We start from the raw sequence: 57,671 nt of genomic DNA, 5'->3' as shown, positions 1-57,671 counted from the left end.
GAGACGGAGGCAAACCGCTACACCCCAACGGTAATTACCCAGGCCCTTGCGCGGGTCGGGTTTCGCTGATTCCTTCGTAGGATGGGGCGCAGCGATCTTGAGCGGTTGAGCCGCGAGGAGCTGATCGATCCTTCGACAAGCTCAGGATGAGGTGGTGCTGCGTCTGCAGCGTCCGGACAAGACCTCGCGCACGTCCTCGAAGCCACCGTCGACCGACCGTAAGGAGCGCCGCGACTAGGCCAAGCCCGGGCACGAAGGCCACAGCCGCGTGATGAGCGCGGATCCCGACGTGGTCGTCGAGCATCGTCCCAACCGCTGCGCGTGCTGCGGTGGCGCCCTGCACGAGGATCTTTCCGCCGAGGTCGTCAGCGTCTCCGAGCGGATCGAGCTGCCGGCGGTGATGCCGATCGTCACCCAGCATCGACGGCTGGCCGTGCAGCGCCCGACCTGCGGGGCACGCGTGGTCGCGCCGGTTCCGGAGGCAGCGCGTGGCACCCCGTTCGGCCCGCGGCTGCATGCGGTGGCGACCTATCTCAAGACGTTTCAGGCGCTGTCCTACGAACGGCTCCAGGCGGCCTTGTCGGATGTGTTCGGTCTTACGCTCAGCCAGGGCGGGCTGATGAACCTGCTCCAGCGCGCGCAGGGCCGCTTCCGCTCCGGTCGCGAGAAGGCCGTGTCGACGCTACGCCGGGCCGCGGTGGTCGCCTCGGACGAGACCGGCGTGCGCATCGAGGGCAGCAACGCCTTCCATTGGGTGTTCCATGCGGCCGACGCGGTGGTGCACACCGCCTCGCCGACGCGGGGCGCTGTCGTAGTGCGGGAGATGATGGACGGCCACCGGCCCGCGGTGTGGATCTCGGATCGCTACACCGCCCAGCAGGGTCATGCCGCCGAACACCAGACCTGCCTCGCCCATCTCGCCCGCGACGTCGCCTACGTCGTCGAGGCGAGCGACGATCCGGTGCCCTGGCGCCTGCAGCTCTGGCTGCAATCCGTGTTCGCTTTGGCCGAGCGCGTCACCACCTTGGCTACCTCGACACTCGCCGCCCAGCGCCGGAGCCTGGATCGACAACTCGGGGCCATCCTCGCCACACCGAGCCGCTGCGACTTGACCCGCGATCTGCAGGCCAAGATCGGCCGAGTCCACGGTCAGCTCTTGGTGTTCCTCGCCCACCCCGGTTCGGTCGAGCCGACCAACAACGGCTCGGAGAGGCTGCTGCGTCCCTCCGTCATCCAGCGCAAGATGACCAATGGCTACCGCGCGATGTGGGCTGCCGAGGGCGAGGCCGACATCCGCATCGTCGTCGATACCGCCCGCCTTCACCGGTACCAGCCCCTTCGCTACCATCCTCAAAACCGTCAGCGCCTAAATCACGCCGCCACAGGGGTGGGTAATTACAAAACTGGTCTGCAGATCCAGTACATCGCACCCGGCTCGCCGTGGGAGAACGGGTACTGTGAGAGCTTCAACGGCAAGCTGCGCGACGAGTGACTGCGTCAGGAGATATTCTACTCGCGGCAAAAGGCACAGATCGTAATCGGCCTCTGGCAGAACACCTATAACCGCGTCGGACCCCATTCTTCGCTGGACTATCGGCCGCCCGCGCCCCTCAGCTTCCCGGATCTGGACTTCCGGCTACCCATGGGCGCGACCATGCAGTGGCCTCGCAACTGGCCCGGTCCAAAATACAGGTCAGGGGCTTGTCGCGCCGCAGCCTTTCGACGCCCTCTTCGGCAAAGCGCTGCTGCCAGCGCCAGACCGCGGGCCGGCTGACGCCGGCCCGCCGAGCCACTTTCTTCACGGTCACGCGCTCGGCGGAGAGCAGGACGATCCGCGCCCGCAGGATGTGCTTGAGAGGCCGAGATCGATCGCCCGCGATCGCCGCAACCGCTGATTTGATGGCATCATCCAGGAGAACGCAGACGGTCTGAGCCATTGCCCAGACTCGCATGCATCACCCACCGCGCGACGCCTCTGACCGCATCAGTACACTAGAAATCATCGCGAAAAAGCGGTCTGGCCATTCCAAAATAACGCTAAAAACCACGCTCATTGTTGCTCCGTTAGGCGCCTTAAGACCTCATAAAACTTACCATAGCTAAAATCTTTCGAGCGTTTGACAGCAGCAGTTCTGTAAGCTGCGATCTTTTCTGGCACTTGCTCAAGCAGGGCGACAGTGGAACTTAGCAGCCCTCTTCTATCATACACATGCAAACCGCTAACTCCATCTTTGACAATCTCAGCAGGCCCTCCACGTCCGAGGACAATCGGAATACATCCTGCACTCATTGCTTCCACAACCGTAATGCCAAAGTGTTCATATTTCTCTGGATTGAGTAGAAAACTATCATTTATGCCAGTAATATGCCAATAAATATCAGATCGAAGATATAGATTTTCAAGCTCCTTGGCGGAGACGTTTACGTGAAAATGTACGTTCAAACCTTCGCTCATAGCCCTCAACTGAGAGAAATACTCACGCGCGTCATTGTCGCCCCCTAGGCTTCCGGCGAGGTGAAGTTCTAGAGGGCGATCAACTATCTCCGCAATATCCTTGAACACCTCAATCATTACATCCTGTCTTTTACAATGCCCATTCGGAGTAAATCTTCCAACATTTACAATTTTCGCCACTTCAGATCGCGAAAAATTTCTTTGGATTAACTCAACAGCAGGATTTATTATATAAAGCTGTTTTGAGTCCAATTTTAAACTTGCAGCAACAGATTCATAGGAAATTTTCGCAAAATCAGAATATAATATTATAGCATCGTAAGAATCTATTTTTCCCCAGCTTCTCGCAAGCTCAAAAGATGAAATTGGAAATGGAAACTGGCAAATGAAAAAATTCTTCTTGCCGATCGCTTCCGCAAAGGGAACAACCTCGTTGCCCATGCTAAAGAACAAAGCGGGCTGATCATACAACCCTCTGTCATCCCAGTTTGCACATTCGACATGCTCAAGATCGAGGTTGAATTCGCGTCCCATTGTGAGCAGCCGAATTCGACTTGTAGATCGAGGCGCAAACAATACGCAATCGTATTCGTCCTTCAGGGCATGCGCGATAGACAATATATATCTCTCGCCTCCCCCAAGAGCAAGCGGGTATGGAGTAAATAACGCCAATAAAGGCAGCCCTCTAGCACCATGATGGCTGTACTTCGGCATACCAAAATTCAAATTAGATTTAGCCAAACCCTCGATAAGCGATTTCTGCCATCGCTGAACAAACTTCAATCTATTTGCTGCGACAACGTTATCCAGCCGCAAGTCCGAATCCGTCGAGGTCGCTCCCTCAAGGTGAAAAACTTTCGATTTTGGTTCATGTTTTATATGCAGTCCCAATGCTTGGATTTTCAAACATAAATCCACGTCCTCATAATACGCAGGATCCCACATCAAGTCGAACCCAAGCACATCAAGAAAGACTTGTTTTCGCACAGCAAAGGTGGCTGCTGAGATATAAGTTACATACTCAGGCTGGCAATAAAACGTGCTCGAGGCGGGCAACCCTTTCCCACGTTGATGCACGGTTCCGTCATCAAACACAAACCCTCCAGCTTCCTGAAGAACCCCATTAGGATAAAAAAAAGTAGGCCCCACGCCCCCTATTGAGGGATCTTCAAGACTTAGGATCAAAGGTTCAAACCAGCCCTGTGTTACAAATACATCATTGTTAATAAAAACAAGATTTTTACCTATAGCAGACTCCGCAGCAATATTGTTGCCTTCGCCGAAGCCGAGATTTCTATCGCTTCTTATGAGACGAAAGTTTATACCAAATTCTGACAGCAGCTTGAATTGATGACCGCTCGAGCCGTTATCGAACACGATTACCTCGACGGCTTTTTTGTCCGTGTGCAGGTGTAAGAAGTACAAGCACTGAAGGGTGATCACGGACTTATTCAAATTTAAAACGATTATACTTGTATCACAATCATGCAGCTCATCGTCACACGTTGGTTGAAACTCTCTATTCTCCAGGCATGCAGCCATTAGGAAACTCAGAGGTTCAGTATTTTTTGGAAGCTTTGCAAGCTTTGCAAAAAAAAGTGGATCAAATAGGAGATGAGGTTTTTTACCCTTATTCCATCCAAACTTAAGGTAGTGAGCTATAGCGCCCCCGGGTTCAAGGTCGATCTGATTGATTTTTTCCAACTCGGGAAATTGAGATTTATAATAATTTGCGTCGAAAATTCTGAAAGCCTGAACATCTTCGTTCCAACCGTATTTTAGGTAATGCACCAGGGGATGCAAGTTATACTGTATGATATCTGATCTAATCCTAAGGTATTCTTTAACGTCAAACAGGGGATGTACTTCAGACCAAAACTTCGACCCGTTCAAGCAAAAGTCAGTAAGTGGATCTGTCGCAATGGGGCGACCAACGTTTTTGATGTAATAATTTGTTGAGAACAATACGTTGGGATCATAGCCAAGCTTCCATCCAATGCGCTTGTAATGTTGCAGCGGGTTATCCGTCGGTCCTGCCTGTATAGTGTAATAATCGATGTCGAATATCTTTAATTCTATGTCTTCAGCTTCTGCCTGAGGGACCTGGGAATTCTCAAAGGGTATAATGGTTCTGAAAATGCTGTTCTCGAGAGATTGATCGTTGACTTCGGTGCAGCGCACCTCAACCTCGTGCGTTTCCCCGTCACGGAGATAAGAAGGTATTTGTATCGCAAATCCGTGGTAACCGTCTCCAACTTTAGCTTCTTTGAGGTCGGCGCGATATAAATACGCGATCTCAGTTGCGACCTTTTTACCATCGACGAACAATTCAACTTTTTGAACTGCGTCGGAATTATTGTCGTCATATGCCCAGCCGACTACGCGATGCTGGTCAATAAATTCAAGTCGTCCCCTGAGCATGTTAAGCCTTGCGCTTTTATTTGACTATGGACCTAAACTATTCGATTTCTACTGATACTCGCGTTAGTGCTATATAGCAGACGTGCCGAACCGCTGTCGGTCAGGCGTTGGCGCTGAGGCGTTTGATGTCGGCGTCGACCATCTCGGTGATCAGCGCTTCGAGGCTGGTCTGAGCCTCCCAGCCGAAGGTCGCCTTGGCCTTGGCCGGATTGCCCAGCAGCACCTCCACCTCCGCCGGGCGGAAGAACGCTGGGTCGATCACCAGGTGGTCATCGATGTTCAGCCCAACATGCTTGAACGCGATCACGCACATGTCCCGCACCGTCGTCGTTCGGCCGGTGGCGATGACGTAGTCGTCCGGCTTGTCCTGCTGCAGCATCAGCCACATCGCCTGCACGTAGTCCCGGGCGTGGCCCCAGTCGCGCTTGGCGTCGATGTTGCCCAGCCGCAGCTCCTTCTGCTTGCCGAGCTTGATCCGCGCCACCGCGTCCGTGACCTTGCGGGTGACGAACTCCACGCCCCGCAGCGGGCTTTCGTGATTGAACAGGATGCCGTTCGAGGCGTGCAGCCCGAAACTTTCCCGGTAGTTGATCGTCATCCAATGGGCGTAGAGCTTGGCCACGCCGTAGGGCGAGCGCGGGTAGAACGGCGTCGTCTCGCTCTGCTGCGCCTCCTGGATCAGGCCAAACATCTCCGAGGTCGACGCCTGGTAGTACCGGGCCTGGGGGGCGACCGAGCGCAGGCATTCGAGCATATGGACCGCGCCAAGGCCCGTCACCTGGCCGGTGAGCAGGGGCTGCTGCCAGGACGAGGTGACGAAGGACTGGGCGGCGAGGTTGTAGATCTCGTCGGGCTTGGCGGCCTGGACGATGCGCAGCAGCGCCGACTGATCCAACAAGTTGCCGTCCACGAGTTCGACATCGTCGAGGATGCCGAGCCACTTCAACCTGTGGTCGAAGACGCCGGCATGGCTGGAGCGCCGCACGATGCCGGTGACCGCGTAGCCCTTCTGCAGCAGCAGCTGCGCCAGGTACGCGCCGTCCTGGCCCGTCACCCCCGTGATCAGCGCGCGCTTGCCCGTCATGAATCCGTCCCGTCCCCGTGATGCCCGGCTGCTACGACCCAGGGTAGGTTTGCGTCAAGTTTGAGTTGCACTGTTGGCAAGCCTATCATGCAGTCGGCTGATGCCTAAATACAACGCTGACTGGTCGATCCCTGAACTAAGACAACGTACCGCCGCCTCGAGCGGTTACGCCAAACGCTTAGATCTAGGGGGACCTTCATCGAAAGCGTTCGGGCTCGAGCGCTTAGGTTGGTTTTTGGTACTACGGCCGCCCGGTCGGAAACCTGAGATCACGACAGCTGGTGCATTCGCAAGCTCTGCGAGATCGACACCATCCTGTTCGAGATCTTTGCCTACGGCAAACCGCCGTCGTACGTGAGCGAAGCGCTTTACAGCGACGCTGAACGGGAGGCTAGAGCGATCATTCAGCAGCAACAACTTGTGGCTGAGGTCCAGGCCGATCGGCACCGGCAGGAAGTGTAGGGCTCGTGATGACCTGCACCATTCGGGCGATCGGGTAGGTCGGAGGCCCGAGAACCGTATGATTGGCGGACGGCGAAGTGCGCGAAGGGAGAGCGGTCATGGGACGTGCAACGCGGGTCCGCTTGGATTGCGCTGATCTTTTAGTCGATTTTTAGCACAACAAGAGCTTTCGACGTCGGGCAACCCTGGACCGCCCCGCCCATGCGTTAAAGATATGCACGGAGTAACTCGAACCAGAAAACTGACGTGCAGCTCATCCGGCCTTGGATCGATTCAATCGCGATCCGCTACGACCGGGTTATCCGGTTTAGGCCAAACTGCTGCATCATCGGGCACCGCGCGCAGCACAGTGCAGCCCATGCCTATCATCGCCCGCTGCCCGACCGTAAGCCCCTGCAGTACCTTGGCGAGCGGCCCCACGAGCCCGTCCGCCCCGATCATGCAGCGCCCACCGATGAACGCCGACGGCGAGATTGTCGTGTTGTCGCCGATCTCCGCGTCATGGCCGATGATCGCGCCGGTGTTGATCACGCAGAACCGCCCAAGCCGCGCATCGATGTTGACGATCACCCCGTGTGCCACGAAGGCGCCCGCGCCCAGAGTCACGCCCTGACTGACGATCGCATGCGGCGACACCAAAGAAGGGCAGGGCAGAGCATGTTGGTCGAGCCACGCGATGATCTCGGCCCGCGCCTGGATCGCCGCCCGGCTCACCCCGCCCACTGCCATGGCGACGCCAGCGTAAGCGGCACGGTCGGCCAGGAGTTCGGCGAGATAGCCCCGGTAGGTGCCGACCTGCGCGCTCGGCTGGCTCGAATAGGTCGCGTCCACCGTGTAGCCGCACATCTGCGCGACTTCGGCGATCTCCTTGGAGAAGCCGCCTCCGCCGATCAGAGCGAGGCGCTTGGCGTCAGCCGTCACGTGAGTCCACCCTTCATAGGGACGCTCCGCCATCGACCCGGAGGATCTCGCCGGTCACGTGCCGCGCCTGCGGCGACATCAGGAAAGCGATGGCTTCGACCACCGACGCAACAGTGGCTGCGCCCGTCGGGCTGCGCTTCTCCAGTACCTCCTTGAAGCCCTCGCCATAGAGCCGCGCATGCGCCTGGGTCATCTCGGTATCGAGCCAGCCCGGCGCGACCCCGACCGCGCGACGAGGAGCGAGCTCCCGGGCGAGGCCGCGGATCAGTGCGTCGAGCCCCGCCTTAGAGGCCGCGTAGGGGACAATGGCCGGCTCCGGCCGCTGGGCGGCCACCGAAGAGACGGCGCAGAAGACCGCGTCGCGCGTCGAGATCCGGGCATTGCCGAACGCGGCGGCGAACAGTGTCGGAGCCACAAGGTTCGTGGTGTAGAGGCGCTGGACCTCCTCCACACTCAGGCTGCGCATCGGCTTTATGACTTGCACGCCGGCGCAATAGACGAGTCCGGTCAGCAGCCCGCGTTCCGCGACCGCTGCCTGCAGGGTTCCAGCAATAGCGGCGAGGTCGGTGACGTCTGCAGCGATCGTGGCGATACCGGCCTCGGCCAGTACGGCTAGGCGGTCCGCCCGGCGAGCGAGGGCGGTCACAGCCCCTTGCCTGGCGAAGCGCTCGGCGACGGCCCGGCCTATGCCACTGCTGGCTCCGACGACGAGAATATGTCCCGCGGGTTCCGCCATGACCCGGCCTCAGGCCTGCAGCTTCGCGCCAGCGATGCCGAGAAGATCGTCGGTGGTCGCGGCCTCCGCGATTCGCGACGGCTCCACCTCGAGACCAAGCGTGTCGAACAGGGCCATGATGTTGAGGATGCCGAGGGAGTCGAAGGTCTCGATCTCACCCAGCTTCTGGCCGCGCGCGAGCGGCCCCGGCTGATCCAGGATCGCGCCGAGCTCGTCCAGGAACCCAGCCTCGGTCATCACGCGATCTCCTCGAACTTCAAAACGGGCGGGGCATAGATCCGATCGGTGCTGAGCGCGCACGCGCCCCAGCTCAGACCGACGCCGAACCCCGCCAGCACCGCGCGCAGGGGCCGGTGCGCGAACGCGTCCGCCAGGAAGCCCGAGATCGTTCCGGGGATCGAGGCAGAGTTCTGGTTTCCGTAGACGGATTGCGTGCCTGAGGGAAGCTTGCCGTCGTCGAGCCCCAGGCGCCGTTGCAGGTTCTTGAGAATGTACTTGTTCGGCTGGTGCAGGACGTAGAAGTCCGGCTCCTCGGGGCCCATCCCGGCGGCCGCGAGGATGTCGGTGACCAGAGACGGCACACGCTTTAGGGAGAAGTTGAACACCTGCGCGCCGTCCATGTGCATGGAGGCCGGCTTGTCCGCATCCTCGGGATCCGCGCGCAGGCCACTATGCGGGATGAACAGGGCCTTCTCGCCGGAGCCGTCGCTGTGGAGCTGGAATACGCTCTCGGTCTCGCGCCGCTCGATCAGAACGGCGGCGCCGGCATCGCCCATGATCGGGGTGATGGAGCGGTCGTCCTTGGCGACCATGCGGCTCGCGACGTCGCCGACGCAGAGGAGCACGCGGCTCAGCCCGGATTCGACCAGGCTGTAGGCGACCGAAAGCCCGTAAACGAAGCCGCTGCAGCCCAGCCGCATGTCGAAGCAGAGCGTGTCGGTGCGCATGCCGAGGCGATGCTGCATCGAGATCGCGGTCGAGGGCGAGCTGTAATCGGGGGTCTGGGTGACCAGGATCAACCCGTCGAGATCCGCCGGCTGAAGGTCGAGGCCGCGCAGGAGGTCCCGGGCCGAGTTGAGGCAGAGGTCGGCGGTGGTGGTGTCGTCGCGCACCACAACGTGGCGGGTGGTGAAGCCCATCGCGCGCTTGAGCCGCTCGGCCTCCTCGGGGGACATCCCGAGATCCGCCGCCTCGGCGTCGAAGGCGAGCGCCCGGCCGCCGACCGTCGTGACGAGGCCGGCGATCCCGGCGTGCCGGAACCGCAGCTCAGCCACGGGCCACGGCCTGTGCGACGTAGTCGAACCAGCTCTGGAGCCGGCGCAGGGGCGAGCGGGTGCTGTCGAGGATGCTCTCGTCGGCCAGCGGGACGTAGCGCCCGACCGCCTTCTCGACCTCGGACTCGGTCTCCAGCAGCAGCTCGACCACCGCGAAGGAGTCGATCCGCTCGTAGAGGTCGTCCTCGGGGCCGAGACCGCTCAGCTCCGGCCGGCCCCAGGTCTCGACCAGGCGGTCCAGCGTGGTGCGGGCGGCCGTCGCGGCAGCGTGCTCACTCGGCGACGATGTGGATGTAGGCAGTGTCATCCGGTCCTCGGGTCAATCGATAGGCCTTGCCCTCTGGGCCAGAGCCGATGAGCGCGAACCCGTTCTCGTCCAGGAAGGTCTCGACCATCCGGTTCTTGGCGCTGGGGCGATAGCGTGCCCTCAGCGCCGGGTCGGCCTCTTCCCGGCAGACGTAGCGCAGGACTTGGCTCTCAATGCGGCGCCCGAGCGCCCGGCAGCTCATCAGGAACGTCTCGAGTTCGCCGCCCCGGACGATGGCGACGCCGACGACGCCCATATCGCCGAAGCGGTCGACGACCCGGGCCGCGTAGACGCCGCCCTCGCGCATCGCGGTGGCGACCTCGTCCTCGGTGTAGCGCCGAGTGGTGAGGTTGAACTGGTTGGTCTTGTTGATGAGCTGCGCGACGCGCCGGAGCGCGCCGGGATTGTTGCGGGTGATGTGCAGGCGGATGTCCAGGGAGGCGAGATACTCGTCCATGGAGGCAGCCGAGCGCTGCAGTTCTTGCCGCTGCGCCTCGCCGCGATACTGCTCGGTCTTCGACAGATCTTCCGCGGTGACGTTCCGGGCCCGCAGGGACGCGATCCCGTCGAGCAGGGTCAGCGCCTGCTCCGGGCGGGTCCGGTCGAACAGGTGGCATTCGACGCCGGGCAGCCGGGCGCGGACTTCCTCGATCTCGAACGGGTTGTCGTCGATGAAGACGAAGCTATCCAGGCCGAGATTGAGCGTCTCGGCGAGCTCGCGGATGTTGTCGCTCTTCTCCGACCAGTTGCTGCGATAGGCGATGAAATCGTCGAGGCGCAGCGGCATCGCCCGTTGCTCGAACACCGAGCGGAAATCCGCGTCATTGTTCTTCGTGACCGCGCAGAGCAGGATGCCGAGGCTCTTCAAGCGCAGCAGCTGCCGCTGGAGCTGGGTGTGAACGATCCCGGGATAGTCGCTGTCGACCTCGAGGTTCTCGACACCATCTTCGCCCACGACGCCGCCCCAGAGGGTGTTGTCGGCATCGACCACCACAACCTTCCGGCGGGCCCGCAGCCGGGCCGCGATGGCGTCGGCATAGTGCTCGACCAGCGCATCCACGGCAGCCGGGGCATAGGGCATCTGGTACATGTACCGGTTGCGCTCGCGCAGCGCGTTGGCGAAGCCGAGCTGTGCCAGAGCTCCCGCCGCGTCGATGACGCTGACGCGCTCGTTGGCGCGGGCGAGTTCGAACAGCACCGCGTTGATGCGGGCCAAGGCGTCCAGCTGCCCGTGGAGGTCGCTCTCCACCGAGGAGACCGGCACAAACGGCACGGTGTTGAGGATGATCGTCCCGGACGCCCGCGCGAGGCGGCCCGAGACCAGCTCGGCCAGCGTCCGGGCGCGTGCGATCGCCGCCTCGTCCGGGGCGACATCGAAGAACCAGCGATGATCGAGATGGACGATGAGGGTGTCGACGGAGGCCGGGCCCGCCAGGACCTGCTCGATCTGACCGATCGCGAAATGCTCGCACGCCACCTGGGCGAGATCCGCGAGGCGGCCCATCACCTTCCCGAACGGGTTAGTGACCACGTTTCCAACGAAACCGAGCGACAGGACGCGAGCCGTGTTCATCCTCAATACCGGTCCTTGCGACACTCGAAGGAATGCCTGCCCTCCGGCAATCGACCGGCCCCATACCTCATGTGCGAGCGCCGCCCTCTTGCGAGATCCGATATCATAAAGCAAGGGGCCGAGGCGGATCGCGGGCGGTCGCCGCTGCGCATCCCATCAGAGGACGGCCTGCGTGTCACCGGCCCGATGCGACCGGACCGGGACCGGCCTCCGAGCCCGCCCGCTTGACAGTCGACAAGGAGCTTCGCGATGAACGAAACCGGCTCGGCCCCCGCCCCGGCGATGTCGCGGATTTGGTCCGAGGATCACCAGAGCGCGTTCGCCCGGGCCACCGGCGACGTGAATCCGATGCATATGGATGCCCGGGTGGCGCGGCGGACGCTCGCCGGCGGGCAGGCGGTTCACGGGGTTCACACGGCTCTCTGGGCGCTCGATGCATGCGTCGATGCCTACCCGCTCGAGCAGCTGAGCGGCCTGCAGATGCGGTTCGAGCGCTTCGTGCTGGTTGGGGACCGCACCGAGATCGTGGTGGATGAGGCGGATGCGGGGCGCCTGCGTCTCTCCCTGTCGGTGGACGGTGTCCGTGCAGCCACGATCCAGGCGACGCTGGGGGAGGCGCGGCCGCGAGCCCAGCCCATCACGGACGCCCCCGAGGCGATCCCACCGGAGCCGATCACCGTCGACCCTGCGACGATCGCCAGCGCGGCGGGGGCGTTCCGGCTCCCCGAGCCGGAGGCGATCACCGCACTGGCACCGCGACTGGCACGGGTCATCGGTTCCGCCCGGGTGTCGGCATTGGGTGGTCTGTCCACCCTGGTCGGCATGCGGGTGCCCGGCCTGCACTCGATCCTCTCGAAGATCGACGTGACGCTCACCGACGTGGCCGACGGATCGAGCCTGTCCTACGCGGTGAAGCGGTTTCAGCCGATGCTTCAGTCTGTGACGACGCAGGCCAGCGGTCCGGGCTTGGAGGCCCGCGTCGAGAGCTTCGTACGCCCACGCCCGGTCGAGCAGGAGGGTTGGGCCGAACTCGCGGCCCTGGTGCGCCCGGGAGAGTTTTCGGCGGTTTCCGCTCTCATCATCGGCGGATCCCGCGGCCTCGGCGCCGCGACGGCCAAGCTGCTGGCGGCGGGGGGCGGCGATGTCTGCATCACCTACGCCTCTGGCGCATCTGAGGCGGAGGCGGTCGCCCGTGAGATCCGGGACGGGGACGGACGCTGTCAGGTCCTGCACTACGACGCCGCTCACCCGGTCGGGCCGCAGCTCGAATCCCTCGCGATGACGCCGTCCCAGCTCTATCACTTTGCGACCCCGCGCATCTTCCGCCAGAAGCGGGCGCCGTTCGAGCGGGCCTGTTTTGAGGAGATGATGCGGGTCTACAATTACGCGTTCTACGATCTCAGCCTGTTCTGCCTCGAACGGCGCGACCGGCTGGCGGCTTTTTATCCCTCGACCACCGCCATCGACGAGGCGCCGCGCGACACCTTGGAATACGTGATGGCGAAGACGGCCGGCGAGACCCTGGTAACCACCCTGGCTCGGACGATTCCGAACCTGAGAGTCGTGATCGAACGACTACCCCGGGTAAAGACCGATCAGACCGCCACGATCTTTCCCGTGCCAGCCGCATCACCGGGCATACTGATGCTGCCGATTATCCGGCGCCTATCATCGCAATCCTGAGACCTGGTGCATACGAGCGGCCTCAACTCTGACGCTCAACGGGATGCCGCCCCCCCGGTGGCCGAGTTCGACAGAGCCGCGCCCCCAGTAGCAGAGCTAGACAGGGCATCGTTGCCGCCTTGAACACCGGCGGTCCCCAACGGATTGCCGCGCGTGTCGGTAGTCAGGTTCGGCTCCTTCTGGATCAGACCGGGGGGTGCAGGATCGAAAGGCTCGACCGGGTTGAAGACCTGCTGCCCACCGCCAAACGGCTTCACGACTGTCTCGGGGCGGACAGAATCCGTGCAAAGCCCCGTACAGATCGGCTCCACCAGATCGGTCTGCTGGCAGATCGGCCGCATGACGCCCCTCACGCAGGCGCATCGGCAGGCCGCCCAGGCCTGCGTGGGCAGGAGCAGGAGGGAGCAGAGCAAGAGGATCGACCGCATGGCGCACTGCCCTTGGTGATGCCGCCGCGCTAAGGCAGCGGGCTGATGGTAGCAGGCCGAAGCCACGGTCGCGACCGGGCGTCGCGATCACGAGCCTTCAAACGAGCCGAAGGCGACAATCCACCCCCGATCCGCGCGAGACTGGCCCTAAGACGCCGCTCTTAGCATGCGTTACGCTTCACAAAATGGCTGACCGGCAGCTCACTGAGCTGTGGTGGTCTCGGGATTCGTCTCCTCGACCTCGGGCGCCTCATCGTCTTGATCAGGTTCGTCCTGAGGATCGTCGGAATCGTCCTGTGCCCCCTCAGCGGCCGTGAAGAAATCGCCCCTTCGAACCGCTTCGCCCCCCGTCACCATCATGCTGAGGTAGGTATTGAGAGTGTTTGAAGCGACATCAGACAGCCGCTCCGCAATCTCGGCATGGGTCAACCCTTGCGGACCCGCGCTGCCGAGGAGAGCTTTCAGGCGCCCCTTAGCCGAGTTCGATCGTGGACCGCGAGCTCCGCGCCGGCCGCTCCGACCGGAGGTGCTTTGATCCTCGGCCGACGGTCGCAAATTGTCGGTTGACCGAAGGATGGACGTGTCCTTGAGCGGAACGCCTTCCACAATCGCTGTCAACGCGGCTTCAGCCGCCCGCAGTTTGGTGAGTTCCGCCGAGATCCGGTCGTAGTCGCTTTGGAGTGCGGCTCTGCGCGCCCGCACATCAACCAACGCCTTCGTTAGGGTGTTGTCCTCAGCCATCCATCGGCCTCATTGCATACACTCGTTCGTGAGCGGCCATAGGTCATAGGACCCTTGAGCCGTCAACAGCGAGACGGTTGGCACTATCACAGCGGGATCAGTTCCTATGGCCTGCATGAGTTGTGGGAAACACAATTTCTGGCTTACAGATTGCTGAGACGCTTCCGACGGACATGGCCAGACCCGGCGACGCACACGGATTTGAATAAATCAAATCCATTCAATTCAAATCAAAGCTGAGTTGGCTCAGCCAATCGCAGCTTATCCCTGTGTTTTAGGGTCGCTAAACGATTTAGATCCCAACTAGGTCGCAGCCGTCCAAACAATATCTTAATTTTAGCAAGGTTATCCATGCCGTTGAATATATTTGATAAAGGGGAAAATAATATTATCGATATTGACTCGAGAGAACAACATGATCAGGCCGGAAAGATATATATCAACGGCGATAATAACTATATCCGTATAGGAAGGGGCTGCGTTTCCGACAAAGATATGCACATCGTGATCGAGTCGAATTGCAAGTTCGATATCGGGGACGATGTGCGCCTCGGGATGGCAAATATTTATATCGGCCCGGGTTCGATGCTGCGCATCGGCGACAGAACCGGCTTCACCGGGCTCGTCCATCTAAACCCCGTTGAGGCAAAGGCGATCGAGATCGGGACGGACTGCTCGATCGCATCCGGGGTCTGGATAACAACGAGCGATTTTCACTCGATCATCAGCCGGAGCGGGGGCGAGCGGCTGAACCCGGCAAAGCCCGTCCGCGTGGGCAACCACGTTTGGATCGCCAACCAAGCGACGCTGCTCAAGGGCTCGACCATCGGCGACAACGCGATCATCGGGGCGCACGCGGTCGTCACCGGAACCGTGCCGCCCCATTGCGTTGCCGCGGGCAACCCCGCACGGATCGTGCGCGAGGACGTCACTTGGCGGTCGGACCTAATCTGACCGCCGGCGTCGAGAAGGCGAGGCAGGGGACCGAAGGCCAGAAGCTCATATTTACCGGGCGCGCCTGTTCCGATAGGGCGAGAGCCGCCGGCGAGGCGCTCGCGCGGCGAGATGATCCGCCCTCGACGCAAGACCCCGCGAAGACATGCTCATCCGAGCGACAGGCCTCGACACAGCCGCCGATGACACCCGTCTGGCGGAGCAAGCGCTGTGTGCGGCGACGTGAGAGCGGTGCATTGAAGACTCTCTATGGCCTGTATCACAGCTGGGCGGGTTCCGCCGGAGCGCGTTCGACCCGCAACCCGCTGATCCGGCTCGCGGCCAGCGGCGGCCTCCCGCCGGCGAACGATCTCGCGTCGGCGGCAGAGCAGATCGTAGCGCTAGAGCCGTATGTTGATCTGGGCTTCTACGCGAGCTGGTATGGCATCACGGTCGATCCGGTGCGCGATTACCTCACGGTCGGCTGGCGCGAGGGCCGGGATCCGCGACCGGATTTTTGCACCGCCGACTACCTCGCCGCGCGGCCCTATCTCGCCCGGGCCGGGATCAACCCGTTCCTGCACTGGGTGACGGCACAGCGCGCCAAGGGCGGCACCCTGCCCAGGCCCGATACCAGGCAGGCCGAGCGCCTGGCCCGCCGTCTCGTGGACGGCGCGTTCTATCTCGCCCACAACCCGGACCTGCAGGCGGCCGGCGTCGATCCGGCAGCCCATTACATGGCTTCCGGCTGGCGCGAGGGCCGCGAGCCGTCGCCCCGCTTCGATACCCTGGCCTATTGCCTGACCCGGGGCATCTCCTACGCGACCCAGAACCCCCTGGTGCACTACGTCTTGTATGGCGGCCCGGCCCGGCCCGACCCGGAGGATCTTGTCACGCTTCAGGCCAAGACGCTCGCACCGTATTTCGACGCCGCCTACTATCAGGAAGGATTGGACGAGCGGGAAGCCCAGGACCTCTCCGAGGCCTCCGACGCGAAGCTGCTGCGAAGCTATGTCCAGGGCGGCTGGCGGGCGATGCGCAGCAGCCCGCGCCAGGATTTCGACCCGGTCGGCTTCGTGCAGGCGCGGGCCGGCAGCCAGGCAGTAATCGGCGATCCGTTCTTCCGTTATGTCGCCGAGACGCTGCTCTCCGGCGGCACGCCGTTCTCGAGCGAGGACCAGCCAAAGTTTCCTGCGGTGGACGAGGCTTGGTACCGCGCGACCTACCCGGACGCGCGGGGCTTGCCCCCGTACGTGCATTTCTCGCGAGCCGGCTGGCGGGAGTTGCGCGATCCGGACCCGCGCCATTCGACACTCGACGCGCTACTGCACGTCTGCGGCTTGCGCCCGGCGCGCCCGCCCGTGGAGGATACAGGCTGGCTCGGCGCGATCAGCCGTATGTCCCTGGACCGCTTGGCGTCCCTGGACCTTCAGGCTGAGCTGGCGGCGCTCCATTTCGACCACGCCTTCTACCGGCAGCGCTACGGCCTGGCGAAGGACGCGGACGCCGTCCGCGACTATTGTACCACCGGCTGGCGCCGGGGCCGCAACCCGCGCCCCGACTTCAACAGCTGGGCCTACCGCGCCCATCGCCCCTACGTGGAAGCGACGGGGATCGCTCCCTTCATCCACCATCTGGCCACCGCGCTGCTGCGTGGCACCGATCTCTCGGGTGACGCCTTCGATCCGGGCTACGGCACGCCGCCCGCGGAAGAGGATGCGGACCTCCTGGAGCAGGCCCGGCTGATCGAGCCGTACTTCGACGCAGCCTGGTACCTGAAGCGCTACCCCGACACGCGCGGCTTCGAGAACGGCCCGGCCATCCACTTCCTGTCCCACGGCCAGGAGGAGGATCGCGATCCGAGCAAGACCTTCTCGACCCGCTTCTATCGCCGGGCCTACGGCCACCTGTTCGCACCGGGCGAATCACCATTCCTGCACTACGTCCGCACCGGCCGCGCCGCCGGGCTGATGGGCTGCCCCGAGGATCTCGGCAGCTGGCCGCCCATGGAGGCCCCCGAACCGCGGGACTGGGACGACCTGCCCCGCGCCCTGACCCTCGCCCAGGCCCGGGTCGTCGTGATCATGCCAGTCTACAAGGGCCGCGGCGAGACCCTGCGCGCCATCCACGCCTGCCTCGCCGCCCCGCAAAAGACCCCGTTCACCCTGCTTGCGGTCAACGACCGGTCCCCCGACCCGCAGCTCACAGCCGACCTCGCCGAGCTGGCCGGCCGCGGCCTGTTCCACCTGGTCGAAAACCAAAACAACCTCGGCTTCGTCCGCTCGGTCAACCGCGGCCTGTCCCTGCGCCAGGGCAAGGCCGTGGTCCTGCTCAACTCCGACGCTCAGGTGTTCGGCGACTGGCTCGACCGGCTCGTCGCCCATGCCGAGACCGCCGAGGCGGACGGCCGCCCCCCCGTGGGCAGCGTCACGCCCCTGTCGAACAACGCCACGATCTGCAGCTACCCGCGCTTCAACGCCAACAACACCATGGCGCTGGAGATCCCCCGGCCCGAGCTCGACCAGGCCGCCAAGGACCTCAACCGCAGCCGCTCCGTCGAGGTCCCCACCGGCGTCGGCTTCTGCATGTACATGACCGCCCAGGCGCTCGACGCGGTCGGCACGCTGGACGAGATCGCCTTCGGCAAGGGCTACGGCGAGGAGAACGACTGGTGCATGCGCGCCCGCAAGGCCGGGTTCTCCAACCTGCTGGCCGAGGACGTGTACGTCTACCATGCCGGCCAGATCTCGTTCGGGCTCGACCCGGGCGGCGAGTACGACCAGGGCCAGGCGGCGCTGCTGGCCAAGCACCCGGACTACCCGGCGCTCGTCGGCCAGTTCGTCCAGGCCGATCCCGGCCGGCGGGGCCGGGCGCGGCTCGACCTGTACCGGCTCGCCCGGCACTTCCACGGCCGGGCTGTGCTGTTCGTGACCCATAGCTGGGGCGGGGGCATCCAGCGGCACATCGACGACATGATCGCCCGGCTCAAGGCCGAGGGCACGGCAGTGGTGCTGCTCTCGGTCGACCGGGCCCGGAACATCCAGGTCAACGTCTCATACCGCAGCCGGGAGTTCGTGTACCTGCCGAGCCTGGACAGCCTGTACCTGCCCCGTGATGCCGACGAGCTCGCTGCCTTCGTCGAGCAGCTGGCGCCGCTGCTGATCCACGTGCACTCGCTGGCGGGGCTGCGCTGGAACGCGGCCCGCGCCCTGATGGACCTCGTATCCGGCGCGGGGCGGCCCTATGCCTGGACGCTGCACGACTTCTCGCCGGTGTGCCACCGCAACCACCTGGTGATGCCGGACGGGCGCTATTGCGGGCTGGCGCCGGTGTCTCTGTGCCGGGACTGCCTGGCCGCGGACGCGGACGGCTACGAGGAGCCGGATCCGGAGGAGCGCCGGGCAACGTTCGGGCGGTTCCTGGCCGGGGCGGCGCGGGTGTTCGCGCCGTCGGCCGACACGGCGGCGCGGATCGAGGCGGTGTATCCGGATCTGGCGATCACGGTGCGGCCGCATGTCGAGCACGACCGGAGCGTGCGATCCACCGCCCTGCGGCGCCCGGGCCGCCTGCGCAGGGTCGCGGTGCTGAGTGGAATCAGCATGCCCGAAGGCGGCCTGCTGCTTCAGGCTCTGGCGGCTGACGCTTGCACTCGAGACCTGGCGCTGCGCTTTGCAATCGTCGGCTTCTCCGACCCGGCGCTCAAGGACGGTCTGGAGCGGGCCGGCGTCACCGAGACGGGCCGCTACTCCACCGACGATCCGACGCTCGACCGGGTCGCGCGGGCGGCTCTCCAGATCGCCGAGACCGGCCAGCGCTGGGAGGACGAGGAGATCCTCGACCTCCTGCCGATGGCATCCGCCGACCTGATCCTACTGCCAGCGATCTGGCCGGAAACCTACGCGTACACCCTGACGCAAGGACTGCAGACCGGCCTGCCGGTGGTCACCTTCGATCTCGGCGCTCAGGGCGACCGGCTGCGGACCTACCCGAACGGCCACGTCCTGCCCTACGCCCTGACGAATGACCCAGCCGCCTTAAACGACCGGCTGCTGGCACTCGACATCTCGACCGGCCGGGAGCCCTCGGTGCCGATCCAGGCGGCCGAGTACGACGATCTCATGCGCGACTACTACGCCTTGACGGCGTAAGGCCGGCCATCCCACGCATCCGGTCAACGCACTTTAGCCCAGTTTTTCATCGAAGCAGGCAGCGAAACGCAGAAGGCCAACCCGATGTCCGCTCTCCCGACGGCTCAGACGCAGAAGAGCCCGGCCGAGTCCTACCTGCACGTCCTGCACGCGCTGATCCTGCGCGACATGCGCACGCGCTTCGGCGCGTCGATCTGGGGCTACGGCGTGGTGGTGCTCTGGCCCTGCGTGCACGTATTCATGCTGATCGCGATCTACACCTTCCAGAAGCTCGCAGCGCCCCTCGGCGACAACCGAGCTCTGTTCTTCGCCACGGGTGCGGTACCGGTGCTGGTGTTTCAATACATCTCCCGCGAAGTCATGAAATCCGTCATCATGAACCGGCCGCTGACCTACTACCCGCAGGTCAAGCTGTTCGATCTGATTTTCTCCCGCATCCTCGTCGAGATCGTGACCGGGTTTCTAGCCCTTTTGGTCGTCAGTTCAGTCCTGATTGTCATCGGCACCAACCCGATCCCAGCCGATCCGCTTACTGCTGTCAGCGGCTACGTAGCCGCCATCATCCTCGGTGTCGGGATCGGCACGATCAACGTCGCGATCATCGGGTTCTTCCCGGGATGGCTGATCGGCTATGCGCTGTTCAGCATTATCCTGTATGTATCTAGTGGCGTGATGTTCTTGCCGAGCTATATGCCGGAGAAAGTCTATTATTGGATGAAATTTAATCCTGCAATGCAGCTGGCTGAGTGGGTACGATCTGCCTACTACCCATACGCAGGAATCAACGTTGACCACATGTACGTACTCATGTTTGGATTGACTTCTGCTGCAATCGGCCTGTTCCTGATAAAGCACGTTGTCAGCAAGCTTACCGCGTAGGCAGTTGCTCTGGAAAAGCTGTTCAACAGTTTTTCCAGACTCGGCGGCTTGCGTTGGCAGCCTATTGGTGGGGCAGGAGCAGACCGCGGTGTGTCAGTGAACTACGAGCTGGATCCAAAACGAGGGTCCGACTCTGGCGTTGCTCTCGGTCAATTGGGCCCACAGCCTACAGGTCCACTTCTCGTATTCGCCACTGTACTCACCGTCCACTCGCGGCCAATGATGGAGACGAGCCAACGCCTCGATCCGATCGACGTTTCAGCTGCAGTGCCCGGCGAGTTCTTCCGCGGCGGACCAACTCCTTGGCAGGCGTAGACGCACGCATGGTCTGTTCCGGACTCAGTGCAAATAACCTGCGGTGCGCAAATCTCGCTCCACCACCTCGGCGACCCCTACCATCGGATCATCGTTTGCGGGTTCCAGCGGCCAGACGGTTGGCATCCGAGCAATCTGCGCGTTGAAGAAAGCCTGCGCGGCAGCCACAGCATCAAGCGTGGTATCCGTGCTGGCTGTTCGCCGCTTCGGCACCAGGGCCGATCGCATCCAGTTCAACATTCGCGTCTCCTAAGCTTAGCCATAACGTGGCAGTGAGCGGTCGTGTTCCTGAAAGGGCAGTTCCCCCATGATCCTGCAGCACCTCTTGCTGCGGGCAGCCCTCGTCGGGAAGCGAGCTCAACGCAGATTGCCGACCCGTCGGAGCTTCCATTTCTCTATTCCAAAGTACCTACGCCATCGCAGCTTCGTTGGCGATTTGGAGTGAATCGGGGGCTTCCATATCCCCCGGCGGGGCGGAGAAGACGGCGCGGACCGCTGCAGGTCTACTGTTACCCTGGGTGCGATCACGCGCCTATAAGCCGTTTGGCGTTGTGAGGGAGCGCATTTCCCGGCATCATTTCCAGGACGGCGCAGAACAGCGCCAGGGTTGATGGAAACGTCGTGAGCAGCTTGAAATTTGGCACCAGCGGCTTGCGGGGCCTCGTAACGGACCTCGTGGGCTGGCCGAGCTACGCATACGCCCGCGCGTTCTTTCGATCCGTCTCAAAGGACGAGGGCCGCCAGGTCGTGATCGGCCGGGACCTGCGTAACAGCAGCCCGGGTATCGCCGCGACGGTGGCGAGCGCTGCGGCGGCTTCGGGCTTCGAAGCGATCGATTGCGGGACCCTACCGACCCCGGCCCTCGCGCTCGAGGCGACGCGGCGCGGGGCCTATGCCGTCATGGTCACCGGCAGTCACATCCCCGAGGACCGCAACGGCCTGAAATTCTATCGGCCCGATGGTGAGATCACCAAGGACGACGAGGCTGCCATCCTGGCAGCCCTAGGGGATGTCACAGCCGTCGGCCAGATGCCCGCCTCGCCCCCCGCTACCTTAGAACCTGGTGCCATCGCGCGCTACCATCGGCGCTACAGCGACGCCTTCGCGCCGGAGATCCTGAAGGGCCTACGCATCGCGGTCTACCAGCAGAGCTCGGTCGCGCGTGACCTGCTAACCGATCTGCTCGCAAGCTTTGGGGCGAGCGTTACGCCGATCGGCCGGTCGGAGACGTTCGTGCCGATCGATACCGAGGCGCATCGGCCCGAAGATATCGCGTTCATCGCTGAGGTCATGGCATCCGGTGGCTTCGACGCACTCGTGACAACGGATGGCGACGCAGACCGGCCCCTAGTGGCCGATGGCGCCGGGGGGATCGTGCGCGGGGACGTGCTCGGGCTGATCACTGCGCGCTACCTCGGCGCCGATACGGTTGTTGTCCCGGTGACGGCCGGTTCGGCGCTGGAGCAATCCGGTGGCTTCGGCCGAGTCATGCGCACCAAGGTCGGCTCCCCATTCGTCATCGCCGGCATGGAGCAGGCACAGCGAGCCGGGGCGCGGGCCGTTGTGGGGTTCGAGGCGAATGGCGGCTTCCTGCTCGGATCGGATGTCGTCCTCGGGGATAAGACTATGCCCGCTCTGCCGACGCGGGACGCGATGCTGCCTATCCTGGCCACGCTCGCTGCAGCGCGCGCGGCCGGTACGTCGCTGGCCGATCTCGTGACTTCCCTCAATGCGGGGGAGATGGCGAGCGACCGGCTTCCGAACACGCCCTCGGAGCGAAGCGGCGCCTTTCTCGAGCACCTCCGCGACGAGGCCTTCCGAGGCGAATTCCTCCAGCCGATCGGTTCGCCGCAATCGGTCGATGAGCAGGACGGGATCCGGATCGGGCTCGACGGCGGCCGGTCAATTCATTTCCGAGCCTCGGGCAACGCTCCGGAACTGCGGTGCTATGCGGAGGCCAAGACGGCGCAGGACGCCCAAGACCTCGTTCGCTGGGGGCTGACGGCTGCAGCGGCCGCCATGACGGAACGGGCCGGACGATCGCAACGGCCATGATAGCCAAGGCTGCGTCACGATAGATTCCCGCATCCCGGCCCGATACCGCTCCGGGCCTCAAAGGCTGCCGTATGATAAAGTCCCCCGTCCACGACATCGACACCCAATACATTCGTCGGATTCAGCAGCAGCAGATCGAACTGGCGCTCATCAAGGCTGAGCGCGACACGGCCGTGCGGGACCGCAATCTGGCACGGGCCCATTCTGAGGCCATGACCAAACTGGTCGATGCCGTGCTGGGGAGCCTGCGGCCCTACGGGTTCAGCCGCAAGCGATTCGTGTTCGCGATTCGCAAGGCGGCACGCGCCATCCCGGATCGCGAGCCCGATTCGCTCCAACACGCCGTCCTGTTCGACGGCTCGAACCGGGTTCTGGGGGGGCAGCCTTCCGGAAGCCTCCGGCGCTGAGCGCGGACCGTCCGAACACGTCTCTGTATCGATCCCAGTCAGAAAGTGGAACACAGGGCCATGGATATCGAGCTCCTGACGGTGTTCAACGCCTTGATCAATCTCAGGAACAATCTGGCCAAGGATCCCCATCTCCTCAGCTCCGAGACAGAGTTCCTGGCCTTCGCTACGAAGATGGCTCCGTATTCCAACGCCCAGCTCCTCCAGGATCTGTGGGTTCTGTACGAGCTGAAGGAGAAGCGGAACGGCTATTTCGTCGAGTTCGGCGCCTGCGACGGCGTCAGCCTGAGCAACACGCTCCTGCTGGAGAAGACCTTCGGCTGGCAGGGCGCCCTCGCGGAGCCCGCCCGAGCCTGGCACGCGGCGCTCTACGGCAACCGGAACTGCTATATCACTGACAAATGCGTCTATAAGACCGACGGGGTCGAGGTACTGTTCAACGAGGTAGAAATCGGCGAGTTGTCAGGCATGAACGACTTGGTAACAGGCGATTTCCACGCCCAGTTTCGCCAGGAGGGCCTGCAATACCCGGTTCAGACGATCTCGCTGGAGCGGTTTCTTTCGGAGGCCCGCGCCCCCAAGCGGATCGACTATATGAGCATCGATGTGGAAGGTGGTGAGTTTGACGTACTGCAAAGCTTCGACTTTACGCGTCACGACATCGCCCTGATCAGCGTCGAGCACAATTTTTCGGACAGCCGCGAGAAAATCTTCAAGCTATTGACAGATTTAGGATACCGCCGCCGGTTCCGGCAGCTCTCGATGTTCGACGACTGGTACGCACGCCCAGATCTCATCGCCGCGCATGCTTGACGGAGCCCGCTGTCATGTCCGAACACACCGCAATCGACATCCTCGATTCGATGTTCGACCTGTTCAAGCAGATGGGCAGCGGTATCGCGCTCGATCTGCAATGGCTTGAGATCTCACGGCGTCTCCAGCAGGTGCGCGCGGAAGCTGTCTGGTCGGCCGACCTCGATTTCGTCGCCATAAAGCTGAAGGCGCACGCCGCTCATTACGCGGCGACCTATCAGCCTCATCTGGGCTCGGAATGGATTAGAGCCGCGAACGCCGGGAAACTTGATCGCGTAGTTGAGCAGTACTCAATCCTGCGCGCGCACTTGGAACAGCAGCGCGGCGGGATGTAACCTCGCCTACGGATTAAAGGCCGGCCATGCGAGGATGGGGAGTTTTTGGGTGCGCGAGGCAACATTGCCTCGCGCACCCTATGCCCTCGCGCAACTCGCCTTCCCCCCGTCGTGTTGTGGCTGGGACCACCGTCGATCGGGCCTTTGCATAAGCAGTCGCACTGGGTAACAGCGCTGCACGGGATCGAGATACTCAGGTTTGGTTTCGATGTGAGCGCGAAGGCGGGGCCGCTATCGCGCTGCCACGGTTGCGAGATCAGCGTCCGGCGGGAGGGCGATGAACGCACTAACCTGGCCCCCACTGTGCTTGTGCCGACAATCCTAGAATTCCGCGAGCCGTAGCACTTCGTTCCGAATGCGAAGCTCATTAGGACTGCATCATACCGATAGTCATGCGGCGATCGCGGGCGCAGAGTGCGCAGGAGCACTACCGGTCTTGCTTATCCAACCGTTCGCCTGTGTCCCGGCAGACAACCCCACCACCGATCAGCCGCTTGAACGGGCTGGCCTTGCCGCCCGGAAGCGAGCGGCGATGCGCATCCGTGATACCTGTGTGCCGGTCGCGCACTCGGCGTACCCGCGCGATCACTCCGACGTCGACCACCGTCTTGGCCGCATGACAGGGCCTGCATAGCACTTGACAGTTTTCGAGCGACGCATCCTCCGTCAATGCTGCGGGCACGATGTGGTCATAGTGGAACCGCCCGACTTGCAGGGTACACGGGCAGTGGCTGCCGTCGGTCAGCACACCCTCGCACCGCCCCATCGCTCGGGCGAGGGCCGCGCGCAGCACCGCCTTGCTGAATTCCCGGCGGGGCATCACACCCCTCCCGCGCCGACGGTCGCGATCAGCCCACCCAGGTCTGCCGCGATCGCCGCGCGTTCAGGTCCGGTTTCAGCCAACCGATAGGCGTGCAGCTCACACGCCCCGCGTGTCGCGCAGGCGGCGAGCCACCCGAGAAAGCCTGGATCACAGGCTTGGCAGACGCGAACAGCGACAATCGAAGCCTGTCCCTGCTCGTTGCGGCGTACTGCCAAGACGATCGCAGGATCTTCAGCGACGAGATCAACGGTGTCGAGCGGCTGGACCACGACGACATAGCGTCGGCCCGAGTGCCCCCGCCAAGCGCTCATGGCGAGGACAGGCGCGCCACGGAAGCCCGCGCTCGTGCGTAAGCGCTCCTCACGGATCGTCGAGCGTGCCGCTCGGTCGGACTTTAGCTCGCGCAGTGCGGCTGCCCAGGAGATGCTGCGGTTTGACATGGCCGCCCTCACGCCGAGAAGGAGGAGGGCGGTGCCGAGTACCGGTTCGCTACCCAGCAGCAGCGCGGCCTCAGGGTTCGGCAACCGAGCGGTGGTACGGGGAGGGGACGGGGGAAATCGGGGATATGCATGGCACTCATCGAGTTCGCGGCGGGATCGGCCCCGCCACTGCCCCGACCCCGCACGCGGCCCAGGAGGCCGGCAGGGTAATGCCATCCATTGAATGTCTCGGCCCGGTCGCGGACAGCGTACCTCAGTCGGCCGGAATGATGGCACTCATGTCGGTCACCATTCTGCCGTTGAGCTACAGGGTGCCATACCGGTCATCCGTCTCCTGGTGTGGAGCGGCAAGGAACAGGCGCGCTCAATCTAAGGCTCAGATCTGAATACGGCGAAGGTCTCAGCACTGTCCGATAGCGAGGCAGCGCCGGTTAGCCGCCCCCTTCGCGGGCAGCCAGATATGCATGACAGGCTGAGATTTCTCATGATGCTTTCTTATCCGGCGTCGTAGAGGCTGGCCGCTTCGTGGCACGATGAGTAGCGCTCCATTCGGCCGAGCAGTCCAGTCGAATATCGTCGCTACGATAAGGAATATTTCAGCGGCGATCTGATCGACCTTATCGACCCAAAATGCTCCGCACTCAAATCCTGCCTCTCACCGACACCGCTTGCTCAGCCGAGATGACCACCGTCAATCGATCAATTCCGATCCCCCCCAATCAAGCCAGGGCGCGACATCAGAGCTACAAGCCATGGCATGGGCACAACCCCCATTTCTCTGTCCACCCGCAGCGTTCCCGGGAGCCGGCCGCAGAATTCGCCAGCGTATTCTTGGACCGTCAGGGTCCGCCCATCGCCAGGTAGGGCCAACCTTCCTGCGTCCGGATGCAGGAAATGTCGGCGCCCCATTTCCGATCAGGCCCAGCTACCGTGAAGTCCTGATCGAGGCGGTTGCGCCCCACTGGGGAGGCGTGGCCGCTGTCCGTCGTTCGCCGGCAGCGGCGCGGTTGCGCGGGAACGACCAGGACCGCGAGGCTGAGGCACCCAAGACCGGGCTACCGGAAGTGGCGCTGGGCCACTAGCTCCGCGCTGGAGCGGGAAAGATGACGCAGTCTCTGCAGCCGAGATCGCCATACTGAGCGTTCTTGCAGGGAGATAATGAGGTTCCGGACAGTTCCGCAAAACATACGTAACAACCTTAATTTCAGTCCTCGAATCAGCTTTTGGTGAGCCAATCAGCGAGACAGGCTGTGGATTGCTCTGGTTAACCGTATTTTTGATTTGTATCCACAGTGATTATAACTTCTGATCTGAGGTTAGTAGAACTTGAAATGAGATGCCGCAATGAAATACGTAGGTATATGCTCAAGCTTTGCAATAGCGCTTAGTTTCTGCAGTCCCGCTTCGGCCGGGAATGGAAATGCTCTGGCCGGCGGGTGGAACGGCGAAATATCTGGAAGTGCGCTACGTTTGGCCCCTGCGACCGCACCGGTGACCCATGGCAGCCCATCCTCTGCACAAGCCTTTGTCAGTGGAAGCTCTGGCGGATCCCTCTTCGATTTTGGCTCTAGAGGCAGCTCAAGCCATAGCTCGGGGGGCGCGCCTTCACCTGAGGTCAACGCCATGCTCGGTTTGATGCTGGCCGGCAGCACTGTGGCCTTCTTGCGCCGCAGGAAGAGCGGCAAAGCCAAGTCGGCAGCCTGACGAGCCTGGCGTGGTCGGAGTTCTCACACGATGCGCGTCCGCCAGCCTGATCGGAAGAGCACGCGCGCTAACCTCGTTCCTTGCCGTCCACGCCGCCAGTTGGTCTCTTCTGGTGTTCTCGGCCGGTACTGTCCTATCAGCCGTGCTGCAGCGGCACCTGCTCGAAGAGACACAAACCACCCAGCATCTGGTCGAGTTTAACGTCGGCGAGTCGTTCGGACTCGCAGCGATCCTGTCGCTGATGCTCTCTGACGCGCATGAGCGCCCGACGCTGGCCAGGTCCGATGTCGCCGTCCTGCTGCTCTCCGCGCTCACCTGGTTCGTGCCGGAGCAGCACGGCGTCTACCTCGCCATGACGCTTGCCGGAGCTTGGTTTCTCCTGAAGAGCCGCTCCGACCCGCGGATGGTTGGCATCGGCCAAATCTGGCTCGCCCTGTCCGTTTACGAGCTGTGGGGCAAGCTCCTCTTCAAGATCGCCTACCAAGCGATCGAGGTCGTCGAAGTGGGCCTGATCTACCAGGTCGGGCGCCTGTTCTACGGCGGTCTCGGGGTAAGCGGGGCGAGCCTGAGCGTCCGAAGCGATTGGTCGATCGTGATCCTCGAGGGGTGTTCGTCGTTCCACAACCTCTCGCTGACGGTGCTGATCTGGCTCTCGATCCTGAAGATCGCCGAGCAGCCGGCTCTTCGGGCGGCTTTCCGCGCGCTGGGGGTAAGCGCCTGCCTGGTCGTCGCGATCAACGTCTCGCGCCTTCTGCTAATGTTGCCGTCGCGCGAGGCCTTCATCTTCTGGCATGACGGTGCGGGATCGTCCCTGGTGGCGCTCGCCTCCGTGGTGGCGGCCATCGCCCCCATCCTGACTTGCGTGGAGGGGCGCACTTGCCAACCCAGTCCCCGAACCTGACACCCTGGGCACGCAGCGGCCTGGCCCTCTTGTGCCTTCTCCTGGCTGTCTCGGTCGGGGTGCGGATCTATGCATATCGGCAGCAGTCGGAGAGCGGCACGGCGGTCCGGGAAGCTGCCGACGCCCACGTGGATCTCGGCGAGGGCGTCCTATTGCCGCGCTCGGTCGCCCGGCATCGCAGCGTGCAGGTCAGCTCGTGCTGCGAGGCGGCGTCTGTCGACTTCGTGCAGGCCAGCCCCTACGGGTCCGACCCGTCGCTCGTGGGCGCACCTCGCCCTAACGATCACGTCTTCTACGTCTATCGCGGCTGGAACCTCGGCAGCCGCTTCGCCACGGCCAGCCTCAACGCGATCTACTTCACACGTCGGGCCTATGCCCGGCTGGCGATGCAGAAGACCCCCGCGACGGACGACATGGCCGTCAAGATCATCTTGCCAGCGGACTGCAATGCCTCACCCGACGACGTGCTGGCGGCGTTGAGGCGTGAGGCGCGTTCCTCGGATTGATCGGGCTCGGGCGATCGGCTTCTACGCCTCGCCCCACGCTGGCGCGCCACCGATGAGCCGGCGGCAACCCGGAGCGGCTGCGCCGAGACTGCGTCAACGGTGATCGCGAGAGAGCCCCCGCGCTGAGGCGGCCGCGGGAACGTCGTCGCGGCTGCCGATGCGGTGCTCATCGACCTGCTGGAACGTGCCTGACGCCGTATCCCTCAGGACCCGAAGCGCATGCCAGCGCGCTCTCGCGCATCATCCCTAGCGGCCAGAATCCCCATCAGTACGCGCGCAGGATGGGTATGCATGATCCGAACGTTTTTCGGCGCCCAGGCCCCCCGCAGGCAAAGAGCATAGATCCAGCGATCCCATAGATTTGTGTTGTGATTGCCGAGCGATCTTTGCCTTTCTCAAGCCCTAGCTATAAATTTTCTAGTCTTTTGAGCCTTTTCGTCGCTATTTATATCATAACTGCTTCTCCGATTATCCTGCTGAGGCTGTGTATGCTGCGCGACAGCCGGAGATGAAAACCACTAATCAGAAGCGAAATCAGCATCACAGTGCGCATTATATGCTCTAAGAGCCTCGTTGCCCCCCCTTGTTGACGCTGTGATGAAGCTGGAAACTGAGAATTTTTAAGCGACAAGAAAAAACCGCGCGAAATCACCAATAGCCGATGGGGCGCTGTGGCAGGTGAGAAGCTACGACCTGCGCTTCGCTGCGCCCAAGCTTTTACATCTCGCCAAGCGTCAACTCGCTACCAACGGGCGATTGTCGCCCTGCTGCAGGCCAAGGAATCGGATGCCATCGCCCAGGTGCGGGCTCTGGCGTGCTATTCTCGAACGGGCCTCGGGTCCGGCTTAGCGGTCCGCACGAACCGCTGGATCCCCCGCAGAGGACGCCCCGCTGTCTCGGCGATCTCAGCCTCATGGTGCTGGGTGAGATTGCGGGCCGACTGATCTCCAACCAGGCCGCCCAGGATCTCCACACGCGCCGGTTCGAGGCCGGGCTGCCATCCTCGGATACGACGTCGAACAGGACGGAGCCTCGCTCCTGCGGGAGTGACTTTATGCGCTCGGCCATGCCGGGCTGATATCCGTCCGATCCCACCCGGTCAGGTCACGTCATTGGCTGAACCAACAAACTGAATGGGCGCTGCAGCGGTTTGAGAGTGAACATCTCCATTACGATGACAGAGTGGTTTGAGGGCCAGGGGGGATTCACGGCCCGTGCTCTTGGACCGGACATCAGTGGCAATATCATGTGGCGGGCGCCAGTTTGTTGCTCAAGGCGACAATGCTTTCCGCCATCGGCGTGTTTGCACCTACGATTGAGGCGGCTGCCAAGCATCACGCGGCACGGATACTCGCTCCAATCGACTCCGCCCAAACTTCAACCGACTTGCATTTATCAGCTCATTATTGTCTTGCGGGCGAACACCGCGGCGGCAAATAAGACAGCAGATCCTGCGGTGACCAAGCTTATCATCAGAGCACGCCGGGGTTCCGTGGCAGAATTTGCCTTTACCGGCGCGGTGATCATATTAAAAAACTGAGGCTGCCGAGCGACCAAGATGCGTGCACGGTCATACGCCTTCCGAACCTCTTCGGCGTACTTGATCGCCCCCTTCCGTTCGTGTTCGAGAGCCTCGAACCGCGTCAGCGCGCTGGCGAGTTGACGCTTCTGGTTCGGATCCTGACCCGTGGCTTGCCGTTCGATCCGAGCGATGTTGTCGTCGAGATCTTTGATCTGCTGCTTGATATCGATGATCCGGCGGGATTCCGGGCCGAGATCTCGCTGGCCGATCGAGAGCTGAACGGCCAAGTTGATGCGGGCCCCTCGGAGCTCTGAAACGAGCTTCAAGTTGGCCTCGTTCGATTTTTCAGCGTCGAGCAGGCCTTCGCGGTTACGCAGATCAGTCTGAGCGATCTCAAGCTTGGCGACGCGATCCTGAGCGATCTTCAACTCGCGCGTGCTCTCGACCAAGGCGTCCTGACGCGCCGGCATGCTGAGGTTGCCCAGCATCTGCTCAGCGTCGTTCAGGATCGCTTGCGCGATCGCCAGCGACTCGTCTGGATCGAAGGCCTCCACCGTCAGCCCCATGATGCCCGAGGCCGACTCGACATCGATGGACACCCGCCGCTTCCAGTAGCGAAGGGCCTTCTCGATCGGCTTCTCGGGGTCGAGGCGGGACGCAAAATCGACGCTGTCACGGCCGAACCACTCGCGAATCGGCAGCTGCGCCTCGATCGCCTCCAGCATGGGTCGGCTCAGGACGTATTCCTGGGTGATGAGCGTGTCCTGGGCGACCGTCGAATTCACCACACCGGCATTCGTACCGACGGCATCAGGGGCCGCCTTATCGGCCGTACCAATCGAGGGGCGGATGGCAAATTTCACCTCGGTCACGTACCGATCAGAGGCGATGAGCCCATAATACAAAGCGCCAGCCAGCGTCGGCACCACGAAGCAGAGGGCGAACAGGATCAGGATCCAGGGGTCGCTTTTGACGTGACTCTGGTAGGACGTGACACCCTTCTTGCGGTCTCGGAAGTTCGGAACGTTTGGTAAGCTCCGCATGATCTTGGCGATCGCCTTCCCATTCGGAGAGGAGGCGATGGGCTGTCCGCTGACCTTCTGAGCTTCCATACTCATGGACCAATTCCTGGCGCTGGCGGACCGCGAGGTTTCGAGCCCTGACCGAAAATCGGCGGCTCAGTGCGGCTGCGTGCGTGGGCACTCCCATCGGTGCGCGGCAAAAGCATGTCGGTCCGAGCGCTGGCGGTCAGCTCCAATCGCGACGCTGCTGCAGATACCGGGGACGGCCAGAGGATGAACCGTCAAAATAGACAAACTATCCTGAATCTTGTGCACGGGCCGCATCTAGACAATCGCTCTTGCCGAACCCTCAATGGGTCCAGCCGACCGACCTAAGGACGCGAAGAGGTCACCACCTCAGAGCGAATCGCCCCTCAACGTGACGTTGAAGTAACACCCTTTATCACGGCTTCGTGTACAGAGGGGTTCGGCGATCGATCGAGGGACGAACAGTGAGTTCATCACCGGACGCGGGCCCAGACCGCAATCTGACCTGGCACACGCTGCAGCCGCGCGAGCTTCGCTGGCGCACGCTCGGTCAGAGGCCTGTCATCGCATGGCTGACCGGTCTTTCGGGCTCGGGAAAGTCGAGCATCGCCAATGCCGTCGACCGGAAACTCACCCAGGCAGGCCGTGCCACCATGGTGCTCGACGGGGACAACCTGCGGCATGGACTCAACAGAGATCTCGGATTTACAGCCTCCGATCGCATCGAAAATATCCGGCGCGCCGCCGAGGCCGCCAAGCTGATGGCGGAGGCGGGGGTCGTGACGATCGTCTCGCTGATCTCCCCGTTTCGCGAGGAACGTGCGGCAGCGCGAGTTGTCGCGGGCGACATCGCGTTTCTGGAGGTCTTCGTCGACACGCCTCTAGACATCTGCGAAGCGCGCGATCCGAAGGGCCTTTACGAACGGGCTCGGTCAGGCAAAATCCCACACTTCACAGGTATTTCAGCTCCCTATGAGGTACCCACCGAGGCCGATCTGACGCTCATAACTGCAGGACGTGGCATTGCCGCATCGGCACAGCCCTTGATCAAGACATTAATGCAGCTCAGCGCCCCGCAAACCAGTCAACCCAAACAGGCGCGGATCAGTATCGACAGCCGCTCATTTTCCGAGCTCCGCTGCTGATCGCAATCCCTAAATTTCAAACTCGAAAAATGACGAAACGGCTCATCATACATGTCGGCCCGCACAAAACTGGGACCACAGCCATACAGAAGATGTTGTACGCGACCTCTAGAAACAAAGATTCAAGCTTCATTTACCCTTTTACAGATCTAGATCGATTGGGCCAGCACGCTTTCGCCGACACCATATTAAATTCCGACCAAGCAGGCCTTAGAGATTTAATATCAGAACTGACTAATACTGATAAAATTTGCGTTCTTTCGAGCGAAGAATTCTGTTATCTTCCACTCAATGCCCTGGCTGAGTTCAAGTCATTCTTACACGACACCGATGTCAGCATCATTTACTACGCTCGCAACTGTTTAACGACATTGCATCCCTGGTGGCAAGAGCAAGTCAAACATGGAAGCTCTCAAACATTTTTGGAATTTATTCTAGGATGCCTAGCACATCCGGGCAGCATTCATCTGCTGGCCCCCGATGCAATGCTAAGCAATTGGGCAGGCGCTTTCGGTCGAGACGCGATCAAGATATATTTGTATGATGAAATTTCGGATGTAGCCACACAGTTTTCTGTAGATATCTTGAATTTTAGGCCGCCTCAAGACCACCCAACTGAAACAAATATATCTTACAATTATATAGCAACTGAAATGATGCGATTTTGGAACAGTCTCGGCACCCGTGGCGCTGAGCTCATACAACTCCCGATGTCTCATAAACTGCGCATAGACATCACAGAGAAATCACGGTCTTTTTCTAGCAAATTTAGCTTGAGTTATCGTATACCTAGTTTCGCTCTAATCGAAGAGACATTGCTCGCACGCTGGCGGGGCCAAATTGTGGGCGCGGTCGAACCTCATATTTTTAAGACGCGCGAATTTTCGTATCCATACGTGCATCCGGATTTCTGGCTGGTAAATTCTGATCTTGCCGAGCGCATGCGTACATTAGCTTTTGAAGAGTCGGTTGAACACGGATAGCAGCTGTCTAATTCTATCCTACCGGCTCTGCTGTGCTGCCGATCCTACCTTGGGTGGAGGACGCTCCCGATGCGGCGCCTCCCATTTCGAGGTCACATCGGCATGAAAACGCGCATAAGGTCGCGTCCCTTCACAAGGTTCGTCCGCAATTAAACGGATCGGCCTGACGGGTTACCGGACGAAGGCTGCGGGCGGTCCGTCTCAGTTCCATACCAACCTCATCGTCCCGTGTAGCCGAGCGCGAAGGCCGCTGTCCTCAGGCGAGTGAATGACGTGGTGTACCGCTCACGCAGGAAGGTGGCGTTCGGCAGGATCCGGGACGGGCACAGGTTGTCCTCGTTATCGGACATTTTGATCAAAATCGCCCCGAGGGTGCCGGCCTCGATCAGCTGCGAGATCCGCTCAGAGTAGGCCATTCGCTCCGACGGCTTTGTCAGGATCTGAACGGTTTCGATGACGTCCCGTGGGAACCCCGCCGCGTGCAAGTCTCCGGGTGTGCGTGGGGTATCTTCAAGAACATCGTGGAGCAGGGCGGCCTGCATCACCGCCATGGGCTCGATATCGAGGCCATCCACCAGCCGGGCATGACCAGCCCGGGTAAGCGCAGCGTTGGCGACACGCTCCAGGTGCCGCATGTACGGCTGACCACCCTTGTCGAGCTGGCCCGCGTGAGCGGTGAGCGCGAAGGTGTGGGCGTCATAGATCGTCGGCATGCAATCCCCTCGTCGAAGGCACCAGCACGATCGCAGTGTAGCTCATGCTGCGCTCACACACCGGTTGATTGGTCCTGAATGGTTGAGCTGCGGTGGTGTTCGTGGGGATCGTCTCGACCGAGTCGAGCTCGCCCGGCTGCCGTCTCGGAATCAACTTCGATTGAGGATGCGACGAGCACTGCCTGGATCGCTGCGTTCCCTCGCATTCGCGACGTGGCCCATTACCGCGAAGGGATCAAAGTCGGCTCAGACGGTGGTCACCCCATCCAGGATCGGAAGCCGGCAGTGCCTCGTACAGACTTTCACAAGACTTGCCGACCACAATGGTCCCTATACGGACGGCGGTGCGCCGGGTCAGCGCGCGATATCGAAAGCGCGCATTCGCCTGGAGAGTTCATGCCCTATTCCGGCTTTCCGCCCGTCCTCCTGGTCGACGATGTGCCGATGATCATCGAGGTTGTGCACGCCGTGCTCGGTCAGCTCGGTTTTCGCGACATCGATGCGGCGTCCGATGGCACGGCGGCCCTCCAGTTCCTGCGCCAGCGCCGCTATGGCTTAGTGCTCTCCGACTGGAACATGCTGCCCATGACCGGGTACGAGCTGTTGCGCCACGTGCGCACCGATCCGTCCTTGTGCGAGACACCGTTCGTGATGATGACGACGCAGGCGCAGGCCGATTGCTTCCCGGCGGCGCGCCGGGCCGGTGTGAACGCTTGTCTGATCAAGCCGTTCACGCCCTCGAAATTGCGCGAGACGATCGTCACGGTGTGTGGCAATGCTCGACCGGATGGCACGGCTTAGGCGCATTTATTCGCGACCCTGCACAAATCTGCTCTCGACCCGTCAGTGATCGTATGCTCTGAGATCCTGACAGCGACCGCGCTCGAGGCCAGAACGCTTGCGGCGCAGCCGAAGGCCCTCCTGGTTTCGAGGTCTCGTTCGCACTGTCGCGTAAAGGCCCCTCCCGTCGACATACCGGGGAGGGCCTTCTGCGTTCGAACGATTGATCGGCCGGTGGCGCCCGCATTGATGCATCCACCCGCACCCAGCTCAGCCACTCGGCTACGCAGGCCAACTCCGCCTCGCAGCGGGCTTGGTTGGGCTCCTCGTCCAGATGCAGCTCTGCGATCGACCGCGTCCATCTGACAGACGGAAGTGATTGGCAGGTATCTAAGCCTGCTCTTCGTCGATTTGCCTAGGCAGATTTTGCCGGCGTCCGGCAGGTATTTCCCGGCAAGCCGTCCCCGCACCGCGACGGAACCGCCTAAGTATCTCATCAAATTTAGATTTTTTATTGGACTGTCGCTTGCTTAGCAGTCGACGAATGTTGAGTGAGGATCGCCATGGATCTTTTTTCTGCCCTCCAGACTTCGGTGTCCGGCCTCCAGGCGCAGTCCTACGCCATCAGCAATATCTCCGGGAACATCGCGAACTCGCAGACGACCGGCTTCAAGCGGGTCGACACCAGCTTCGTCGATCTGATGTCCGAGACCACACCGAAGCGCGAGGTCGCCGGCTCCGTCCTGGCTCAGTCGCAGCTCACCAACACGATCGCCGGAAACGTCGTATCGTCGACGATCCCGACCAATATGTCGATCAGCGGGACGGGCTTCTTCACGGTGGTGCAGAAGACCGGAGACGCGAACGGCCAATCCACGTTCAGCGGCACCAACGCCTACACTCGTCGGGGCGATTTCGCGCAGGACAAGGACGGTTACTTGGTGAACGGAGCAGGCGGGTACTTGACGGGTACCAACGTCGATCCGATCACGGGCCAGACGACCAGCACAGGCCTCGTCAACGTCGGCAACGCGACACTTCCGGCTCAGGCGACAACCACGATCAAGTACGCGGCCAATCTTCCGGCGACGCCTGATACCAGCGCCACGACTGTGCCCCCAAACAGCATCCTTGGCCCGTCCATCACAGCTTATACGGCTACCGGGGCGCCCGTGACAGTCAACATGCGGTGGTCGAAGGACGCGAGCACAGATCCGAGCAGCTCAAGCTGGACTCTCTCATATGATGCCGGCACGAACGGAACCGCAAATTGGCAACCTGTAGCCACCAAATTCTCATTTGATTCGACAGGCAAGCTTACTAGCCCTGCGAGCGGGAACGTTGATTTGGGCAATCCGAAGATCGGGGGCTACACCTTTACAGGTCTGGCTTTGGATATTTCTGGGGGTCTGACTCAGTACGCTGACACCACAGGGGCTGTCACGACCAACACGCTCAGTCAAAACGGCAATAACTCAGGCACCCTCACGAGTGTCGCCGTCGGCGCCGATGGCAAAATCAACGGCACGTTTTCGAATGGCGCAGTCGTGCCGATCGCCACGGTTGGGATCGCTCAGTTCGCCAACCCCGACGGGCTGAGGGCTGACTCGAAAGGCAACTACCTCCAGACCGCCGATTCCGGCCCGCCCTTGGCTGGCCTCAATGACAGCACGATCACGGGCGCCAGCAACGAGCAGTCGAACACCGACATTGCGACGGAGTTCTCCAAGATGATCGTGACCCAGCAGGCCTACTCTGCGAACACCCGGGTCATGTCGACGGCCCAGACGATGATGTCCGATCTGCTCAACGTGATCCGCTAGTCGTGTTTTTCCGGCGGATCGCTGAGGAGGCACCGATATGTCGCTGAATGCACTCTCCAACGCGACCGCCGGGCTTGCGGCCACGCAGGCGGCGATCAACCTCGTCTCGCAGAACGTCGCCAATGCGGGCACCGCCGGCTACGTCAAGCGCACGTTGACGCCAGTCGCCACCGGGACCAACAATCTCGGTGTTGCCTCAGGCACCATCACCCGCAGTTTCGACGCCGCCGCCTTGAAGCAGCTGCGGCTCGAGACCTCGGGGGCGGCCTATACCAGCACCAAGGCCGGCATCGCGTCCCAGCTCGACGCGCTCTACGGCGTGCCCGGCAGCGCGGCGGCGCTCGACGGCACGCTGAACACCTTCACGGAATCGCTCCAGGAGCTTGCCGCCAACCCGACCTCGGCGGCGGCTCGCACCACCGTGCTGAGCAACGCCTCGGCGCTGGCCAGCCAGATCAACGGCGCCGCCGCCTCGGTGCAGAACCTGCGCACCGGGGTCGAGGCGCAGCTCGGCACCGACACGCAATCGGCCAGCACCCTGCTGTCCAACGTCGCCAAGCTCAACGCCAAGATCCAGAACACCACCGACGCGTCGTCCCTGGCCGATCTCCAGGACCAGCGCGACCAGGTGATCAACACGCTCTCGAACTACATGGACGTCCAGACCGTCGCGCAGCGCGACGGGACCGTCTCCGTGCTGACCCAGTCCGGCGTGACCCTGGTCGACCGCGGCAACGCGGCAGTGCTGAGCTTCGACGGCCACGGGACGCTGAGCGCCAATTCGAGCTACGCGGCGGATCCGACCAAGCGGACGGTCGGCACGATCACGGCCACGCTGCCGGGCGGCGGCAAGATCGATCTTGGAGAACCCGGAGCCATCCGGTCGGGAAGCCTCGCGGCCGGGATCGAGCTGCGCGACCAGACCCTGCCGCAGGCCCAGCGCCAACTCGACGATCTCGCTGGGGGGCTCGCCAGTTCCTTGACCGATTCCTCTCGGACCGCTGCGATGACCAGCGGCGTGGCCTCAATTGACCTCAGCGGCGCAATTCCCGCGACGAGCAATAAGCCAGGCGCCGGATTAATGGCTGGCAACACCCTCACGATTTCCGTTACAGACATCAACAATGTCCCGAGAAACATCATCCTCGTGGCCTCGGATGCCTCGCCGCCGCCGGATATAGCTGCAGACCAGACCGCTGACGGCACCGCGTTTGTCGCAGCCTTCAGCATCAAGGGCGGCCCAGACAGCTATGCCTCTGTCATTGAAGCCGCGCTCGATAAGCTAAAAACAAACAATCCGACACTTCCGGCCCTCTCTGTTACCAAGAGCACAAACAGCAACTTCAGTGCTGCCGCACTCGCCAGCGGAGCGGCGCTTGAAATTAAAAGCACAACAACTGACACTTCCGTCTTAACCGCTCAGGCAAATGTAACTTTGCCGATTTCGACAACGGACACCTCGACGGGCTACCCGCAGATCGCCCTATTCACTGACCTCTCTACCTCGCCGCCACCTGTTGCTCGACTCTACACCGGCTCACTCGACGACAATTCGCAGCTCACCGGCTTCGCGCAGCGGATCTCGATCAATCCGAACCTCGTTGGCAACACCGCTGCCCTCACGAGGTCGAGCGCGACCGACTCTACCGCTTCAGGAGACCGTGCCAGCAAAATCTACACGGCACTGACGTCCAACCAGCAGACCTTCTCGTCGTCGAGCGGCATCGGCGGCGTTTCCGCGCCCTACCGGTCGAGCGTCGTCGGCTTCGCCCAGGACGTCATCGCCTCGCAGGGCGCCGCATCCTCGAACGCCGCGGCGCTCAACGACACCCAGCAGACCGCCCTCTCCACCGCGCAGAGCCGGTTCTCGGCTGGGGCCGGGGTCAATATCGACCAGGAAATGTCGAATCTGATCGCCCTGCAGACGGCCTACGGCGCCAACGCGCGGATCCTGACGGCCGCCCGCGACATGCTCAACCAGCTGCTACAGGTCTGACCATGACGACGATCTCCCCTTTCGCGGCCGGTTCGTACGTCGCCAACCGGAACACCGCGCAGCTCTTGACGCTGAAGAACCAGCTGAACGACCTGTCGAACCAGCTCTCCAGCGGCAAAGTCTCGCAGACCTATGGCGGGCTCGGCACCGGGCGCTCCACGGCGCTCGCCGCCCAGGGGACCCTGAGTGCGCTCGACGGCTACGCAACTGGCATCACCGCCGCCCAGACCCGGACGAACCTCGCGGTCACCAGCCTGACCCAGGTTGCGACCCTCGGGACCAGTGCTCGGGCAGCGCTGAACAACGGCCTTCAGAGTGTCGCGGTCAACTCCACGGCCGGACGGTCGCTCGCGCTCGCCAACCTGCAAACGGCGCTCGACACGCTCAACCAGTCTGCCGCGGGCAATTACCTGTTCGGCGGCCGCGATACCACCACCCAGCCGGTGCTCGACGCGGACACGATCCTTAACGGATCGACTGACGCCGAGGGCAAACCGCTCGATGGCCTCTCAGAGGTCATCAAGGAGCGGGTCGAGGCGCAGCTGGGGACGGACGGCAACGGCCGTCTGGCAAAGTCTTCTAGCGCCACCTCCGTCAAGTTCACCGAGGAAGCGAGCGCTACAATCCCACGCCTGTTCGGCTTCACCCTGACCGGCACCCCGACGAAAACTGGCGCGGCGCTCAACGCCACCATCACGGGAACCAATCCCGCGTCTCTCAATGTGAGCTTAGCAGCTCAGCCGACCGCCGGCGATAGCATAAGCTTTTCGGTGAAGACGCCCGACGGCACCTCTGCCACCGTGACCTTGACCGCCGCCAACAGCGCGGATTCCAGCTCGACGACCAGCTTCGCCATCGGCGCCAGCATCGCCGACACGATGACCAATCTGTCAAAAACCCTCGACAACGCCTTGAAGGGCGCCGCCAGCAGCACGCTGGCGGTGGACGCAACAGCCGACGCCGCAACGCAATTCTTCAGCGGATCCGTGAACGGAGGGCTGACGGGGAAGGGAGTGATACCCCAGCGTGTCCAATATGTTGGGACGACGCCGGTGGGTTACGCGCCCCCTGATCCGAACACGACGGTACTTTGGTACCAAGGTGAGAACACGTACGACACCACAAAGACGCCGGCCGTGCCAACCCCTGCGCTCGACACGCAATCGGTCCAGGTCAGTGCCACCGGCAAGGTCGGCACCGGCGCGCGCGCCAACGACCCGACCATCCAGAATGTGCTCGCCGGCCTGGCGACCATGGCCTTCGCGCTGCCCACGACGAGCGATGCCAACACCGGCGCTACCTACCAGACGGTCAACGACCGCGCGGGCGCGCTGTTATCGTCGTCCGATCAATCCGATCCTAGCATTCAGGACACCGTCACCCAGCTCAGCATTGCCTCGACACGGCTGTCGAACGCCAGCACCACGAATGCGGCGACCAAGAACAGCTTGCAAAACACTCTCGACGGGATCGAGCAAGCCCCGACCGAGGAGGTCGTGGCTAAGCTGCTCGATGTACAAAACCGCTTGCAAGCCAGTTATCAAATCACCTCTTCGCTCTCGAAATTATCACTGGTGAATTATATCAGTTAGCTGAGACTTGCTGAGCAATGACCATTCTCATCGTGCACTGCGAGCTGAATCGTTCGGATGCAAAGTCATATAAATCTAGAGAGAGCATTCTCAGAAAAGAGATCACAAAAGGACGGCGGATGGATCAAATTAGCCCCAACGGGTCGATCTATTTCGTTCACACGCCCGAGACAGCTCAGATATTTATGAAAAGATTAGTTGAAAATTGCACTATGAATAAAGATAAAGATAGGCTTGCCGTCGTGGATGCAAATCTAGGCAAGGTCTATATCTGGGGTAGTTTCGACGAGGAGATTAGAGCCAAATTTCCTTTCCTCGTCGAAGAGTGCAGCGCCTAGTCAAATTCGCTGAGACACTCCATTCAGAGGCCAGCTCACCAGAGCCCGCAACAGTGCAGACGCTCACCAGGCGATGATCGAAGCGACGCGCCGGCTACACGTGAACGTAGAGAACACGGCGACTGGCGCGCTCGCAAACAGGAGCGCATGAGCGCTCCACCGCTGCGATAGGCTAGAGAAAGGGCAACGGCGACGGGCAGCCCCTTGTCAGACCTCAGGCGTCAAGCGGTTTCCTTGGCCTTGCGCGGGCGACCGGCCCGCTTTGGCTTCTCCAGGACGGTAGCCGCCGCGGTCTCAGCAACCTTCGGGGCGGCCTTCTTCCGCTGCTGACCGAGACCGAGGCTTCTAGCGAGAGCCGAGCGCTGCTCGGAGTAGCTGGCAGCCGTAGACGGGTAGTCGCGCGGCAGACCGTAGCGCTCCCGGTACTGCTCAATCGTCATGCCGTTGCCGCTGAGGTGGCGCTTCAGCGTCTTGTACGGCTTGCCGTCGACGAAGCTGATCAGCGCGTCGGGGGTGATCGATTTCCGGATCTGTGCAGGGGTGAGCCTCTCGACCGCCGGAGCCTCGGGCGCGCTGCCTTGACCGAGCCCCGTGAGCGCGGCGTGCGTGCTGGCGATCAAGGTCGCGATTTCGCTAGGCTGCAGGTGGTTGTTCGAAACATAGGCGGAAACGACGCCCGCTGTCAGCTCGATATAGTCCGTGACCCCACGCTCGATCATTTCCAAATTTTCGTCCACGTCATGTACCTATGCTTAAAGAGTTCGCACATTGTGCCGGCGATGGACAAAAATCAATACGATCGGGAGCTCGCCACACTTTTTTCCAAGGACGCGAGGCAAAGCCGATGTATGGTTGCGACGCTTGAAAACGCGGCCGATGCTATCGCCAAAAACATTCTTCGTCATTTGATCATGGTCGGCAGGGAGTCGATGGTCTGCAGCGGCTCGAAAAGGTGGCAACTTCAGCGGCGTCGACACGCAGACAGCTGATCGTCATGACGACCGACGAAACCGCCGTCTCGCTCTCGGCATACAACAGCGGTCTGGTCGATATCTTCGCGCAGGAACTCATCGGCAGGTGAGCGGGCTGCCCAACGGATTGCCTGAATCGTCCCGATGTAGCCGTGTAGAACTCGTTCCAGGCGCGCACATCCATCACGAAGCTTCGGATGGGATCAGTGCAGTACCCCGCTGACGACAGCACCAAACGATGCGAGACCGTCCCTTTCTACGGCTTCGAGGAAGGCGCGGTAGGCGTCCTGCTCGGTCGCGAAAAGCTCCCGCCACGCGGTGGTACCGCTGGACATGTGGACGACAGCCAACTGCCAAGGATCCTGCGTACCCGCGAACCGAAAGATCTCCACGTCCACCGTCTCACCGTCGCGGGTGAACGAACCTGATAGAGTGGAGTGCTCGAAGTCGCGTTCCTCGTCGTCCACGGCCGTCTCCATCAGGGTCGCTTAACGTCGCCGAGGAACTGGCTCATGTGCACCACGACATCATCGCCGCCGGACGTCGCCGTGATACGCTCCGAAGCCGCCTCGGGCTGCTCAGCGCGCTGAACGATTTCCGTCAGAACCAACTCCACCGAAGGCGGCCATACTACACCGTTGGCCTGGAGCATCTGGGTGGCTGTGACGAGCATATAGGATCGCTTCGGCTGAATCATCATGTCCGCGACGTGCTGTTCGAGCATGCGTTCGACCAGCGCGGTCGCCAACCCAGCGAACTCGGCCAGCCTGTCGGGTGATGCGTCGGCGTCCGACCTTGGAAATCGACCTTCGCTTCCAGATGGTCGGAGCGCCGCCCTGGCTCGCCTCCTCCGGCCATTCGCGCAGCTTGTTCCAGCTGGCCAGTCAACCCCGCGCGCATACATCACTCGCGGATAAAGCGTGACCTTGGCGGCGCTGTTGGATTGATTTCTGCCGATGCTGCAGACCAACGGGCTGTGCAGCCACGACTCCCAGCAGATCCATCGAATTGATCGAATTCGATAAATGCGCCCCTCATGGGTCGCATGGTCCCCTTTCGTCCGAGTAGGCCGGAGCCATGACCATCACCGCCTCGATCAACACGGTCGGCGTCGTGCGCACCACAGAGATCATTCAATCGGCGCGCGCCGCTGCAGCGCTCGAGTGTCGACACGAACCTCAGTGGGTTCTGATCGAAATATCTCGATCGATCGTGACCGGGCTGCAGGATCACGCCGATAAAGGACCTGTCGGCGGACAGCGGCGGGTCGTCGATATCCGTGTCTGAAACCGGCCAAGCTCAGAAAATGAGATTTTTAAAAATAAATCAGGATTTTACCGAGGCAGATCTACAACCGAACTCAAAGCCTCCATAAACTGCATGGGCCTACCGTAAAGGTAGCCCTGCCCATACACGCATCCCATTCCGTTCAGCGCCACGGCCTGCTCCGGCCGCTCGATGCCCTCCGCCACGACCGGTAGTCCAAGCTCGTCGGCAAGTCGAACGATCATCTGTATGATCTTAAAGCTTTTGGGATCGTCCATCATCGATCGGACGAAGCCGCGATCGATCTTGATAGCCGTGGCAGGCAGCGTGCTTAGATAATTCAACGAGGAATATCCCGTCCCAAAATCATCGATAGCGAGACCAAATCCGTACTCACGGAGCTTGTGGAGCGTTGCGATTGAACGATCGGGGTCTTTTATCAGGCCGCTCTCCGTAACCTCAAAGCGTAGCGAGCTGGTTTCAAATCTCCCACCCCGGACCAAACTCTCGACCAAATCGAGAAAGTCGCCCTCAAAAAGATCCTGTGCGGCGATATTTAGATTCAGAAACAGCTTCCCAGGCCCAGGCCCGTCGCGCCCATTGCAATCTGGCAAACGAGGGATCAGCTCGGCGACGATCTTCAAGGCAACCAGGGTCAGTCGGGATATCAGTCCCGACGATTCCGCCACCGGGATGAATTGCGAAGGCGGGAGCAAGCCTCTTTCCGGATGCTGCCATCGCATCAGCGCTTCGAACCCGACGGTATGGCCTGTCTCAAGCCTCACGATCGGTTGAAACACCATGAAGAACTCAGCCCGATCTATGCCGGACTGAATTTCTTGCTCGAGCCGCAGCGTTTCGATGGCTTCGCGAAAGTATAGAGATGGGTTGTGTGTCTCGGATGAAGGTGGAGCGGCCGGTCGACCGCCGGCGCCCTCAAGCCGTGCGACCGTTGCCCGGTAGCGCTCGAGTACGACGCTCAAGCACATGCGGAGGATGGGGTCCGTTCCGGAAATTCGCCGCGCCAGTTGCTCGCGCGTGATGACGATCAAGACGCTGTCTGCCAGCGCCCGGACGGTGGCCGAGCGCTTTCCACCATCGAGGATTGCCATCTCGCCGACGACCTCGCCCGGCCCGCGGCACGCCAATACGAGATCGCCGCCCGAGCGCGTCGCGAGAATTTCCAGGCGCCCCTCCTCAATGAGGTAGGCGGCATCGCCCGCGTCTCCCTCGCTGAAAAGTGTGACACCGGCGCAGAGGTGCACGCGATGCAATGACGGCGGTGACACGACGGGCACGATGACTCGCGGCTAGAGATCGACCAAGCTTGGGCGCGGAAAGCCTCACAGAAACCTCTAAAGGAACCATCCTACGGCGCGATTTGAGGACGCCTTGTTGCCGATCGATGTCGACATCCGCAGCCGGCGGCAGGCTGTAGTATTCGGTTGCTTTCACACGCGGGCGCCATGCACGAAATCAAGTCGGGCGTGCCGGTGAGGCAGAGCTATATGTTCGGGCTTATGCCCCCGCAGATGATCTTAGCGCAGGTCGAGCAAACCTAAATATCGCCGGAGCGTCGACGCGCCCTCTGCCGGACGGAAGGCATGCCGTTAAGAACCGGTTCCCCCCGCGCCCGGGCACCGCTCGAACGAGGGGGTTACAGGGTCACCATCACTAACGACAGGCCGATATTTGTAGCCTGGTGCAGGAATTGATCGAAGCCGATCAGCCACCAGAACCGCGCGTCCGTAATCGAGAACTGAAATCGATGTGCGCAGAGCGTCTTACCGCGGTCGACCAGCCAGTGGACGATCAAATCGATCCCGCTCAACCACCATAAGCTTGGTTTGAAGATCGCTACAACCGCCAAGGTGCCGAGTGCGTGTACCCCGGCATGAGCCGCCAGCGGGAGCCCCCAGCCACCCAGCCGCTCCTTGCCACGCGCCATCCATTCGGTTTGGACCAAAAAATCGGCGACGAAATGCTTGGCCGCCATCGCGATCAGGAGGGCGCCCATCGTCAGCACGGAGCTGTCGGTCTCAAACAGTCGCACAGCTTGGCGCCCCGGGGGATCGAGGTGCCAAGCTGTGTACGAAGATGGTCAAGAAGCCCCTAATCGTCGCAGATTCGTCGCGGACGCGATCAGACGATGTGGAGATCCCCAGCATGCGCCGTCAGCGCCTGCTTCGTGACATTCAGAAGGGTGAGGCTGTGACCGAGGAGGTCGGTGATGACGACGCCGCCGACACCATCGTGGGCCGCCGCCAAGACGGCGCTGACGGAGTTGAATACGGTGTGGTCGAACTGGAGGACGTCTTTGACGACATCGAAGCCGTGGACGGTATCATGCCCGAACTGTCCGCTGAACACGAAGGTGTCAGGCCCTGCACCGCCGGTCATGTCATCATCACCGGGCCCGCCGATCAGCGCGGTCGGCCCGTTGCCCGCAGTGAGGTGATCGTCGCCGTTGCCCCCGTCCAGCACCGTCGGACCGTTCGATCCGGACAAGATTTGGCCGGGCCCGTCATTCATCCCTGTCGCGTTCACGTAAGTCATACTCGGATTACCGACGGTGATCGTCAGGCTGGCGCTCGAACTGCGCCCCTGCTGGTCGCTGACGAGGTAGTTGAAGACGTCCTGTGCGACGGTGTCTGAAGGCAGCGCCCCCGAATAGGCGTGATAACTATAGCTGCCGTCGGCGGACAACGTCAGGATGCCGTAATCGCCCACCACGGGAATAGCGAGGGGACCAGTTACGGGGACCGCTAGCCCGGTATTCATGCTCGCGACGGAGATCACGTGTAGGCTTGCATTGGAGCCGTTGCCCGTATCGTTGGCAAGAACACCGTGCTGCGCATCCACCGTGATGGCTCCCCCCTGGGCGACACCGCCGATGTCGGCCAGGGCGAACGGAGCCGGCGATGCGGGCGCCGCAGCCCCGGCCAATTGGATGACCACATCCTGGGTGGCGACGCCGCCATGGTGGTCGTCGACCCCGATCGTCGAGGTCACAACGGCCGTCTGGCCGGCGCCGAGGAAGGCGAACGCCGCGTCCGCGAGATCGTAGCTCCAAGTGACCGAACCCGCATTCGCGATCGGGCCGGACGCCCCGATACTGAAAGCATGCTCCAGCACCGCGGTTTGCGCCGCGGTGAGGTTCAGGGCGTGGCCCGAGGCATCGAGCGCGCTGATCGTCTGCGCCAAGACCGAGGCCGTGGGACGATCCGTGAGGTCGGGGTCGGTGAAGTGCAGGCTGCCCGAGGCGTGCTCGACCCCGGATCCCGTCGGGGTCTTCAGGCTCAAGGAGGCTCCGGGCGTCGCCACCCCGTCGAACACCGGGGCATCGTTCACCCCGGTCACGGTCAGGACGAGCGTGGACGTAGCGGTGTGCTCGAGCGGATCTCGGGCCGTGTAGGCGAAGCTGTCGAGCCCGGTCCCGCCGGCCGCCAACGCGGCGGCGTGATCGGCGCGATAGCTATAGCTGCCGTCGCCCAACACCGTCAGGGTGCCGTACTGGCCGGCGAGGGTCAGCGAACCCGACGCCATCGCCACGATGGCCCCGCCGACGAGGCCGACTGAAGCCACCGAGGCCCCCGGGACGTTGGCCAGAAGGCCGTGCGCAGTATCGGCGCTCAACCGCGCGGCGGCTGTCACCGCGCCCGTGACGTCGGCCACGGAGAGCGGATGATCGGGGATCGGGGCTGGGACCGATGATCCGAGACCCGAGCCGCCAGCCGTCCCCACCGGCACCGAACCGGTGACGGACGGATCGGATGGCTCCGACCCCACGACCGACGTGGCAGCCCCCGACGGGACCGCGTCGCCGTTCGACGATGGTGTCGGGCCGGGGGAGGGGGTGTGAGCCTCCACCGGCAGCGGTTGTATCACGGATCGAACTTGGACGACCGCTTGCGACTCTGGGACCGCGAGCGGCGCCCGCTCCAGGGCGGGAACGACCGCCGCCGGAGGCTCGATCTGTGAAGACCCGACCGCTTCATTGCCGGCGCCGGGAACACCGGCGTGCGTGGAGGCATGGGGCTCGGGCGTCGATTGCATCGGTACCTGAACGACGGCGGCCGTCGAATGTATCGTGGCTTCTTGCAGGGTCGTGACGCTTGTTGGAACAGCCGCATCCTGGGCCCTCGCGCTCTGCGCGTCCGCGGAAGCGAGGACAGGTGTTGCAGTCGGAGGCGCGGCTTGAGAATGGTCGCCGGGCGATCCCTGCGGTGCGGGCGCGGCCGGAAGCGGCGTGGTCGTCGGGGGCGCGACGAGGTTCGGGGGACTCGACGACCCTGCGGCCGGGGTGTGGGTCGGGGTCGAGGTCGGGCTCGGCGCGGTGACGACGGGGTTCTGGACCCCGCTCGCGACGGTCGCGAAGACGCCTTTCAGAAACCCGGTTTCGTGATCGGTCTCGACCGCGGTCTTCGCGGCGCTGTTGATAGCGATCTGACCCTGCCCGTTCGGGGTCACAGTTGTCACCATGGCGGGATCCGAGACGGTGAACAGAACGTGATTGGGATCGTCGCGGTCGAAGACGTCGTAGCGTCCGGTATGCCCGTCGGGCTCCGTCATGACCGAGAACTTGACCGCCCCATGATCGCTGGCGATCTCGACGTGCACCGCCGTCCCGCGAATGCCCATCGTGGCGGACGGGGTGGCGACCTTCATGTCGCCCGACTTCGCGGTCTGACCGGCGACGAAGGTGATGATGCCCTGGACGAGGCTGAACAGGGCGTTGTTTCCGGTCGCACCAGGCTGGAAGTTCATGCCATCGACGACCATCCGGGATTCGCCGTCGAGGTTGAACGCGGTCCCATCGACGAAGATGAGCCCCAGCTGGCCGCCGTCATCCGTCCGGACCACATCGCCCTTGAAGATCGGGTCGCCCGGGTGCAGCGCAACCGTGACGCCGTTGCGCAGCGCGGAGGCGCCGCCGCTGGCACTCTCGACCCGGCCGATCGCCCGCGGTGCCTCCGGGGCGTTCTCGGCGACCACCCGAGCCTCTTGGGCGCCGACGAGGGAGGCGATCAGCGCGTCCGGGAGCAGAGCGCCGTCCGGAGAGCGCAACACGGGACGAGTGGTGGCGTCGAAGTAGTCGTGGATCACGACGCGGTGGTGTGAGTCGGACACGACGAGATCCGATTGGGCACGCGCATAGTGCCCTTGAAACAGGAGTTCGGCATCGACCACGATGTCCGAACCGCCGCCAGCGGGGTGCTCGACGACGCCGACCAGACCGAAGGCTCCGGACGATCGGGATAGATCGGTCGGATCGTGTGTCGGCAGCATCGACGCCTCGGAACTTCGGCGACGGGAATGGCCGCCGCATGGCACTCTGCCTTGCGCTGCTTAAGGATCCGGTGACGGCGCAGGCGAATCTCGAGGCAGGTCTTCGGGATTCCGGCCCGATTCAAGCCGCTCGGTTCAGGACCAAGTCGCTGTCGCCGGCGTCCAACCGGCCGGCGTGGAACGCCGCCAGCGGATCCTGGGGATCGTCGGCGTGGACGCGGCGCATCTGGTCGGATGCATCGGGATCCCGGCGTGCGAGCGCCTCGAACGCAGCATCGTACCGATCGAAATGGGCGGTATTCGCAGCGGTCGGGACGACCACGGTATAGATCTCGGTCGCCGCAGCCTTGCCCTCCAGGATGATCCCGCCGACCGCGCGGAAGCGCATGCCGGTGACCTCACCGGTTCGCTCGACGGTCGCTTGAGAGACGCAGATCGACGTGCCGAAGCGCTTGTTGATCGCTTCCAGCCGTGCCGCCGTATTGATGGCATCCCCATGGGCCGTGTAGTCGAAGCGGCGAGCGCCCCCGAAGTTGCCCACCACCGCCGGGCCGGTGTTCACGCCGATCCGCGTCACGCCGAAGCCGCTCGGGTGCTGCGCCGCGAAGCCACGGGCGAACGCATCGATCTCGAGGGCGCACGCGACCGCCCGGGACGCGTGGTCGGGTTGATCGAGCGGCGCGTTGAACATCACGTGGACGGCGTCGCCCACGATCTTGTCGATCGTGCCACCGTGACGAAAGGCGACTGCACACACACCGTCGAGATACGCGTTCAGGGCTCCCACCAGTTCGGACGGCTCGGAGCGCTCGGTAAAGCTCGTGAACCCTTCGACGTCGGTGAACAGGAACGTCATCTCCCGCTCCTCCCCACCCAGTCGGAGCCCGGAGGGGTCGCGCGCCAGGGTCTCCACGAGGGCGGGGGACAAGTATTGTTTGAAGGCCGTCCGCAACGCGCGTGCCTCGCGCTCCGCGACGTAGTGACGGGTCAGTGCGGCGATCACGAAAGCCAGGGGAGGCAGCCCCAGCAACAGGCTCGCATCGATGAGCACGCCGCATCGATACCCGGTCCAGACTAGGCCGACCGTCGCCGCGAACGCCGCGGCGAGCAGACCGACGGGCCAGCGCAGGCGTGTGACGGCGACGAGGGTCGCCGCCGCCACAGCGACCGCGACCGCGAGGAACGTCTCGACCGACCCCGCCCAGTACGGACGAACCAGAATGTCTCCGCGCATGATCTGCTCGATGGCACCGGCGTGGATGTTCACGCCCGGTTCGAAGCCGTCGAACGGGGTCGCACGCCGATCGACCAGACCAAGAGCGCTCGCCCCGACGAGGACGATCCGTCCGGCGATCCGCTGGCGCAGCGCCTCGCGCTTTTCCGGATCGTGCCTCGCTGCAAGGACCTGCGCGGCCGACACGGTCGAGCGCTCGCCCCGCTCGGAAAAGCGCAGTCGCATCGAGCCGTCGACTTCCAACGGGATCCTCCGGCCCGCGAACTCGAGATCATAGCCGACGATCGCCCCGGTCATGCCGGTGGATCGCACGCCCCTCAACAGGACTGCGGTCGGTTGCGCGTGGGCGAGGCGAAGGACGGACAACACCAGCGAGGGTATCGGCGCATCCTCCAGCTTCAGGACGAGCGGCATGCGCCGGATGATCTCGTCGGTCTCCCCGGCGACCATGAAGCTCCCCTGATCGGCGGCCGCCTGCTCGAGCGCCGGCAGATTCCGGATCGCACCGCGATACGGCGGGAGCGCCTCGAGTTGGGCCGCGTCCTGACGGAGGAGGCCACCAGCCTTCGGTCGCCCGGCTCCGTTCGGGTCCCGGATCAGACCGAAGCCGGCAACGACGCGACCGCGGGCGAACACACGCGCCAGAACGTCGTCGTTGTCCGGCAGCGGACCGGTCGCGCCGTCGGACCACACCACGGCTAGACCGAGCCGGGAGGTCCAGTCCGCCGCGAGGCGACGGGGGGAGGTGCGATCGGCCTCCGAGAAGACGATGTCGAGCCCGATCGCACGGGCGTCGCTGTCCTGCAGGATCTCGATCAGGCCCGCCACGGTATCGCGCGGCCACGGCCATTGACCGATCTGAGCCAGCGACGCGTCATCGATGTCGATCACGACGACGTCGTCCCGGCCGCCATCGGAGAGCAGGCGACCGGCCCCCCGCTGGAGCGTGTCGAAGGCCAACGCCTGCAACCGGAGAAACGGGGTCGGATAGGCGGCGCGTGCTCCAAGTACGGCGAACGTCACCGCCAGCGCGGCGAGCACCGGCGACATCCGCCGGATCCCGAGTCCTCCACCCGGCGAGAGGCGAACTTTGGAAAAGAGTCGTTGCGGCATCCCTGGCACCGTCGATGATATGGGATCGTTTGGCCCAGGCGGAGTGATCATTCGCCTGAATGGGCGAGGATCATCCGAAGCGCACGACCGCCTTAGTCCTCGTCCGGGACGATCAGGCCGGCGAGTAGGATCCGTTGCAGGGACCGCAGTCCGATGCGCCGATGCTGTGAGCCGGCGGCCATCTGTCGGGGATGCTTGCGAGGCTTGGCGGCGTCGGATGTCGCCGTCGCGGCCTCTGCGCCGACCCCGGCACCCGAGCGATCGACCGTCGGTGGAATGCTGACGTGAACGACGGGCAGGCAACCGATGCAGATCGAGCGGATGATCCGCTCAGCTGAAACCTGCTGGCGCGCCTGGAACGCATCCATCCGCGCCTGAGCGGCTCTGTTCGCCTCCGTGATATCTCCGCGCTCGATTGCACTGGCGCACCACCCGTTCTCGTTCCCGAGGAACGCGGTGAGCGCGAGCACGGTCAGCAAAGCCGTCGCTCGTGGGAGTGAAATACGGAACATGGAGCCGGTTCATCGCGAGGGGACCATATCCCGTCCCTAAACCCGGATTTTCACAACACGGTTAATAGTCCCTTGATCTTTGTTACTCACCACCGGGAGGCGTCGGCGAGGGTCGTCGGCGGGCCGAATTTCGAGGTGGGCCGGTGTCTAAATCGCATGTCGCCTGTGAAGTCTCCGGAGCGCTCAGGCGCTGTCGCGCGGGCTTCCTCGGCGTCGCGCTGCTGAGCGGTCTCATCAATCTGCTCATGCTGACCGGCTCCTTCTTCATGTTGGAAGTCTACGATCGGGTGCTGCCGAGCCGTTCGCTGCCGACACTGGTCGGTCTGATCGCGCTCGCCTTGCTCCTCTATGCGTTCCAGGGCGGGTTGGAGATCCTGCGCGGCCGCATCCTGGCTCGGACCGGTGCGTTGCTCGATCAAGCTCTGGGGCGGCGCATCCTCGAACTCATTCTCCGCGCGCCCCTCAGGTCACCGCCGGGCGCGGCCCCAACGGACGCGTCGACACTCGGGGAAGGCCTCCTGCCGCTGCGCGATCTCGATACGCTGCGTGCCTTCTTGAGCGGATCGGGTCCCGGCGCCCTGTTCGATCTCCCGTGGATACCGGTGTACCTCGCCATCTGTTTCCTGTTCCATCCCCTGATCGGCGCTGCAGCGCTGGCGATGAGTGCGGCCCTCGCCGCCATCGCCGTGCTGTCGGAGCACGTGACCCGCGATCCTCTCCGGGCCTCGACCGCGCACGGTGCCACCCGCCTCGGACTCGCCGAAGCCGCGCGGAGAAACGCTGAAGCTGTGGCCGCGCTCGGAATGCGGGAGCGTCTCATAGTCCGGTGGTGCTCCGCCAATAGGGATTACGGCGATACGGTGCTGGCGACCTCCGATACGACCGGCCTCCTCAGCAATTTCGCACGGACGCTTCGCACGGCCCTGCAATCGGGCGTTCTGGCGATCGGCGCTTGGCTCGTCATCCGCGGAGAGGCGACCGGCGGGATCATCGTCGCCGCCTCGATCCTCGTTTCACGAGCGCTGGCCCCGGCAGAACTCACGATCGCCAACTGGAAGGGCTTCGTCGCGGCTCGGCAAGCCTGGGGACGGCTCGCCGCCGGATTGGCCCGCGTTCCCCCGGAGGCTCTTCCGCACCGTCTACCCGCCCCAGCGGCCAGCCTGTCCGTCGAGGACGTGAGCCTCGTACTGCCCGGCAACGGGCGCTGTGTGATCCAAGGCGCGACCTTTTCTGTGGGGGCGGGACAGGGCTTGGGCATCATCGGTCCGTCCGCGTCCGGCAAGTCGTCGCTGGCACGGGCCCTCGTCGGCGTCTGGCCGCCGATGCGCGGAGCCGTCCGGCTCGACGGTGCGAGTCTGGATCAATGGACGAGCGCGAGCCTCGGGCAGCACCTCGGCTATCTCTCTCAAGAGGTCGCGTTGTTTGCAGGTACGATCGCCGAGAACATAGCCCGGTTCGAGCCGGATGCGCCGCCAGAGGCGGTGGTCGCTGCCGCGCGTGCAGGCGGTGTCCACGAGCTGATTCTACGCCTCCCGCGCGGCTACGATACCGCGCTCGGGGAGGGGGGGGCGGGTCTGTCGGCTGGACAACGCCAGCGCATCGGCTTGGCGCGGGCGCTTTACCGCGACCCGTTTCTGGTGGTCCTCGACGAACCCAACGCCAATCTCGACGCCGAGGGAGAGCTCGCGCTGACCCGCGCCATCCTCGGGGTGCGCCTGCGCGGCGGAATCTGCATCGTCGTCGCCCATCGCCCCTCAGCGCTGGCCGGCGTCGACATGGTGCTCGCGGTAGCCGACGGACGCGTACGGGCGTTCGGGCCCAAGGATCAAGTGCTCGCGCGCGTCTTGCATCAGGGTCCGGCTCCCGACGAGACAACTCCGCTCCGGGAGGTCGCTTGATGAGCTTGGGATCCATCCTCGCACCCGAGATCTATCTCGGGGCACCACCCGAACCGGTCGACGTCACCGCCCGCTCGATCCGGGCCCATCTTCTCCTCGGCATCGGTCTGTCGCTGGCTCTCGTCCTCGGGATCGGCGGCTGGGCTTCCGTCACTCAGATCGCTGGCGCGGTGATCGCGCCGGGCCAAGTGGTGGTCGAAACGGATGTGAAGAAGGTCCAGCACCCGACCGGTGGGGTCGTCGGCGCGCTCTATGTCCAGGACGGCTCGCACGTGAAGGCCGGCGACGTGCTCGTGCGCCTCGACGAAACGCAGACACGCGCCAACCTGGATATCGTGCTCAAGGCGTTGGACGAGCTCACGGTGCGTCGGGCGCGCGACGAAGCCGAACGCGACGGCGCGCTGTCGCTCGCCATCCCGCCCGGCATCGCCGCGCGGGCGGCGAGCGAACCTGATGTCGCCCATCTGCTCGAGGGTGAGACGCGGTTGTACAAGGCCCGCTTGGCCGGCCGCGAAGGGCAACGCGCTCAGATGCGGGAGCGCGTCAATCAGCTCCAGGAAGAGATCGCTGGGCTGATCGAGCAGGCCGCCGCCAAGACGCGTGAGATCGCGCTTATCAAGGACGAGCTTGCAGGCGTTCGCAACCTCTACGCAAAGAATCTCGTCCCCCTGTCCCGCGTCACGGCGCTTGAACGGGACGCGACACGCTTGGAAGGGGAGCGGGGCCAGCTCACGGCCTCCACCGCGTCGGCCCGCGGGCGGATCGCCGAGACCGAGTTGCAGATCCTACAGATCGACGGTGACATGCGTACCGAGGTCGGCAAGGATCTGGGCGAGATCCGGGCGAAATGGTCGGAACTCGTCGAGAAGCGCGTCGCCGCCGAGGATCTGCTCAAACGCATCGAGCTGCGGGCACCGCAGGACGGAACCGTGCACCAGATGAGTGTCCATACGGTCGGCGGCTTGGTGACGCCGAGCGAGCCCGCCATGTTGATCGTTCCCGACGCCGATCGGCTGCTGGTCGAAGCCCGCATCCAGCCCCATGACATCGACAGCGTCCATCTCGGTCAGCGGGTCCTGGTTCGCTTTCCCGCTTTCAACGCGCGTACAACCCCGGAGATCGACGGCGAGCTCACCCGCGTTTCCGCCGATATCAGCCAGGATGCCAAGACAGGCGCGAGCTTCTACACGGTACGCATCGCCCTCACCGCGGCCGATCTGGCACGCCTGGGCGGGGTGCGGCTCGTACCCGGGATGCCGGCGGACGCCTATATCCAAAGCGGCGAGCGCTCGGCGCTGAGCTACCTGATCAAACCGCTCTCGGATCAAATCGCCAAGGCATGGCGCGAACGCTAGGGAACGGACGCCAACGAAGTTACCCCATCTCGCGGCCTGGAGAGAACCGGAACCGCGTCCGGGTCAGCTGGGGTCTCCAGCGCATGGTCCTGCACCGCTTCGCGCAGGACGTCTGCATCCCTGTGTCCGCGATCGAGCACGGCTGCGGACGCCTGGGTCCGGGATCGCCCACCGCTTCGGCTCGCGGACCACCCGATCCGCTCGGAGCCGGCCAACAGCCGTAGCGACTTGTATGCGCTGCCAGCGAGAAGAGATCTGGCGCCGCGACGCTCGTAGGAAGCGTTGCGGCGCCAGATCGATGGCCGGTCTGCGAGATCCGGGGAGAGACTGGGAGGATCGCTTCGCCCTGAGCTTGAAATATCGCAAGGCTGCTATGGCATCGATCTGTCCGGGCCGGTGTCGCTCGCGTCAGATCTCGGGCGGCTTGGGTGAGGCGGATGTGAGCTTCTCGCCCCTTGCCCGGTACGTCCGTCGGACCGTCTTAACTTGAGAGGGATCGACTCCGACCCTCGTAGGTGCCCACCCCGTCGCTGTGCGCTTGCGGGCGTAGTGGGATTGAGCGGTTCGCGTCGAGTTGTGTCCGAGAAACGCGGCGACGCCGGCCTCATCCATCACAACCTTGGCGCGTGCAGCGGCGATGTGGCGGGTCGTATAGGGGCTGATCTTCGCCCCCCGCAACGACGGCACCGCCTTGGCCGCTTTCGCGGATGCCCACGAGCACAAATGCCGGATGCCCGCGGCGATCTTGACCCAAGTGCTGATCTCCAGAGCCGCCTCGATCATCGCGAGCAGCTCTTTGACCATGGTGGCGAGATTGGGCGTGAGATCGCTCAAGTCGAGGTGGCGGACCTCGCCGTTCGCACGCGAATTGGTGGCCTTGGCGTTCGTCACCACCAAGGTAGTTCCCTCCAGGCGAGCGGTCGACCATTCAGTCGGACGCAGGCCGAGTTCGGTACCGAGACAAAGCATGTGGCTGGCTAGACGAGCATACCGGTGCTGCGATTGCAGCAACACTTTAGAGATCTCCCTCATCTCGGCGATGCTAGCCGACTTCCGCTTCCGCGCACTCGTTCTGCGTTTCGCGCCCTTGGCAGGCATGGGACGCGCCGGTTCGGCGTTCAATCGTGCCAGAGCCGCGCTTGCCTCCTCGTAGGCATCCGGGTTTTTGCAGGCGTTCTCCAAAGCACAACGGATGGCGGCTCGATACACCCGGATCGTCGACGGCTTCCACCTCAAATCCGAACCTTGAAACCATTCGACGACCTTATCGAACGGAGTGTACTCGCCTGTCAGGCCGAGCTCCACCGCCGCCGTCCTGGCCAGATTATCGGCGCGTTTGAGAAAATCACGTTCCGTCTCCGGTGTACGGGTCTGGTTTTCACCGATCATTTGGGCACCCCCACGTTACTGCGACTGGCAGTAACGGCTGCCAGCAATGGCGGACGTCTCAGATCCGCCCTGGACGAAGCTGGCAGGAGATGACGAAAAACGCTCGGCTACCGCCGCCGATCGAGACCAAACCGCGCGAGCGCAACCGGAAGGTCCGCGTACCCGGAATGCTGGGCGCAGAACACGGCCCCGGATTCAGCGCAGATCGAGGCGATCCACGGCGACCTGCAGCTATCGTGCTCGCAACGAGGATCCCAGGGCAGGCGCTCGGCATGGAACGCGGCGCGGGCATGCTGGACATCGGTGGCCTGCACCCAAAGAGGAACGCTTCGGTCGTAGCGCTTCCTCGATCCACGCAGGGTCGTCATTTGCGGAACCACCCCGGCATCGCACCCATCGTGGGTGCCATTCGACGACGGCGGATCAGGAAACACACGCAAGATCTCGTATCCGATCGTGCTGTCGGCGGCATCTTCGTTCGGTTCAGGTTCCCCGGGGGACGGATCTGCATCGCATCCATTCTGGGTGCGATCCGCGAGAGTGCAGGTGATTTCCAGGGCGATGTGATCAGGCGAGGCGGGCACGTCCGTCTGGTTCGATAGCGGTTCAGGCATCAGGCAGACGGCCGTATAGGATCGACGAGGTCGACGCCGAGGCGTGTCCCCGACAGGCGAAGGCGCGGCGACAGCTATCGGGGCCGGAGCGTCATCCAGAGGCTTGGTCCCAGTAAGACCGGTTTCCGACTGGGGAAAAGCGGGGCGGATCGTACGAACGCGAGCGCCGTCGACTTTGCAGAACGACCACGTGATGAAGCCGCACGCGCGCAAAATTATAAGCGCGTTTCTGATGCTAATGGGAGCCAGACAGAGCCGAGTGCCGATATCGGCGTCATCAGCTGTGCACCCCTCAGTCGAGAATGCGACATCCGACGAAAGCAACCAGGCGACATGCTCGGCTGATCTCTTCACGTCCCGGTTGCGTATGATCGCCAGGGCCCAGGCGTCCGGTGTAAAAGCGGCGGGCGGTTCGTTCGGTGCGACGATCGACATCTTATAGCTCTCGACGTCCCCTTCCGGGACACAGCAAGGTTACGGCCGACCTTCGCAAAGCGCACCCAATTTGGGTGCGCGGGATTGGGGAGCTCCACCACGTCCCGATTTTCTGGTCGAGGAGCCGTCTTCACCCTTCGTGTGCTGCATCGAATCCTGCAAGCATCATCCGGGACCTCAACTGCAGCGGAAGCGGGGTCCGACCGTGTTGAGGTGTTCGAGATCTCAACGGGTAGGACGCCAATAATTCGACGCGTGGCTTTCCAAGAAGGAGGTCCGAATGTTTTCCTGCTTGTCCACGGATCTGCGCGGGCGCGTCGCGGTAGCGACAGAAGCCACGCCGCGACCATTCGTCGAAGCGGTCGTTTGCGGGCCATACGCCGAAGTTCAGTCGCGCCTGGGGCCGCACGAAGCAGGTACCTGCAAAACGCTGGACGTGATCCGCCAGTCATCCTTCCGTTTCGCCCCGGCTGATGTTTGGGCATGAACGGTGCGGGTGCCGCGCCCTCGCGCCGACCTGAAGGCCGCCGGCATCGGCGACGGCTGCCACGCCTTCGACCTGAAGCTGCCGCGGGCACCCGAGGCCGTCCACACGGTCGAGGTCCGTCGGTCGACCGACGGTGCGGTGATCGGTAGGCTGCGGATCCAGGCCCCGATCGCCGCAGCCGCCTGAGTCGATCCGATCCCGCGCAGCTCTGAGGACGATCCATGGCGTGCCCCTGACCCAGCAAACTGGCTCTTCGCCAAGTTTGGTGGATCAGGCTGCGAGGAGGACCCGTCGTCGTAGGAGGTCGAGATTGGCGCGACCGTACATGGCGCGCTTCAAGAGCTTGAGACGCGTGATCTGGCCTTCGGCTTGTCCACTGCTCCAAGGCAGTGTCAGTGCGGACCGAACAGCATCTCTATCCTGGCTGAGGCTAGCAGCGAAGCTCTCGACGATCCGGACACCGCAGGTTTGCGCTTCGCCCAGCCATTGATCGAACGCCGTGACATCTGATTTTCCTGACGGCTGCTGGCCACAGTGGCTCCGGACGATCCGGCAGAACCGGCGGCCGAGATCGACCACCTTGGCCGCCTCGGTATCCTGCAGGACACGCGAGACGACCGCGGCCGCCTCAGGGCCGAGGTCTTCGGGCTCCCGCAGGAGATACCAGGACAGCTGCTTGGATGAGGCCAGGGGTGATGCGGTGGAGGTCAGAACACGGGTGTCGGTCGGTGCTGGCGACGACCGGATAGTCGTTCCGGCCAGGCCTGCGCGCCGCTCGGACAACCAGCGATGCACCTGCTTCGAGGTGCCGGCAAAGCCGATA

The 57,671-nt window shown here is 62.9% G+C and carries 49 protein-coding genes and 6 pseudogenes (1 of these 55 running past the window's edge); 24 read left to right on the top strand and 31 right to left on the bottom strand.

Features of this window, described 5'->3' with window-relative positions; genetic code table 11:
- From BM228_RS36155 to BM228_RS25820, 3 genes and pseudogenes are all read left to right on the top strand, one after another.
- A protein-coding gene (locus BM228_RS36155; protein ID WP_425284996.1) for a hypothetical protein crosses the window boundary here: on the top strand, positions 1 to 69 show its 3' end. 96 nt of this gene lie to the left of the window's left edge; the window shows 69 of its 165 coding nt (coding positions 97-165); its start codon lies off the left edge, out of view; it ends in the stop codon at positions 67 to 69.
- 12 nt (positions 70 to 81) lie between these two features.
- A pseudogene (tnpC, locus tag BM228_RS25825) lies at positions 82 to 1,370 on the top strand (IS66 family transposase).
- A 29-nt stretch (positions 1,371 to 1,399) separates the two neighbouring features.
- A pseudogene (locus BM228_RS25820) lies at positions 1,400 to 1,774 on the top strand (integrase core domain-containing protein); the annotation flags it as partial.
- Here the strand turns inward: BM228_RS25820 and BM228_RS25815 are convergent.
- The 9 genes and pseudogenes from BM228_RS25815 to BM228_RS25770 all read right to left on the bottom strand — a co-directional run.
- A pseudogene (locus BM228_RS25815) lies at positions 1,701 to 1,937 on the bottom strand (helix-turn-helix domain-containing protein); the annotation flags it as partial. The pseudogenes BM228_RS25820 and BM228_RS25815 overlap by 74 nt on opposite strands.
- Before the next feature lie 113 nt (positions 1,938 to 2,050).
- Positions 2,051 to 4,876 (bottom strand): glycosyltransferase, encoded by a 2,826-nt coding sequence (locus BM228_RS34075; protein ID WP_139234204.1) that lies wholly within the window; start codon positions 4,874 to 4,876, stop codon positions 2,051 to 2,053.
- A gap of 100 nt (positions 4,877 to 4,976) precedes the next feature.
- Complete coding sequence (gmd, locus tag BM228_RS25800) at positions 4,977 to 5,960, bottom strand: GDP-mannose 4,6-dehydratase (RefSeq protein ID WP_092039535.1); 984 nt, start codon at positions 5,958 to 5,960, stop codon at positions 4,977 to 4,979.
- A gap of 735 nt (positions 5,961 to 6,695) precedes the next feature.
- Positions 6,696 to 7,343: an LbetaH domain-containing protein gene (locus BM228_RS25795; protein ID WP_092045071.1), complete on the bottom strand. Its 648-nt coding sequence runs from the start codon at positions 7,341 to 7,343 to the stop codon at positions 6,696 to 6,698.
- A gap of 13 nt (positions 7,344 to 7,356) precedes the next feature.
- Positions 7,357 to 8,079 carry an SDR family NAD(P)-dependent oxidoreductase gene (locus BM228_RS25790; protein ID WP_092045069.1) on the bottom strand — a complete coding sequence of 241 codons (723 nt, stop codon included), beginning with the start codon at positions 8,077 to 8,079 and terminating at the stop codon, positions 7,357 to 7,359.
- 9 nt (positions 8,080 to 8,088) lie between these two features.
- Positions 8,089 to 8,316, bottom strand: a complete 228-nt coding sequence (locus tag BM228_RS25785) for a hypothetical protein (RefSeq protein WP_092045067.1) — start codon at positions 8,314 to 8,316, stop codon at positions 8,089 to 8,091.
- A complete protein-coding gene (locus BM228_RS25780; RefSeq protein WP_092045066.1) occupies positions 8,316 to 9,353 on the bottom strand; it encodes a 3-oxoacyl-ACP synthase III family protein in 1,038 nt (345 codons plus the stop codon). The genes BM228_RS25785 and BM228_RS25780 overlap by 1 nt, the downstream gene beginning before the upstream one ends.
- Complete coding sequence (locus tag BM228_RS25775) at positions 9,346 to 9,660, bottom strand: hypothetical protein (RefSeq protein ID WP_092045064.1); 315 nt, start codon at positions 9,658 to 9,660, stop codon at positions 9,346 to 9,348. The genes BM228_RS25780 and BM228_RS25775 overlap by 8 nt, the downstream gene beginning before the upstream one ends.
- Entirely contained in the window at positions 9,626 to 11,233 is a 1,608-nt protein-coding gene (locus tag BM228_RS25770) for an HAD-IIIC family phosphatase (protein ID WP_092045063.1), read from the bottom strand. The genes BM228_RS25775 and BM228_RS25770 overlap by 35 nt, the downstream gene beginning before the upstream one ends.
- A gap of 249 nt (positions 11,234 to 11,482) precedes the next feature.
- Here BM228_RS25770 and BM228_RS25765 point away from each other — a divergent pair, with 249 nt between their 5' ends.
- The gene (locus BM228_RS25765; RefSeq protein WP_092045061.1) at positions 11,483 to 12,916 is read left to right on the top strand and encodes an SDR family NAD(P)-dependent oxidoreductase; all 1,434 of its coding nucleotides are present in this window, start codon (positions 11,483 to 11,485) and stop codon (positions 12,914 to 12,916) included.
- A gap of 35 nt (positions 12,917 to 12,951) precedes the next feature.
- Here the strand turns inward: BM228_RS25765 and BM228_RS25760 are convergent, their stop codons facing one another.
- Positions 12,952 to 13,257: a hypothetical protein gene (locus tag BM228_RS25760; RefSeq protein WP_139234203.1), complete on the bottom strand. Its 306-nt coding sequence runs from the start codon at positions 13,255 to 13,257 to the stop codon at positions 12,952 to 12,954.
- Between the two features lie 288 nt (positions 13,258 to 13,545).
- Positions 13,546 to 14,085 carry a hypothetical protein gene (locus tag BM228_RS25755; RefSeq protein WP_092045058.1) on the bottom strand — a complete coding sequence of 180 codons (540 nt, stop codon included), beginning with the start codon at positions 14,083 to 14,085 and terminating at the stop codon, positions 13,546 to 13,548.
- A 495-nt stretch (positions 14,086 to 14,580) separates the two neighbouring features.
- Between BM228_RS25755 and BM228_RS25750 the strand changes: the two genes are divergently transcribed.
- The 3 genes from BM228_RS25750 to BM228_RS25740 all read left to right on the top strand — a co-directional run bounded on the left by BM228_RS25750 (position 14,581) and on the right by BM228_RS25740 (position 20,045).
- The gene (locus BM228_RS25750) at positions 14,581 to 15,039 is read left to right on the top strand and encodes an acyltransferase (protein ID WP_244537312.1); all 459 of its coding nucleotides are present in this window, start codon (positions 14,581 to 14,583) and stop codon (positions 15,037 to 15,039) included.
- A 236-nt stretch (positions 15,040 to 15,275) separates the two neighbouring features.
- A complete protein-coding gene (locus BM228_RS25745; RefSeq protein WP_092045055.1) occupies positions 15,276 to 19,166 on the top strand; it encodes a glycosyltransferase in 3,891 nt (1,296 codons plus the stop codon).
- Positions 19,167 to 19,250: 84 nt separating this feature from the next.
- Positions 19,251 to 20,045 carry an ABC transporter permease gene (locus BM228_RS25740; RefSeq protein ID WP_092045053.1) on the top strand — a complete coding sequence of 265 codons (795 nt, stop codon included), beginning with the start codon at positions 19,251 to 19,253 and terminating at the stop codon, positions 20,043 to 20,045.
- Between the two features lie 339 nt (positions 20,046 to 20,384).
- On the opposite strand, the gene BM228_RS25735 is transcribed toward BM228_RS25740, so the two are convergent.
- Positions 20,385 to 20,600, bottom strand: a complete 216-nt coding sequence (locus tag BM228_RS25735; protein ID WP_092045052.1) for a hypothetical protein — start codon at positions 20,598 to 20,600, stop codon at positions 20,385 to 20,387.
- A gap of 381 nt (positions 20,601 to 20,981) precedes the next feature.
- On the opposite strand from BM228_RS25735, the gene BM228_RS25730 reads away from it, so the two are divergent.
- From BM228_RS25730 to BM228_RS25715, 4 genes are all read left to right on the top strand, one after another.
- A complete protein-coding gene (locus tag BM228_RS25730; RefSeq protein ID WP_092045050.1) occupies positions 20,982 to 22,415 on the top strand; it encodes a phosphomannomutase in 1,434 nt (477 codons plus the stop codon).
- 71 nt (positions 22,416 to 22,486) lie between these two features.
- Positions 22,487 to 22,822, top strand: coding sequence for a hypothetical protein (locus BM228_RS25725; protein WP_092045049.1), 336 nt, complete (start codon positions 22,487 to 22,489; stop codon positions 22,820 to 22,822).
- A gap of 60 nt (positions 22,823 to 22,882) precedes the next feature.
- Positions 22,883 to 23,635 (top strand): FkbM family methyltransferase, encoded by a 753-nt coding sequence (locus BM228_RS25720; RefSeq protein ID WP_092045047.1) that lies wholly within the window; start codon positions 22,883 to 22,885, stop codon positions 23,633 to 23,635.
- Positions 23,636 to 23,649: 14 nt separating this feature from the next.
- On the top strand, positions 23,650 to 23,970 hold the full coding sequence (locus BM228_RS25715) for a hypothetical protein (protein WP_092045046.1): 321 nt from the start codon (positions 23,650 to 23,652) through the stop codon (positions 23,968 to 23,970).
- Between the two features lie 427 nt (positions 23,971 to 24,397).
- On the opposite strand, the gene BM228_RS25710 is transcribed toward BM228_RS25715, so the two are convergent.
- The 4 genes and pseudogenes from BM228_RS25710 to BM228_RS34065 all read right to left on the bottom strand — a co-directional run bounded on the left by BM228_RS25710 (position 24,398) and on the right by BM228_RS34065 (position 26,924).
- Positions 24,398 to 24,790: an HNH endonuclease gene (locus tag BM228_RS25710; protein WP_092045044.1), complete on the bottom strand. Its 393-nt coding sequence runs from the start codon at positions 24,788 to 24,790 to the stop codon at positions 24,398 to 24,400.
- Positions 24,790 to 25,317, bottom strand: a complete 528-nt coding sequence (locus BM228_RS25705; protein WP_244537311.1) for a hypothetical protein — start codon at positions 25,315 to 25,317, stop codon at positions 24,790 to 24,792. The genes BM228_RS25710 and BM228_RS25705 overlap by 1 nt, the downstream gene beginning before the upstream one ends.
- A gap of 767 nt (positions 25,318 to 26,084) precedes the next feature.
- Positions 26,085 to 26,243, bottom strand: a pseudogene (locus BM228_RS34070) (IS3 family transposase); the annotation flags it as partial.
- 306 nt (positions 26,244 to 26,549) lie between these two features.
- The gene (locus BM228_RS34065) at positions 26,550 to 26,924 is read right to left on the bottom strand and encodes a hypothetical protein (protein ID WP_139234202.1); all 375 of its coding nucleotides are present in this window, start codon (positions 26,922 to 26,924) and stop codon (positions 26,550 to 26,552) included.
- A 23-nt stretch (positions 26,925 to 26,947) separates the two neighbouring features.
- Here BM228_RS34065 and BM228_RS25700 point away from each other — a divergent pair, with 23 nt between their 5' ends.
- Both BM228_RS25700 and BM228_RS25695 read left to right on the top strand, forming a co-directional pair.
- A complete protein-coding gene (locus tag BM228_RS25700; RefSeq protein WP_092045043.1) occupies positions 26,948 to 27,838 on the top strand; it encodes a hypothetical protein in 891 nt (296 codons plus the stop codon).
- Positions 27,814 to 28,344 (top strand): hypothetical protein, encoded by a 531-nt coding sequence (locus BM228_RS25695; RefSeq protein ID WP_139234201.1) that lies wholly within the window; start codon positions 27,814 to 27,816, stop codon positions 28,342 to 28,344. Before BM228_RS25700 ends, BM228_RS25695 begins: the two co-directional genes overlap by 25 nt.
- 817 nt (positions 28,345 to 29,161) lie before the next feature.
- Here the strand turns inward: BM228_RS25695 and BM228_RS35545 are convergent.
- Positions 29,162 to 29,412: pseudogene (locus BM228_RS35545) on the bottom strand (hypothetical protein).
- 327 nt (positions 29,413 to 29,739) lie between these two features.
- The gene (locus tag BM228_RS25685; protein WP_092045040.1) at positions 29,740 to 30,984 is read right to left on the bottom strand and encodes a KpsE/RkpR family capsule polysaccharide export protein; all 1,245 of its coding nucleotides are present in this window, start codon (positions 30,982 to 30,984) and stop codon (positions 29,740 to 29,742) included.
- A gap of 395 nt (positions 30,985 to 31,379) precedes the next feature.
- Between BM228_RS25685 and cysC the strand changes: the two genes are divergently transcribed.
- Positions 31,380 to 32,060 carry an adenylyl-sulfate kinase gene (cysC, locus tag BM228_RS25680; RefSeq protein WP_092045038.1) on the top strand — a complete coding sequence of 227 codons (681 nt, stop codon included), beginning with the start codon at positions 31,380 to 31,382 and terminating at the stop codon, positions 32,058 to 32,060.
- A 158-nt stretch (positions 32,061 to 32,218) separates the two neighbouring features.
- Positions 32,219 to 33,043, top strand: coding sequence for a hypothetical protein (locus BM228_RS34060; protein ID WP_139234200.1), 825 nt, complete (start codon positions 32,219 to 32,221; stop codon positions 33,041 to 33,043).
- 218 nt (positions 33,044 to 33,261) lie between these two features.
- Here the strand turns inward: BM228_RS34060 and BM228_RS25675 are convergent, their stop codons facing one another.
- Positions 33,262 to 33,756, bottom strand: coding sequence for an HD domain-containing protein (locus BM228_RS25675; RefSeq protein ID WP_092045037.1), 495 nt, complete (start codon positions 33,754 to 33,756; stop codon positions 33,262 to 33,264).
- A 396-nt stretch (positions 33,757 to 34,152) separates the two neighbouring features.
- Here BM228_RS25675 and BM228_RS25670 point away from each other — a divergent pair, with 396 nt between their 5' ends.
- The 5 genes from BM228_RS25670 to BM228_RS34055 all read left to right on the top strand — a co-directional run bounded on the left by BM228_RS25670 (position 34,153) and on the right by BM228_RS34055 (position 40,285).
- A complete protein-coding gene (locus BM228_RS25670) occupies positions 34,153 to 34,557 on the top strand; it encodes a response regulator (protein WP_092045035.1) in 405 nt (134 codons plus the stop codon).
- A gap of 542 nt (positions 34,558 to 35,099) precedes the next feature.
- Positions 35,100 to 36,359 carry a flagellar hook protein FlgE gene (locus BM228_RS25665; protein ID WP_092045034.1) on the top strand — a complete coding sequence of 420 codons (1,260 nt, stop codon included), beginning with the start codon at positions 35,100 to 35,102 and terminating at the stop codon, positions 36,357 to 36,359.
- Positions 36,360 to 36,396: 37 nt separating this feature from the next.
- Positions 36,397 to 38,355 carry a flagellar hook-associated protein FlgK gene (gene flgK, locus BM228_RS25660; RefSeq protein ID WP_092045032.1) on the top strand — a complete coding sequence of 653 codons (1,959 nt, stop codon included), beginning with the start codon at positions 36,397 to 36,399 and terminating at the stop codon, positions 38,353 to 38,355.
- 2 nt (positions 38,356 to 38,357) lie between these two features.
- On the top strand, positions 38,358 to 39,947 hold the full coding sequence (locus BM228_RS25655) for a flagellin (protein ID WP_092045031.1): 1,590 nt from the start codon (positions 38,358 to 38,360) through the stop codon (positions 39,945 to 39,947).
- A gap of 17 nt (positions 39,948 to 39,964) precedes the next feature.
- Positions 39,965 to 40,285: a hypothetical protein gene (locus tag BM228_RS34055; RefSeq protein WP_139234199.1), complete on the top strand. Its 321-nt coding sequence runs from the start codon at positions 39,965 to 39,967 to the stop codon at positions 40,283 to 40,285.
- A 221-nt stretch (positions 40,286 to 40,506) separates the two neighbouring features.
- On the opposite strand, the gene BM228_RS25650 is transcribed toward BM228_RS34055, so the two are convergent.
- The 3 genes from BM228_RS25650 to BM228_RS25640 all read right to left on the bottom strand — a co-directional run bounded on the left by BM228_RS25650 (position 40,507) and on the right by BM228_RS25640 (position 42,004).
- Positions 40,507 to 41,004, bottom strand: coding sequence for a Ros/MucR family transcriptional regulator (locus BM228_RS25650; RefSeq protein WP_092045029.1), 498 nt, complete (start codon positions 41,002 to 41,004; stop codon positions 40,507 to 40,509).
- Between the two features lie 455 nt (positions 41,005 to 41,459).
- Positions 41,460 to 41,723: a hypothetical protein gene (locus BM228_RS25645; protein WP_244537310.1), complete on the bottom strand. Its 264-nt coding sequence runs from the start codon at positions 41,721 to 41,723 to the stop codon at positions 41,460 to 41,462.
- Positions 41,724 to 41,734: 11 nt separating this feature from the next.
- The gene (locus BM228_RS25640; RefSeq protein WP_092045026.1) at positions 41,735 to 42,004 is read right to left on the bottom strand and encodes a hypothetical protein; all 270 of its coding nucleotides are present in this window, start codon (positions 42,002 to 42,004) and stop codon (positions 41,735 to 41,737) included.
- Between the two features lie 329 nt (positions 42,005 to 42,333).
- Between BM228_RS25640 and BM228_RS34050 the strand changes: the two genes are divergently transcribed.
- Positions 42,334 to 42,543 (top strand): hypothetical protein, encoded by a 210-nt coding sequence (locus BM228_RS34050; protein WP_139234198.1) that lies wholly within the window; start codon positions 42,334 to 42,336, stop codon positions 42,541 to 42,543.
- A gap of 47 nt (positions 42,544 to 42,590) precedes the next feature.
- Here BM228_RS34050 and BM228_RS25635 read toward each other — a convergent pair whose 3' ends face one another.
- From BM228_RS25635 to BM228_RS25615, 5 genes are all read right to left on the bottom strand, one after another.
- Positions 42,591 to 43,820, bottom strand: coding sequence for an EAL domain-containing protein (locus BM228_RS25635; protein WP_092045024.1), 1,230 nt, complete (start codon positions 43,818 to 43,820; stop codon positions 42,591 to 42,593).
- Positions 43,821 to 44,179: 359 nt separating this feature from the next.
- A complete protein-coding gene (locus tag BM228_RS25630; RefSeq protein ID WP_050735516.1) occupies positions 44,180 to 44,539 on the bottom strand; it encodes a DUF3307 domain-containing protein in 360 nt (119 codons plus the stop codon).
- 125 nt (positions 44,540 to 44,664) lie between these two features.
- The gene (locus BM228_RS25625) at positions 44,665 to 47,385 is read right to left on the bottom strand and encodes a VCBS domain-containing protein (protein WP_208612100.1); all 2,721 of its coding nucleotides are present in this window, start codon (positions 47,383 to 47,385) and stop codon (positions 44,665 to 44,667) included.
- Between the two features lie 547 nt (positions 47,386 to 47,932).
- A complete protein-coding gene (locus BM228_RS25620) occupies positions 47,933 to 50,095 on the bottom strand; it encodes a CHASE2 domain-containing protein (RefSeq protein WP_167367824.1) in 2,163 nt (720 codons plus the stop codon).
- Positions 50,096 to 50,250: 155 nt separating this feature from the next.
- Entirely contained in the window at positions 50,251 to 50,637 is a 387-nt protein-coding gene (locus BM228_RS25615; protein ID WP_092045019.1) for a hypothetical protein, read from the bottom strand.
- A gap of 176 nt (positions 50,638 to 50,813) precedes the next feature.
- On the opposite strand from BM228_RS25615, the gene BM228_RS25610 reads away from it, so the two are divergent.
- Complete coding sequence (locus BM228_RS25610) at positions 50,814 to 52,568, top strand: type I secretion system permease/ATPase (protein ID WP_092045017.1); 1,755 nt, start codon at positions 50,814 to 50,816, stop codon at positions 52,566 to 52,568.
- A gap of 5 nt (positions 52,569 to 52,573) precedes the next feature.
- Positions 52,574 to 53,923 (top strand): HlyD family type I secretion periplasmic adaptor subunit, encoded by a 1,350-nt coding sequence (locus BM228_RS25605; RefSeq protein ID WP_425284997.1) that lies wholly within the window; start codon positions 52,574 to 52,576, stop codon positions 53,921 to 53,923.
- Between the two features lie 41 nt (positions 53,924 to 53,964).
- Here the strand turns inward: BM228_RS25605 and BM228_RS36150 are convergent.
- The 3 genes and pseudogenes from BM228_RS36150 to BM228_RS34045 form a co-directional block, all read right to left on the bottom strand.
- Positions 53,965 to 54,171 (bottom strand): annotated as a pseudogene (locus BM228_RS36150) (IS701 family transposase); the annotation flags it as partial.
- Between the two features lie 160 nt (positions 54,172 to 54,331).
- Entirely contained in the window at positions 54,332 to 55,312 is a 981-nt protein-coding gene (locus BM228_RS25595; RefSeq protein ID WP_139234197.1) for a hypothetical protein, read from the bottom strand.
- 107 nt (positions 55,313 to 55,419) lie between these two features.
- Positions 55,420 to 56,361, bottom strand: coding sequence for a hypothetical protein (locus BM228_RS34045; protein WP_139234196.1), 942 nt, complete (start codon positions 56,359 to 56,361; stop codon positions 55,420 to 55,422).
- 496 nt (positions 56,362 to 56,857) lie between these two features.
- Here BM228_RS34045 and BM228_RS34840 point away from each other — a divergent pair, with 496 nt between their 5' ends.
- A complete protein-coding gene (locus tag BM228_RS34840) occupies positions 56,858 to 57,034 on the top strand; it encodes a hypothetical protein (RefSeq protein WP_167367823.1) in 177 nt (58 codons plus the stop codon).
- An 84-nt stretch (positions 57,035 to 57,118) separates the two neighbouring features.
- Here the strand turns inward: BM228_RS34840 and BM228_RS25590 are convergent.
- On the bottom strand, positions 57,119 to 57,671 hold a 553-nt coding region (locus tag BM228_RS25590), incomplete at its 5' end, for a transposase (protein WP_167367822.1).

It is taken from the genome of Methylobacterium pseudosasicola (assembly GCF_900114535.1).
Classification (GTDB): domain Bacteria; phylum Pseudomonadota; class Alphaproteobacteria; order Rhizobiales; family Beijerinckiaceae; genus Methylobacterium; species Methylobacterium pseudosasicola.
Note: the sequence above shows the minus strand (reverse complement) of the source record. Positions and strands in the feature narration are given on the sequence as shown.

What these genes read in the sequence shown, in the direction of transcription:
- BM228_RS34075 (WP_139234204.1), bottom strand. Translation starts at nt 4,876, where the DNA reads ATGCTCAGGGGACGACTTGAATTTATTGACCAGCATCGCGTAGTCGGC.
- gmd (WP_092039535.1), bottom strand. Translation starts at nt 5,960, where the DNA reads ATGACGGGCAAGCGCGCGCTGATCACGGGGGTGACGGGCCAGGACGGC.
- BM228_RS25790 (WP_092045069.1), bottom strand. Translation starts at nt 8,079, where the DNA reads ATGGCGGAACCCGCGGGACATATTCTCGTCGTCGGAGCCAGCAGTGGC.
- BM228_RS25785 (WP_092045067.1), bottom strand. Translation starts at nt 8,316, where the DNA reads ATGACCGAGGCTGGGTTCCTGGACGAGCTCGGCGCGATCCTGGATCAG.
- BM228_RS25775 (WP_092045064.1), bottom strand. Translation starts at nt 9,660, where the DNA reads ATGACACTGCCTACATCCACATCGTCGCCGAGTGAGCACGCTGCCGCG.
- BM228_RS25770 (WP_092045063.1), bottom strand. Translation starts at nt 11,233, where the DNA reads ATGAACACGGCTCGCGTCCTGTCGCTCGGTTTCGTTGGAAACGTGGTC.
- BM228_RS25765 (WP_092045061.1), top strand. Translation starts at nt 11,483, where the DNA reads ATGAACGAAACCGGCTCGGCCCCCGCCCCGGCGATGTCGCGGATTTGG.
- BM228_RS25760 (WP_139234203.1), bottom strand. Translation starts at nt 13,257, where the DNA reads ATGCGGCCGATCTGCCAGCAGACCGATCTGGTGGAGCCGATCTGTACG.
- BM228_RS25755 (WP_092045058.1), bottom strand. Translation starts at nt 14,085, where the DNA reads ATGGCTGAGGACAACACCCTAACGAAGGCGTTGGTTGATGTGCGGGCG.
- BM228_RS25750 (WP_244537312.1), top strand. Translation starts at nt 14,581, where the DNA reads ATGCACATCGTGATCGAGTCGAATTGCAAGTTCGATATCGGGGACGAT.
- BM228_RS25740 (WP_092045053.1), top strand. Translation starts at nt 19,251, where the DNA reads ATGTCCGCTCTCCCGACGGCTCAGACGCAGAAGAGCCCGGCCGAGTCC.
- BM228_RS25735 (WP_092045052.1), bottom strand. Translation starts at nt 20,600, where the DNA reads ATGTTGAACTGGATGCGATCGGCCCTGGTGCCGAAGCGGCGAACAGCC.
- BM228_RS25725 (WP_092045049.1), top strand. Translation starts at nt 22,487, where the DNA reads ATGATAAAGTCCCCCGTCCACGACATCGACACCCAATACATTCGTCGG.
- BM228_RS25720 (WP_092045047.1), top strand. Translation starts at nt 22,883, where the DNA reads ATGGATATCGAGCTCCTGACGGTGTTCAACGCCTTGATCAATCTCAGG.
- BM228_RS25715 (WP_092045046.1), top strand. Translation starts at nt 23,650, where the DNA reads ATGTCCGAACACACCGCAATCGACATCCTCGATTCGATGTTCGACCTG.
- BM228_RS25710 (WP_092045044.1), bottom strand. Translation starts at nt 24,790, where the DNA reads ATGCCCCGCCGGGAATTCAGCAAGGCGGTGCTGCGCGCGGCCCTCGCC.
- BM228_RS25685 (WP_092045040.1), bottom strand. Translation starts at nt 30,984, where the DNA reads ATGAGTATGGAAGCTCAGAAGGTCAGCGGACAGCCCATCGCCTCCTCT.
- BM228_RS25675 (WP_092045037.1), bottom strand. Translation starts at nt 33,756, where the DNA reads ATGCCGACGATCTATGACGCCCACACCTTCGCGCTCACCGCTCACGCG.
- BM228_RS25670 (WP_092045035.1), top strand. Translation starts at nt 34,153, where the DNA reads ATGCCCTATTCCGGCTTTCCGCCCGTCCTCCTGGTCGACGATGTGCCG.
- BM228_RS25665 (WP_092045034.1), top strand. Translation starts at nt 35,100, where the DNA reads ATGGATCTTTTTTCTGCCCTCCAGACTTCGGTGTCCGGCCTCCAGGCG.
- flgK (WP_092045032.1), top strand. Translation starts at nt 36,397, where the DNA reads ATGTCGCTGAATGCACTCTCCAACGCGACCGCCGGGCTTGCGGCCACG.
- BM228_RS25655 (WP_092045031.1), top strand. Translation starts at nt 38,358, where the DNA reads ATGACGACGATCTCCCCTTTCGCGGCCGGTTCGTACGTCGCCAACCGG.
- BM228_RS34055 (WP_139234199.1), top strand. Translation starts at nt 39,965, where the DNA reads ATGACCATTCTCATCGTGCACTGCGAGCTGAATCGTTCGGATGCAAAG.
- BM228_RS25650 (WP_092045029.1), bottom strand. Translation starts at nt 41,004, where the DNA reads ATGATCGAGCGTGGGGTCACGGACTATATCGAGCTGACAGCGGGCGTC.
- BM228_RS34050 (WP_139234198.1), top strand. Translation starts at nt 42,334, where the DNA reads ATGACCATCACCGCCTCGATCAACACGGTCGGCGTCGTGCGCACCACA.
- BM228_RS25630 (WP_050735516.1), bottom strand. Translation starts at nt 44,539, where the DNA reads ATGGGCGCCCTCCTGATCGCGATGGCGGCCAAGCATTTCGTCGCCGAT.
- BM228_RS25620 (WP_167367824.1), bottom strand. Translation starts at nt 50,095, where the DNA reads ATGTCGCCGGTGCTCGCCGCGCTGGCGGTGACGTTCGCCGTACTTGGA.
- BM228_RS25595 (WP_139234197.1), bottom strand. Translation starts at nt 55,312, where the DNA reads ATGATCGGTGAAAACCAGACCCGTACACCGGAGACGGAACGTGATTTT.
- BM228_RS34045 (WP_139234196.1), bottom strand. Translation starts at nt 56,361, where the DNA reads ATGTCGATCGTCGCACCGAACGAACCGCCCGCCGCTTTTACACCGGAC.